We start from the raw sequence: 57148 nt of genomic DNA on the forward strand, positions 1-57148 counted from the left end.
CCTCTGCCAGATCGGATATGCACTGGTTTTTTTCTTCTTGGTGCCCCTGGGTGATCTACTTGAAAACCGCAAGCTGATGATTGCAACCGCGCTGGTTTCGGATGCTAGCCCGGCGGATGCAGGCATGACTGAAAGCCCAAGCGGCCTATTGATCACATCGTTGCTGATCGGCTTCAGTTCGGTGTCGGTACAGATCCTCATCCCTCTTGCTGCGCATTTGGCATCCGAAGAATCACGCGTTCGAGTGGTCGGCGGTATCATGGTCAGTTCGCTGTTGGGCGTTCTTTTAGCGCGCCCCGTATCAAGCCTCATTGCAGACCATTTCGGATGGCGGTCAGTGGGGTGCAATCGGGGCTATCGCTACGCCTGTCAGCGGCCGTTTCCGACGCTGGTCATACCAAACGCGCTTCGCTCAGACGTAGCTGGACTTCGCCAGGATGGCGGTCGAACTCTTCGATGAGCAGGCGACCGGTTTGGCCGGTGGCTCCTACGATGAAAACGATTGGAAGATCGGATTTAACAGCCATGGTCATTCTCCAAAGTGAAGTCGGAAACAGTTCGATTAGGCAGCCGGTGCCGTTACAGGACGCACCGATTGATGGCGTGGAACTCGAATGAAAGTGACGATCGCAGCCAGTACCTCAAGCGCTTCGGGAGCGAAGAGCGCGGTACGTAGGCCACTCATCATAGGGGCCAGCATTTCAACGCGGGAACTACTGACGTTGGCTGGCAAACCGGATGTAGCGATGCAAACCAACAAGGCCAATCCAAGTGCTGCACGTACTACACGTACTAGTTGTGCAGTACTGGCCATGCCCGAAGCGATACCGCGATCTTCGGCTGCGATGCCGGAAGTAGGGACGGCGGCCAACGTGGCAGATGTCACTCAGGTCGACAAACTGCTGCACGGTGCCGAAAGCTATGTCTCGGGAGATTCTGGATGCACCGGTGCGGCCAAGCGACCGGAGCATGCTGAACGAGACGTTATCTGGTCGATTGCAGCACGGCCAAGCAGCTACAAGCATCACGGCAAAGGCAGCGTGCTGTAACAGATCAAGCGCAAGATCGAACACGCCAAGGCGCAAATGCGTGCCAAGGTAGAGCATCCATTCAGGGGTCGAGAGTGCGCCGGCGCACTTGACTGTAGCGTATATGAAGAGAGGCAGATGTTTTATTTAAAATAAAAATAGTTTAGGTGGTGTTTATCAATAAATCCCAATCATTCAGTTAAATCCTATTTCTCCGTTTGCCGGGAGTATTTTTGATTTCGGTATAGTTATTTCCAATAGAAATTTTAAATAACATATAAGTTAATACGACAAAGTACAGGCGTCAATAAAAAATTTAGGAGATTTCTATCCCAGTAGTGGCAGATTGGTCATGGTCGGCTATACCAAGCTAACTCTTACTTTCATCGGTCTACATAAACATGCTTTTTTCTCACTTCATGAGCGTGGCGGCCCTGCAACTGTGCGTTGTATCTATGGTGGTTGCACAGGATGGCGTCGACAGTACTGCCACTCTCGACCAGAGCCGTACTCTCAATCGTGCTGAAGTCGGCGGTATTGTTACCGGGCAAACCATCACTCTCGCCGGGCGCGCGTTTTACGACAGCTTCGCCGCCGCGTGGAATGAAAAAGATGAGGTCGGCCACTTCACCGTTGCCATTTCCGAGCGGCCTAGCGCGCGCTGGGGCAGTCAGGTATTCGTCGACTACGGTAACCGCCGCCTGTTCCAGATGTTTCTTCCGCCCAACCGTAGCCTCATACCCCCCATTGGCACTGAAGCCGCCGCACAGGTTTACCAAGCCATTCTCGACTACCAACTCGCACAGTTTTTTGGCGACCCGGACATGGCCCGTGACGAACTATGAAGGAGACCTCCATGCACCGTTTATCCCTGGCTTTTATCAGCCTGGCGTTATCGTTCGGCCTGCCGGCTATCACGCTCAACGCGAGCGAGCTGGTCTACCAGCCGATCAATCCTTCGTTCGGCGGCAACCCGCTCAACGGACCGGTGCTACTAAACCAGGCGCAGGCGCAAAACCACTATCAGGCTTCGTCATCGTCATCAGCGACAACGGGGCAGAGCGCTCTCACTCAATTCAACGCCATGTTGCAGAGCGCCATCCTCAGTCGGGTGTCCTCCGCCGTCACCTCAAGCATCGTAGGCCCTAATGGTCAGCTCACCGCTGGCACGGTTGAGACCACCGACTTCCGTATTTCAATCACCAACCTGCAAGGAGGACTGCTGCAAATTGTGACTACCGACAAAACCACCGGCCAGTCCACGCAGTTTCAAGTGAACCAGCCGTAAATTTCGCACGCCATAAAACACAAAAGGAAAACATCATGCATGCACGTAAATCGCTCCTGTCTCTCGCAGTTCTGGTTGCACTGTCCGGCTCAGCCATGGCTGATTCCAGCAGCGTCACCACCTCGCAAAACGGTTCCCTTAACGTATTGAATGTTGACCAGGCCGGCGCGACCTACTCGGCGATTGGCATCAGCCAGACGGGCAACAATAATACTGCCGGCACCAGCGGCACGCCGATCAAGCAGACCGCCACCAACAGTGGTATCAGCATCACTCAGTTGCAAAGCGGCAACATCAGCGCCGCTGACCAGGCTGGCGACAGCAACAACGCCAACATTTACCAAAATGGCCTCAACCAGAGCGCCGAGACCCATCAGGCCGGCGACCACAACTCTGCCAGTATCAATCAAGATGGCAATCAGTACGGAGTGGCGAGTATTTCCCAAGGTCTTTACGGCGGCAGCTATAACACTGCGTCGATTTCTCAAGTGGGTAATGTTGGCGGCCCGTGGGGTGACATTGGTCAAACGGGTAATAACAACACGGCTTCGGTGACTCAGAACTACAACGCGGGCGGGGGCTATGCTGGGGTCTACCAGCATGGTAACTACAACAATGGCTCGATCTATCAGCAAAGCAACATCAACGGCGGGGCTAGCCTCAACCAAACTGGCAATAACAATACGGGTTATGTACAACAAGTTTCTGTCAATAACAGTACGGCCAGTGCCAATCAACAGGGCGACTGGAACAGCGCCAGTCTCTACCAGTCTGGCGTTGACTTACAGGCCACCGTTAACCAGACGGGCACTGGTAACTATGCCAATAGCAACCAGTCTGGCAGCTTCAACGAAGAAACTCTGCTGCAAACAGGCAACAGCAACTCCGCTGTCGTCAGCCAGACCGGTGCCGGTCTAGTCTTAGCGGCTAACACTGTGAACCTGACCCAAACCGGTAACAACCTGGCTGCCAACGTCAGCCAAAGCGGTGGTAGCGGTAACAGCGCCAATATCAACCAGCACTGATCCGTTTTTCCCCGCCGGTTTTCCCGGCGGGGCTTCATTGGAGGAAGAGAATGCGCGTCCGCTTGATACCACTGACTGTATTCGGCGTAATGCTTCTCGCCGGCTGTGCCAGTTCCCGTCCCGCGTCGACCTTTTCTCCGGCCACGCTGGCACCCCCTACACAGATTTCACGTGATTTGACGAACCTGCCAGCGCCAGTCGGGCCCATTACCGTAGCGGTATATGGCTTACGCGACCAAACCGGTCAATACAAACCGTCGCCAGACAGTTCGTTTTCCACATCAGTGACCCAGGGTGCTGCATCGCTCTTGATCACTGCGCTGCGCGACTCGCACTGGTTCAAGCCGGTCGAGCGCGAAAACCTGCAAGACCTGCTCACTGAACGCAAAATCATACGAGCCTTGGAACAGCCGCAAGACAAGGCGCAGGTCCAATTGCCGCCGTTGCGACCGGCCAACATGTTGATTGAAGGCGCCATCGTCGCCTATGAAAGCAACGTGAGGACCGGCGGTATTGGCGTCCGCTATCTCGGGGTAGGGCCATCCGAGCTGTACCGGCAAGACCAGGTGACGATCAACCTGCGCGCGGTCGACATCCGTAGCGGCGAGGTCATACAAAGTATCACCACCAGCAAGACCATATTTTCGGTCCAGGTCGATTTCGGTATTTTCCGCTTCGTCTCGTTTCAGCACCTGCTGGAAGTCGAGACAGGGTTCTCGCGCAATGAGCCCGTGCAGCAATGCGTGCGAGAGGCAATCGAAACCGCACTGATCCACTTGATCGCCCAAGGTGCACGCGACGGTAGCTGGCACCTGAAAAACCCGGACGATCTCAAAAAGCCGCTACTCCAAAGCTATCTGCAAAACTACGACGAACAGATGACGACATTGCCCATCACCGCTTCCACCGGCGATAACAAACTGCTTTCAGCAGGAGATAAAGATGGCACTCAAAACTAACCGACGTCGGCTCTTGGTAGCGGCGTTATTTGCCAGCAGCGCACTGTGTCAGGCTGGCGACCTTTTGCCCGAACCGCGCTATGCCGGTATCACGGCGGGCGGAAGCGCCGCCGCCATTACGCAAATCGGCTCTAACAACCAGACACAGGTGGATCAGGGCGGTTCCGATCAACGCCTAGCTCAGGTCCAAATCGGCAATCGCAACGAAGCGCTGATCACCCAAAGTGGTTTAAAAAACATGATCTCGGCACAGCAAGCGGGCTTGAGCAACGGGCTGGAGATTAACCAGTCAGGTAGCTATAACCAAGCCAGCACCACACAGCATGGTATTAATAATCTGGTCAACGTGGCCCAGAGCGGCTCGTATAACCAGGCCTTCGTCGGTCAATATGGGCAAGCAAACCAAGCGTCAGTCAATCAGGCCGGGATCAGCGGAACGGTGTCGGTCACCCAGTACGGCAATAACATGAGCGCTAATGTGACGCAGAGGTGAACTGGATGATGGATTTCTCCCAACTGGCCGTGTCGATCGACACCCAGCGCAACGACGGGATCGTGATGATTCGCCCCCATATCGACAACCCGACCCCGCTGACGTTGCAGTACCGCCTGACCGTGCGCCAACGTAGCGCGGGCGGGGACTCAAGCATTAACCAACAAGGTGATATTCAGACAGGCATCCCGTCAGCGAGCGTGAGGCTGAGCCTGCCCGCAGGTGCGACCTGCCACGTGCATCTGGAGGTATTTCAGCAAAATGCGCTGCTTAGAGAGATAGAGGGATCGTGCGAAGGAACATCTGCTGAGTGATCAAAAAAAGCCAAAAATCTATCTGTAAATGATGGCTAGTCGTCAGTCCAGCGTCTTTAGTCACAAGATCAGACGCCCCAACAGCATCACTATGAAAGAGCAGCACTCACCAGTGAGGGCTCAGCGGCGTTCCGGGCGGGCATTTTCTTAAAGTCAGCCGGACACGGGAAGGATAAAAACTATCGATGGATAGGAGCTTAGAGGGCCAAGCAAACCGACCCGGCGCTTCCTAACGATCAGGAATGCGAAATCAGATCGGATATCCATCAATCTCAACCTGCATACGGATCTGGCCCCTCAGCCCATCTTCAGTTTGAGCGATGATACGGGCATTTATTTTCAAAGCGACAAGAGCGGCACGCATGAGTTCAAGAGCATCCGAATATCCCTGCTCTTCTGCCGCCACCCTAAAAGCGCTCAACAGCAACGCTATCAATAATCGCAGAAACCCTGCTCACGAATGGGTTGGATAAGTAGAGCGCCTAGTTCTAATCGGAGGATGTTTGGCGACCCAACTGGTCGAGGAAGCGAATCTCTTCCGATGCCATCGGTGAAGAAAGCTCAACTCCTGGAACGTTGAAGCTAATCATCGTGCAACAGGCCCATGCGGCTTACCCAAGCCCTCGGAGCCCTTTTACGGGCTCTCCGAGGTCTTTTATCGGCGTCACTGCGTGACCATGGTACCTTGCTTCGTCGGCTACGTTTTTGGTTCGTCCATTTGAGCAGCCCGCTGCGGTTTTAACTGTGCCAGTGACCGGCGGATACGGCTTGCCAGTGAGCTACGACCATGCACGTTTTGGTAATGAAAAACGGCAGTTGCTCGTATGACATTGGGATCGGCGGGGAGATTAGTGTGCAGTGAACGATACCCCCAAAATAGATACATATCCCCCGGCCGCATTCGTATCTGCGTGAACTCCTCTGCGTGTTTGGCATGCCGCTTTGCCAGGCGGCGTTGAGACCATTGGTTATCTATCAGCAGTTTGTCCATCAGGTTCAGCGCATAATTTTGCCGAATAGGCCTGTGATTGGGGAGCATGAGCAGATCACCAGGGTCGCTATTATCTGGCATGCAGACAGGCATAATCGTCGTCAGAACAAATGAGTCATAATGAAATATTAACGACTCACGCTGACCTTGGTCTCCGATGAGACACCGCAACACTTGATGTAGACCTGGCTCGGTGGATAGCTGCCCCGTGCCCTTGGATACAACACGTTGGCATAAATCGATGAAGTCTGGCGATTGACCCCACTCGTGCAAAAGTGAACCGGCTACAGCCTGGTTGCCGGTTAAAGCAATGTATTGATTGCCCGCAGCACTGACGGCCTCGGTTACCATTGCTTGTAATTCAGACAGTTCAACATCGGACGCCCACCCCGGCAGAACGGCGAAGCCATTGGTATTGATTGCGTCGACCAGCGTCTCAATCTGATCATCAGAGAACGTTTTATATTGCATTGGGTGCGTACTCACGGCCGTGGAGTGAGCTTGTCCGCCCGTGCCAACCCTGACGCCGTGAAGGCGACCAGATAGGGTCGAGGCTGACTGAGACCGAAATCACACACCGACTCACTAACCGGATGTTGTCTGGCAATGGAGTATACGACGCTCGCTGCTGTTGATCACACCGCAACCGATCACGTCAGTTCAGTTCAGTAGACTAGCTCATTACAAAGCTTCTGGGTAAGCGAGCGGGCATTACAGGTTGCGTCACGGCATCTGGTTATGCGGAAAATTTCATTCGCCCGCTGCGTCGGTAGTCGCGTCAGTACGTCCTTCAAATACTCGTACGGATCATGCCCATTGAGCTTGGCCGACTGGATCAAACTCATCAGCGCAGCCGCACGCTTCCCGCTGCGCAACGACCCGGCGAGGCGAGTCAGCCGAAGGGAATTCCCCCTCGGCTGCTCTCAGCAGCCGTACGTGACAGTCTCCCGTCATACGACTCCTGACCACACATTCGATGCACGTAGTAAATACCAATGCTCGAACAAAACTCCGGGCTCCCTTTTCGAACAAGACGTAGCCTATGCCCCGTTTAACGAGTCGAGATCCGGTACTTGCTCTTCATCCACTTGGGCAGTCGCGAGCCCAACGCACTCTACAAGCGATAGCTGAAGTTTCTTAACCAAAATTTACCGTAGTATTCAATCCACCCTCGAATCACGCCGCTGTACCTGCGGGAAAAATCCCTCAGGACCCGGACGGTTACGAATCAACAGCTAAGCTCGCCTCGCATCGTCATTACTTACACCCATGCACAGCGTAGATTTTGTACCGATTTCTACACGTCTAAGGGTAGGCGTTGCGTAGAGCGGCCCATGCAAAAGTTGCGGAGCCAATCAACACCGCTCCACCAAATACAAATGGACTCCACCACCCCATAGCGTCGAACAGAGCACCACCGACGCCTGCCCCAACCGTAATGGCCAACTGAATAGCCGCTACCATGAGGCCGCCACCAGCCTCCGCGTCGTCAGGAAGCGTCCTACTAAGCCAAAGACCCCAAGCAACCGGCGCCGGAGTAGCAACCAGTCCCCAAGCTGCGAGCACAATTCCGACTGCCAGCGTCGAGCTACCCAGACCGATAAGAACAGCTGCAAGACCGGCCATCGAGAGAGGGATCGCGATCAGATAGGCGTATATACGTCTTTGGAGCAGAGTACCAATGAGGTAAGTACCTACAACGCCACTTACGCCAAGTAAAAACAGCATGAGTGACAACGTATTAACACTCACTCCCGTGATGCTCTCTAAAAAAGGACGTAGATAGGTAAATACAGAGAACTGGCCCATGAACAGCAACATAATCGCCACCATGCCGATGGCAACCTGAGGATTGCGAAGCAATTTGAATGGATTGCTAGCCTTGGTGCTCTGCTGACTGTGCATTGCCGGAATGCTCATCCATTGCCATACAAAAGCGAGGACAGCCAGTGGAATGACGAGGAAGAAAGCCCCCCTCCACCCTATGTATTGTCCGAGAAAGCTTCCCAAGGGTGCTGCGACGGTAGCTGCCAAAGCATTGCCACCATTGATAAGCGCCAATCCCTTCGCTACGGAGTCCTTTGGGACAAGCTTCATCACCGTTGCGGTCGACATCGACCAGAAGCCGCCAATGGCTACACCCAATAGAGCACGCCCAGCCATGAAAACAGTCCCGTTGGATGCCGAAGTCACTAACACTCCAGATACCACCAACAACAAACTGAAGCAGAGCAACACTTTTTTACGGTCGAACCGTCCAGTCAAAGGCGCGTTAAGCAGGCTGGCAAGCACCGCGAAAAAGCCTGAAATCGAGATAGCCTGGCCTGCTTGGCCTTGGCTAATTGCGAGATCTTGTGCGATTGGCGTGAGCAGGCTGACGGGCATGAATTCTGATGCAATCAGGACGACGACACAAAGCGCCATTGAGAAAACAGCGCCCCATGCTGGAGGATGTGCTGTGACCGCTTGCCGACCTAAAGTCGAATCAAATGTGCTCATACATCTCTTACCTGTTAAGCCAAAAGTCGCCACGAGGTTGCAGTGGTGTTTGCATCCCGCGCAGCAAGTCGGCGACTCGCAAAATGTAGAGCACAGGTTAGGGCCAAGAGATTAGGATGATTAGACGCCGCTATTTACATGCGTTTGTGAGAAAAATTCAGCAATGAGCCAGCCAAAATTAAACGACCTGCAATCCTTCCTTGCTGTAGCCAGAGATCAGAGCTTCACCAAGGCAGCTGCAAAGCTTGGCGTTACCCCTTCTGCCTTGAGTCATACCATCAGGGGACTTGAGGAGAGGATGGGGGTGCGCTTATTGGCCCGAACGACACGCAATGTGGCGCCTACTGAAGCTGGCGAAAAATTGATGCGCTCGATTGGGCCGCTTTTTGACCAAATTGCCGCAGAAATTGAAGTGCTAGGTGAGTTGCGGGACAAGCCCGCAGGAACGATCCGGGTTACGTGCTCTGATGACGCAGCAGAAAGTATCTTGAGGCCAATGCTTGCAGGCTTTTTGGCGGAATACCCTGATATCCAGGTAGAAATCAGTATTGACTATGGTTTCACAAACATCGTGAGTGAGCGCTTTGATGCTGGCATACGCCTTGGAGAGTCCATAAGCAAGGACATGATCGCGGTTCGCCTCGGCCCTGATTGGCGGCTTGCTGTGGTTGGATCGCCCGCATATTTCAAACAGCATTCACCTCCACTTCTGCCGCAGGATTTGACCAACCATACCTGCATAAACATCCGGCACTCGTTGAATGGGGGGTGTTACGCCTGGGAATTCGAGAAGGGTGATCGCAAGCTCAATATCAGGGTTAACGGGCAATTTACTTCAAACAGCATGATCCACGTCTTAAACGCTGCCTTGGATGGCATCGGATTAGCCTACGTGCCGGAATTTCTTGCCAAGCCTCACCATGCTAGCGGGCGACTAAAAGAAGTTCTGGCCGACTGGAGTCCTTATTTCGAAGGCTTTCACCTCTATTATCCCAACCGACGGCAAGCATCACCGGCCTTTACTGCATTCGTGAAGGCTGTAAGGTTCCGGGAATAGAATTTATGCAAGGTCATCCATCAACTCAGATGGTGTGCACCGTTTTGAAGATATTTGTACCTACCTACGAATGACCGAATGGGTCGATTCTGCTGAAAACAGTCGGCGTTAGTTTCCATGGCAAAAAAGTACGCGCCTGAGATTGAAATCTGTGTTTTGCGCAGAAGGTTCAGGGGGGCCCCACCCCTGCACGAAAACCCTTCAACAACCTCTACCAACCAATTGGCATTCTCCCGCTTCCATCTTGAATTAACCAGTGGCAACTCACCGCCATCAGACTAAATAAACTATTTGTGCCAAGGCGATTTGACATTCAGTTTTTTGATCTTAAATTAAAAGGGTGCTTTTTAATTTAGGACATTAAGATGACTATCAATATCAGTAATGAGCAAACCTTTGACGTATCAATTTTTGAAAGCTTCGTTGGCCCATTGCAATCTATTACGCATGAACTGACAGGACCTTTCCCACACGTTCGAAAAGGGAAACTTTACCTGGAGGTGGCCGTAGAAGCCACTATACTTGGCGCTCACTCTTGCCTTTTGATGAGATTTCATGTTTTGCAGCAAAAAACCCTTGGTACTCCATCAAACAGCCTAAAACTGCGCCCGGCAGATATCGAAGATGAGTATGAAAGTAGCCGTCATGGATCTATCAGCGAACTATTTCCAGACTACCACATGGCTTATAAATCTAGATTTTCGCTCAACAGCGTAATACTCGCGTGGCTTCTTCTAACCGACCCACAGCTACAAAATAGATTGATGAGCACTATCCATTAACGCCCCCCACTGCTTAATGTACTGTCTCGAAACCAAGGTCTCTTATGTCTGCGAGGCAATTGCCTCGCAGACTCACTGTATCTTGGGTTGCGGTAGGAATGGCAGCTACCCCCGCCTCCGCACAGATAGGCGCAAGCTGGAATTAGACCCCGCTCGGTAGGAGCTTTCGCAAGACAGCGATCCGAGACTGCAAGGGTGCTAAGCATCAAAAGTAAGGTTTCCCCACAGGTAGCGTCTTGTCGTTGTGCTGCGTCTACTATGCTTTCCTAAATGGGTTTGTTTATGGCTACGGGAACTGATAATGAAGATCAAAGAAAATAAAGAAGTTGAGACCGTCAGCGACATCCTGTGCGATGTCTGCCTCAATAGCACTCGTGTCGAGGGCGAAGGCTTCCAATATGCCATGTTGCAGGCCCACTGGGGATACGGCTCAGCCCACGATGGTGAGCGCTACGAAATACACCTGTGTGAACTCTGCTTTTTCCAGGCAGTTGCCAGTCTTAAGCAGGAAAGGCGTATCCAAACGATGTTTAGTGAAAACGACAAGGACAAACTCACCGAAAATTTTGGCATGGTTGCTACGGACGACTTCTTTAACGACGGCGGAAGCGTGACAGATACGCAGTGAACGTGACGACCAAGTTTTCTCACCCATTCTGACACTTGCGACTGACTCATTTCGGCCACTATTTACCGACTCTCACTAATGCGTGTGTCGGTCAGGTCCGATGCAATTACGCGTCAAGCAAAGGCATTTGGTTATTTAGGTACGGGGTGGCTGTTTTTTTCAACAGAGTCGGTCGATAGCTGTATGTCGTGATAGGCCGCAATCGAAAAAAGTTGATAGTCATGCAATCTCACCGATGCCCGTGAGTACTTATGCATGCTTAGATATAGGGGGATTAGCGAGTTTATGTTAAACGATAAATTAGCGGATTTTCCTAGGGATGAGTCGCTGAGCAAGACCCACGTCAGTCGAGACCGGACTTTCCCTAATCGCTTTCAGGCAAAGCCGGCCTTGCCGGAATCAGCCACTAGTAGAATGAGCGGTTAATTTATTTATCTACCAGTAACGATATATAGGGCAGTTGGAGGAGCTGTGTGCAACATGGTTATTGGATTGGTTTGCACATGACCCTATCACTTAGCTCCGTACACAAGACGAAGCTGAGCATGATAAAAAATAAATCAATGGATTAACCGCCTAGACCATTAGGAAATATTCTGGTGCAGCCTTCAGCCGCCTTAACTGATACTGATACTGCGGCTACCTGTGGAATGCAAGAACTTGCTGCAAGTCGAGGCTCAGCGCAACGTCGAATAGCTGCGCAGCTGGATCGACCGTGGCCTGCTCGCACCCGTTGATCCTGAACATTTGATGCTTTTCATCTGGTCAGCAACCCGGACCTATACCAATCTTGGCTGGCAGATGTCTCTCATTACAGGCACACAAAAACCGGACGACGCAGACTATGAGATCGTGGCAGCGACCAATACTCGAATGGTGCTTCGCGGTGTTGTGCCAAAAGCGGAGAAAGGAAAAAAGGTCTCGGCATTTATCACTTAAGCGACGCCACTAACCTGTTGTTTGTTGCAGAGGTGCCTGCTTCAGGCCAACGTCCATCGGTAACGACTGGCCGCCTGGGTCGACAGCGGCCTGTCCTTGGAAACTCCTGTCGAGATCACAGTCCCTAAGCCAGCTTTGGCGTAGTTATGCAATGCCAAGGCGGTTCAATATCATGGCGCAGGCTTAGTGAGATCGCTATTACATCGATTTGATCGATATCACTTCCACATATCTGAATTTTTTCTTCGCCACCCTTGTGGCTTCTTGCTCTGCCAATAGGGTGCTCAGCGTATCGGCCTCATGGATTATCTCCTGCGTTTCGCCTTCAAACTCATTTCCTACCCGGAGAGTGACACTCAGCCTCGGCGTGAAGGCTTTCGCAACTTTCTTTTTCGTCACCGCCTTTATTGGCGGCACGATCACGACATCCGAGAGCACTTCTTCCACGCCAGAGGTTACCGGCGTAGAAAACTCGGCATTACCGAATAACGCTCGACGCATCTCTTCTTCCGTCAATTCTGTATTCATGCCATGTCTCATAGGGATGTTTTGGGAAACTTGCCCGATTCTATCAGCGTGGCCGATGGTTGTAGTATCCCGTCGCAGAATTGACTCGAAGCAACCTTGGCTCCGTGAAACGCAGGACTTACCGCTTGTCGTCGAACACAGCTATTTCCAATAGGCAGAGACCGGTACAGAGTGTGTAATAACGCCGAATTGGGTTTTCTCTGTCGGCGCTAACCCTCTGCGTATAAAGCAGGGATTTCAATCTCAGGTGCATACTTTTCTGACGTGGAAACCGAAGCCGACTTTTTCAACAGAAGCAGCCAGAGGTCAACTGACGTCACGACGCTTCGGGTAATTTGCTCAGCGGGGAATGGATTGATAGGAGCGGTAAGCCTCATTAAATGAGAATCCATTTTCTCGACCAGCTTAGCAACTCGATTAGCAGGGGAATCTGTCGAATGCAAGCGGGTGGTCAAGTTGAGCGCAATTTCGCGCTCAACACAGAGAGCTCTATGGGCGATCACATAACTGGGAGCAAAACTCGAAGTGAGATGCTAGTGTGCTATCTCGAAATAAACGTTCCCGCTAGGCGGTCATATCCATCTGATTTTTATGAAGAAAAGCCAAGATGAAAAATGACTTTATTCTGACACTGCACACTAGCGCAAAACTACCACAGTGGTGGCGAATCAATCCAAGGGTGCTTCGCCTAATCCTATCTGGAATGCCAAGACCGATCACACCGGAAACAGGCTTTCCTATTGCTCCGGCCCCGAAAACGATTCAAAACGTATGAAATCGACGATATGAGAATCAATCTTGATTACTGATTTCTATAACATAAATTAAGAATTATGCAAATTTATCTTGACAAGCATTTTTTATGCCAATAAAATGAATTTGTTGTTCTCAAATATTCCCCAAATCCAGCAGCCGACTACCCGCCTCGAAGAAGCATATAAAGATATGCCCACTGGCTAAATTCTCTTACGAACGAAGTGAGTAAGAGCTTATGTTAGATATTTTATATATATAATACGTGCGCGCGCGTTCAAATGAAGCAAGTTTAGGAATGAGTTCTATAACTCTAATTACTGGTAATTACTGGATCACATCGTCCGCCCAAGCCCTCCAAAACATCGCGCCCGAACACCCCACCCAAACCCACTACCCGCGCCCGAAAGTCGCTTAGATTGCGTTATAGAGCCTCACGGAGGCTCCTTTCACCGCACCTTGCGGACAGACATAGCGTTTGCACAGACCTGTGGTAAGCGTTCGCCGAACACACCTTACAGCAAGAGCCGGTCTCGGTACCGAGTCAGTATAGGAGCACAGGTTCGCGTACTTTGAACCAGCTGGGGTGTAGCACAGGAAAATACTCCTTCAGCCAATCCACAAATGCGTCGACCTGAGGCGCAAGATGCGCTCTGCTTGGATAAAGCACGGAAACCAAGCGTGGCCTTGGACGATAGGCCGTAACCGGCCGGTGAAGTCACCTACCTGATCCCAGCCATAAGGGCGATGTTCTCCACTTAAAAATACGTGGACACCATCGCCCTTATCGTCAGGATTGCCATGCGCCTACGAAGCTCTTATTCCAAATCTTTTAAAACCCAGGTCGTTCAGGAATGCCTGCAACCTGGCGTCTCGATCGCCAGCGTAGCCTTGCGGCACGGCATCAACGCCAATCTGGTTCGCAAATGGATACCTGTTTATCGGGATCATCAGGTACCGGCTTTAGCTCAGGAGACTTGCTCGTTGAGATCCCGTCAGAAGTGCTTCTGGAGCAAGGCTGGGAAGTTGGGCAGGAGTTTGATTTGCAACTGATTGATGGTGCGGTCATTTTAACTCCCAAAGCACCTGGAGCGGCCTAAAAGCCGTAGCACGGGTCGCTCCAGTCGGCCAAGCTCAATGAGCATGATCCGTACGAGTATTCGAAGGATGTGCTCGAGCGGCTTCTGATGTAGACGGTTAGATAGGTCACGAAGCTGTTGCCGCATAACTGGGGAGCGTCACGCAAGGCGTGATCCCCAGTCGCTTACGCTTGAACAATGCCGAAGCCTGCAACACCGCTTTGAACGTAGGCATTTGACTCATCCACAGTGATACCACCATTAGACGCATGAGGACGACCCTCGCCGTCCACCGAAAAGTGCCAAGGCAGCGGCCTGTTGCAGGACCGGAAAGGAAGCTGACACATCGGTGGCATACTAGATCTTGCAGGGTTATGGGTGCCCCGCAGGCTTGGAGATAATCTGAGGACGCACAGGTCACCATGATGACGACGCCAATTTCTCTGGCCACCATACTTGAGTCCGGAAGATCACCAACTCTCAGTACACAGTCGATGCCCTCGGCTAACTGGATGCCGTTGCGCAACCTGTAATGCCCATTAGCTTACGCAGCTCTTCCAGCGTTTGCTTATAAAGCGCGTCGATGTGTTGTGAAAACTCATCTGGGGCCATGCGCGCAAGGTCAGAGAGATAGTCTTTCCCCTCGGGAATAACGTTCTCGGAGGTCCATGCGGTATTCGTATGAGTGGCCATGTGGCGAAGCTCGGCAATGTTGCTTTGCTCAGCGGCAGCACAGGGAAGTGACTCCAAGGCGACAGCGATGGCCAGCAGCTTGACCTTGTAGCGCCAATCGCCGAGCCAACCAGATGAAAGTTCTGGTGCCTGACACGCGTGTAATGCTGGGCCAAGTACCACGATTGCGATTTTGATACCTAGAACTGAATGCCATATTGCCTAAAATGGCGGCACATTCATCAGAAGGACGGAACCGTGGCACTGACCGACCATAAAATGCCGACACTGGGCTACTTCAACAAGGTGGTGTGTGATTGTTTGGGGCTATGGGCCAGCGATAATAACGACATTACCTTCACGGTTCCCGCAACCGAAAAGAGCCGGCGCGCGGCGCTGCACGAAGCGTTCGAGGCTATAAAAAAAGCAGATGGTATATATGGCTCGCTGAATGACTTGGTGGCGGTCACTACGCAAATCGCCCCCCAAGAGGCCACGCTTACCAAAAAAGACAGAACTGTTCAGGCCTGGGTCCAGGAGTTGGCCCGTTCAGACTTTGGCTCGTATGATGAATTTGTCGAGCTAGGGCAGTTTATCGAAGCGTTGATCGAGGAACGGTATGCCCGCTATGGCGTCTCGCAACTGGCGGTCTGCTTTTACCGCTCAGCGACGATGTACTATCGCGAATTCTTAAGAGAGTGCCCTGCCACCCAGTCGAATCCTTATCATCATTTTCTTGGCCAAACACTCACGCGTTTGGTCAGAACTCTGGTTGCCGAGTCTCCCGCAGGCACGATTTGGCCCTGCGCGATTCCGGCAGAGAGCCAGTGGCCACTCGTCGACTTCCTTGACTCTGCCTTGAGCGAATGCGGAGTCTCCCGGCATAAGCTGAACCAGTTTCATGAAAGTGCTAAAAACCACGATGTAACCGACGCCGAGGTGTGGGCGCGCGACCTTAAATCAACGCTCACTGACACAAAGTCAAAACAGACAGTGGGGCGCTTCGCCAAACACAACAAGATCAAGTTCACCCGCGTATTCGACACCGTGCGGCCCCTGGCGTATCTGCTGCGAGACAAGGTCGATGAAAGAACGTTTTCGACCCAGGCCTTTTCGGCGTTCATATGCCACAACCTCACCCTTCAGGTTCTCGAATACGGAGGCACTGAACAGCCCGTGCAAGGCGCGCCTTATCCGCAGCCAGGCACTGTGAGCTGCCTTCTGCCAGTGACCGATACCCTGGACCTGTTGTTTGAAAACGCTGACCCTGCGGATGGAGCCGTCATTGAAGCTTCGCTGGAAGCTTATCGGCAATATGCAAAAACGCTCAGGCTGTGGAGCGGCCTGGCAGAGATCGATACCCGCCTCCCCACCGCCCTGGACTACTGGTACGGCCCGGCCTTCGACTCGCTGAGCGTCGACCGCTGGTATAACTGCACCCAAGCCTCGCCAGTGTGGATGAATGAATGGCGGGCAGCGGTGGAGGCCATGTCGTCAGGGAGCGATGACCTGGCACTCGAACATTTTCAGAATGCCTTGGCGGGCGCCAAATACACAGCTGGTCCGCTGTTCATTCCGCTTTACCTTGAGATATGCGCATTCTGCAAACGCCAGTACCAACGGCTGCGCACGAGCGGCGAAGAGGCAGAGTTCGATAGCCGATATGAGCCACTGGGTGGGCAAGCCTCCAAGTACTCAGGCTTGATGGGATACACACCTGCACACTACCGAGACGCAGATACATTAATGCCGAGGACGTTGTTGCGCCTTAAAAATACTCGCATTATCAGCAAGATAGATTCGCTGATCTGACGTATAGGTAAACGCTTCGAAGGTGGCCATTACCGACAAGGTATGTGGCCGCTACTTAGGAATAGGCCATGGCACTTGACCTCTCTGCGCAACGTCAAGCCTTCATCGATGACGTCACCCATTATCGTTATATTCGCGAAGATGGGCGGCTTATCCTGGAGCAGTTCTGCGTATATTTATCTCACTGTTTCGGGTTCGATGAAAAAATGCATTTGTCGCCACAACCGGTGCAGATTTACAGACTTCTGACCGATCTGATTCACGAACGTATGGGGAGCGAGGAAGCTACCCGAAAAATCCAGTACCAGAAGATTGCAGATTGGCAGCCGGAGATGTCCTACGTTTTTCCCGAGCAACGGATGACCTGCATTCACATTGGCGCCCTGATACTGGTCTCCCATGACTGGATTTATGAGATAGGGCATTCACTGGCGGGCCTCCCTAGGCCGGAAGTGCCCGGCAAGTATTTTGCTTGGGCTGATAGTGTCGGGTACGCCGTGCATGCATTCATTGACGGCTATCACAACGCGCTCTATGCGTTCCAAAAGAACCTCGACAGGGAACACATCGCCACCCGCGGGTATTCGTTGTTCGAAGCATTGCAATTAAGCCGAGACCGTGACATCGACTATGACGCAGCGGTAGCTCAGTTGAAGACACGCCACCAGGCTTATCAGGCTGCCCTAAGCCAGATAACCGGCGCCTTGGAAAATGGCTACTACCTGGAAGCTATTGCGTTGGAGGAGTGCCTGATCAGCAGTTGCCTGTTCAACTTTCTCAAAGCAACCGATGCCAAGCTCTCCAATCCATCGCTTCACAGGTTGCTGAGAGAGGTTTCAGGTAGGCGAGGTGCCGCTCACGATTACCCGGAGCAACTGCTAGCTGAGCTAAACACATGGCGCAAGGCACGCAATGCAGCCATCCACGGTTTCATCACCTGCGCGAGCCAGGCGCTGGAGCAGTCTCGTGGAGCTTTTCAGGCATCCGCCCGGGCCACTGCAAGCACAGGCGCAGAACATTGCAAGGCGTTAGTGGCGTGGTACGGAATAGAAAGCGTGAATTTCGTTCGCCATGAATTTCCCCGCGCAGTGTCCCGAAGTATTCACTGATCTAATTCTCTGCCGCGAAGTCAGTGAAGCACCTTTGCAGCGTCACGCAAAGGTGAGTTCAGCCCTGAGTCAGCTGCCGGTAAGGCGTAGTCATCTGCGTTTGAATCCTTTGGCGTGAGAGCCTGGATTCTAACGGTGACAGGCTCTCTGTCTATCGTTCCAAGCGTTGCAGTTATTCTATGAATTCCGGCTCGGCACATAAGGCGAAGCTGAGCGTGATACAAAATAAACTAATCGATTTACCGCTCAGACAACTAGTGTGCAGTGTCAGAATAAAGTCATTTTTCATCTTGGCTTTTCTTCATAAAAATCAGATGGATATGACCGCCTCACGGGAACGTTTATTTCGAGATAGCACACTAGCTACACAAGCTGATCATTTCTGTGATGGTAAAAGTGTCAATACAACAGTTTACCACTCAAGAAAACCACATATTTATTCAATACCTCTGTATTCAAAACCCAGTTTGCATTCCACTCGTCAACACGAGCAGGTTTAGTTATCCCGCAAAAATACAAATGACAATCATCCTTATTTTTAAATTATAAATTTATTTTTAATAAATATGCTTGACTTACTTGACAAGTTTTTTTAAAATATTTAAAGCTACTTTGTTTCCAATAGATAGATTCTGACAGGAAACTGATTATTACCTGCAAATACAATACTAATAGCTTTTACTGGTAATTTCCCTAGCGAGCGCAGCGAGCTAGGGGTTTATACATGTTGTATGTATATATTATACGCGCGCGCGAAATAATGAAAACCTGCTTATACTTTCAAAAACCTGAATTGATTTGAGCACTATCCGATCACCATTACGATCTCGTCTGCGGCTTTCACGCCAAAGACTTCGGAAGCTGCCGTATAGCCCGCAATAGCATCTAGCCCACCTCATTACGAGGGCGTCGGCTAAAGGCCACTTAAAACTCATCCGAGAGCCTCACAGAGCCACCCTAGGCATTAAGGTGAGACCGAATGGCACCGACGCACTTCAACTTGAATCACCAACCTTCCGGAAGATCGCACAGCTTTTGAACCGAAGGCATCGAAAATCGCCGCACACCCTAGCCTCCCCCAAGCCCGCAAAACGCCACCAAGATGCCGACCAACGGCCACTACAGCTTATCCCAAAGCATTACAGGGCATCCGCAGGATTGGGCCGCAAGCGGAGCCCCTGCGGGCTTCGACCAACTCTCGTTTACTAATGAGCCTGGAAAGGCATTACCTGGAGCAGTGCGCACATTCAGCAGCCATCTACCCGCCTGAGGAGGCTAGCGCAATCTGCCAAAACCAAACAAGGAGGAACCGATACTAACGCGCCAAACATGGGCAGGTAGCTGGCAACACGCCTTTGCGCTGAGACTACATACCTGGCGAACCCAGCAGAGGCGCGAAAGCGTTCACTCCTACGCATCAAGAAGACCTGCCACACGTCGGTAGCCCCAGCTTCACTTTCTAGCGATCATCGAAGGGGGGGGGAGCGAACCAAACAGGACATCGACCAGCCCAAAGCAATACATAAAAGCCCGTCATAGCCCCTCCTCGTAATTTGGCGCACTCAACGGGAAAGATCCTCTAATTACTATTGACTTTTACCAAAGCCACGAAATCAAAGGCTAATATCTGTCAATACCACAGATGAGATTTATAGTCAACAAAAAATGTTGACAACTTCTATTTCGCTTTCTAACATGGGAAACCTCAAAAATGAACTGAGGTAACCACATGAACAACAATCACTATATTCGGTCTGAGTCCGCGATACTTCCCCCTCACCACACCCTTTTGTGGCCACACACCCAACAATCAGTTATCTCTTTCACGGATTGGTTCACGACACCGCATGGTGAAGGTGTAACCGACGGATCAATCATTGCCGCTCAAATATATGTTCCGGCTGGTATATTCCGCTCAACATTTCTTGTACTAACCGTGCATAGTCAAACAGACGATCCTTTCGCATTCGTCAGTATCGACGAAAATGACCACTTTCATCCCTATAATGGGGAAGCCATTTGCGCCAGCCAAATATTTCCTTCGTACTTCATCGACACAGAAAGCGATAGCATCCGGCACAGAATTTATACCAGCATTCTAAGAGCCGTCACAGATCACATTTAGACACTCCAGACCACTCACAAAGCAATTACAAAGAATCTGTTACGGCCAAACAATTATAATAATGCCCGCGCTTTGGCGACCGATGCGCATTTCATACGCAGTAGTGCTTACCCAAACTAGATCAGCTTGGTGCACAATAACAATGCCTTCATAAACACAACTCTACCTAATGCGTGCTTAAAAATTATTAGAAAACCCAATAGCTTTATTCGTAACTATCAACTCCAGCCACCAACAATAGCACAACGAAAAAACAGGAAACTTTAAAATGCGCACTTTCAAAACACCCATCCAAAGAACAATTTCGAATCTATCCGCACTGCGTGCCCTAGCTACAGAAATAATTGGGACACCTACAAGAATAAATTACATCGTATTTGAAATGGACGAAGACAGTCCAGCAAAGAACACTTGCGAACACACTAGTGTTAGGTCCCTCTGGCTAAAGATCGAAGTAGAAACCCTAACAGGGAAGATACATCAACTCATTGAAGTAAACTCTCTACGCGAACCCAACGGCGGATACCGTATGTACTACAAACGCAAAGGACCCATTCTGCTTGAAATTGAGTCGGGAGAGAAAATACGAATTCAAGAAGCGCTGCCCCGTTTTTTCATAAGTCGACCTCATACAACTCCGTCTCAGCAGCTGAACAGATGGATAATGACTAACGTTTCTGAATATATGATCTCAGACAATAGCCTACTTCAGCTTCATAAAATAAAGCACACGCCGCAGCTGTTTATTGCAGATTCTTAATACACTCGCCGGCTTGCTTGGCCTGTCAGCAACTTCACTACTAAAAGAACCGCATGCTCCACCATTCAGGGATTTCTTTGCCCAATGGAAAGTTTCTAGACCATCAGGTCAATTGGACACAATTACCACTGCCGCCTTAGGCAATAGCTTTCCGCATTAAAAAACAGGACAGGTGAAGACAGGTAGCAGGCAAACACAAGCTAGTCATAATGGACAGCCATGCAAAATCCCCATCAATTAAAATAGATGGGACGACTCTAAAACAAAATATGTATTGCCAGATACACAAAATTAAATATACAAAAATAACTTGACTATACCCGTTTTAAAAATCAAACTAACCAAACTTAAACAAAGAGCGAAAACAAAATGAAAGAAGCAATAATTATTGATATTAACCCTACCGCGCTGCCCGATAGCCCCTTCATCAAAATACTCGGAGAGCCTCAGAGAATCAGCATTGATCTCTCTTCGGTAGATCATCACGGACCAAACATCGCAGAAAACTTTGACATTGAGCATTCGACGATGGCCAGATATAAAGCCGCAGATGTAATGATCTCCACATCGAAGGGACATGTGCTTAGCAAATTTATACTTTACTCAATGATAATAGGAAAAACGTGCAATGTACTATATCGATTTCAAGATAACGACCCAGTAACACTCAACGAGCATAATCATGGCATCGAGGATCTTTTCTCACAGCACATGGATAACTTCGAGAGCCAAGAGGAAATTCACTCATTTCACGACTGGATTATATTTTGCATCATTGCCAAGTTTAGAGAGACCGGGTACTTCTCAGCACTGCACGGAATTGAAGAAATCCCGATGATTGCAGCGTACGCAGCCTAAGCTAGACCACTTCAGGAGAGAAAATTGAACTCTCTTTCAGCAGCTGTCAAAATTTTTGGCAGCTGACTTATGTAAGGAGTCAGTTACGCACTTATTTTACAGGGTTTAGGCTGGAGTTTTTTGATGTTAAGCCCAGCGCAGCCTTCGCCTCATCCTCCTTTACTCCCCAGTATGTAGTTGAACTTATTATTGGACGAATATCCTGCCACGCCTGCCAGATACCGATAGCAACCTCTCGACCGCCTTGACGGCCAGTACGGTCCTGTTCACGGTGTTTTTTAAGGGACCATACAATATCAATCAAAGCTTTAGATATTTCCTCGTAGCTCATTTTTCTTGCCGACTCTTCTCGCTTACGGCGTATTCCAGGCAGCTTTGACGCAACGAACTCATGCCATTTCTCCTGGCCACGACGATATGAACTTAGCATATCTAGAACTACGGCTGACTCTTCATCAATCTGATCGAGCAAGACGGACTTAATTACTTTATTCGGCTTGCAATACCTGACCAGTATTATCGCCACCACAGTTTTACGAACACGAAAAGAAATAGAACCTTTTTCTAACACGATACAATCCAACATAAAACCACCTTTTCTTATTATTGTAAATTTATTATACACGACTTCTAAGAGGCAGGGCACCACCCTGTGGTAATATGTACCAATAAAAAATACAGTAGAGCCCACATATAAAATACGTACCTATCCATCGCAGTTACACATACCAAGGAAAACTCCGGCACTATCTATACAGTAGGTAGAACCTAGTACGCAAAGAACAGGAACACTATCCGAAGCACTGCAAAAAAAACCGTGCAGTTTCTTGACGCAACCAAAACCACAGACAAATCAATCTGATATAATATTGATATCCCCACATCTAAACCATCACCACATCTAACAAAATAAGAATAAAATCCGGGGAGCCAGCAATGTATTTCCTTATTAATAACTAGGCTACTCGTTCCTCATTGACCTAGTCATTAAACGAAAATACGCTGGCTGCTCACAACCCGTTCCGGGTGTTGCGCGAAGATCAAATACAAATGCATCACCAGCACTTAAAATAATAATTTACAATAATGCTAGACCTATAATAAAAATAAAAACAGGAAGAATAGAAATGAAAAATAAAGGCGGAAGACCTAAAAAAGAAGTAGCAGACCTTCGAATCAAAAACGTCATGGTTAGCTTCTCTGTAAACGAGTGGGAGACCTTACAGGGCTTAATGGAAAAGACAGGCCACGATACACCTGCGGTGTTTCTAAGGGCATCTGGATTGCGCTCTATTCTGCCAGCAAAGGTATTTGTTCCTGAGATTCACAAACGGCTGCATGATCGAATTATAGACGGCGTCAATGCAATCAAGGACATGAGAAAAGCTGGAAGCATGGACGAATATAGCGCAGGTGAATTCTTGGTAAATCTCCGCTCAATAGCTGATGATTTAATGAACTCAGCAGCATATAAAAAGATTGAATTCATGCAAATGGAGATAGATAGGCTGAATAGAATCGTAGCCGCCAAGGAAGGTGCACAATGATAACTAGGAAATTCAAAAACGACTCGACATGTAGTAACCGTGTAAAATATGTTTTCGGCAAGAATCATGAGCACAAATGTGATGCTGTGGCATTTGTAGGCGGTAATGTCTACTCTGATAATGTAGAAGGGCTTGAGAGGGAAATAGAAATTCCCACTTTCATGAGGAGATCAGCTTTAGACAAAAGTCCAGGCCGATGCGGAGCGCACTATATGATATCTCTCCAGACAGGAGAGAAGCTCACAGTAGAAGAGTGGCGCGACGTACTTGATACCACCATGGCGGCTCTTGGTTACACTAAAGACCACAAATATTTCGGCGTACTTCACGAAGACACCGATAAGCAACACATGCATATAGTAGCCAACAGAACCTCAATGGATGATCACCTTCTTATAAGTGAAAGCAAAGACTACGAAACGCTGATGGACACAGCAAGGGCGCTCGAAGTTAAATATAAGAAGAAAATCGGGGCAACACCGAATCCAGAAGAGACTTGGGGCGTCAACCAGCTCGAACGTGATATCAAGAAGTATGGTCGTGAATTGAAGGCAGGAAAGAACCCAGACCTTAAATTCCGTGATATTTTGCTGGCTCGCGTAGCAACTGCAATAGAAGAAATTCACAAAACTGCAAAGCAAAAAGGCACTAAAGAAAGTCCCACGAAGCCAACAATGATCCAACTCGTTCTAGCACTGAAGAAAAAAGGTGTTGATGTCGAATTCACAATGAAGAAAGACACAGACGAAATTGTTGGAATAAGCTACATACTCGACGGTAAAAAAATATCTGGAAGAGACCTTAAAAGATCAAGATTAACATTTCAGAAATTGACAGAACAAGAAGGGATATCTTATGAGCCAGAAATCCATTTACGAGCTTTACAGAGAGCAGTTCAAACAAGAGCTGTTGAATCAAAAGAACAGCAGCACGAGAAGAGGCTCGAAAAAAGGAGAAGCGGAGGCAACCTCCCAGCCGGAGTCGCTTACTACAAACAAATCAACTCAGTCGATTACAAAGGCACGATTAACGGCTCGCCAGGTCCTGGTCCTGGGAGCAGACAAACCCTGAAAAAAAAGGAGCCTGCGCAAAAGGACGAATACTTCGCAATCCGTGTACAAATGCAGCGCTATCACTATGCAATCGCACGACGCACAATGCCTCCCACCCGCGTCAACGGACAGTACATGTTATTTGCGTTCAAAAAACCTTACGATGAAGTTAAGCGCGAGATTGAATCGAATCATATTATTCGGCTTATGCAATCGATGATGACACTATTGCAAACAGTCTTCGCAATTTTCAGCGCCAAGTGCGAATGCATCGAGGATTTCAAAATGGACTCTTTTGAGGACGGCCCGGTGTACGAATGCAATATGAAGGATACCGAATCCAAAAATTTCTCAATCACTAACTCTCTCGGCATAAGTAAATTGGACCATCTGGCCCCTTCCGCGTAGCGGGTCCTTACCCCCCTTTCGTATCGCGGTAACTCATTCCCAATGATCATGACTGGTGAATTTCGAGGGCAGGAAAGCGGGACGGATCGCTCGGCGCAATGTAAGGGCAATACCAAGAACGCAGGATTCGGTGACAACGTATAATAACTAGATGGAAGGTGAAATAGGACTGAGTTACACAGCTGTGTAACTCAGTCCTATTTTTTTTCACGTTGCTACGCCACGTAAATTCTGAGCCGCAAGTCAATAAATTACCCAAGAGGTCGTAGGATGCAAGTCACGACCTGCATAGATAAGCCCTTTTTAAACAATGACTTGGGACCGATTAACTCGGACGGATGGAGGTGGATCTGGTGTCGAAGGGTTTACGCATATGGCGCACGATCAGTCTTACGTACCGCCAAATCCAAAGATGATCAACTGAGCCAGTGGGTCGTCCGCTTGGCCGAGCGATCACATGGGCTGACCATACATCTTTGTCTGGTGCATTTCGGGGTCGCGTTTACCATCCTTGTTCTTGGTCGAACTGGGCGCATGAATGATCGTCGCATCGACCACAGTACCTTGGCGTAGCAGCAAATCTCGGTCGCCCAAATAGCCGTTGATAACCTGCAAAATCCCACCGACCAGCTCATGTTTTTCCAACAGCCGACGGAAGTTGAGGATCGTGGTTTCATCCGGAATCCGATCCAAATGCAGCACGGCAAACTGGCGCAGAATTGTGGTTTCGTAGAGGGATTCTTCCATCGCCGGATCGCTGTAGCCAAACCAGTTTTGCATCAGATGAACCCGCAACATGGCCATCAACGGATACGCAGGACGACCGCATTCGTCCTTCGGATAATGCGGCTCGATCAACGCAATCAGGCCTCTCCAGGGCACGACCTGATCCATCTCAATTAGGAAACGCTCGCGGCGGGTTTGCTTACGTTTGCCAGCGTATTCGGCATCAGCGAAGGACATTTGCTTCATCGGGGCTCAACCGTTCAGTTCGTGGGGCAGGCGTATTTCACCAGATTTGGAAGTCTTTTTCAGAGTTCCCCTAGGAGCTATCTTTGACTTTCCTAAATATAATGAACTTTTAGGAGCGGAAATTTTCTAAGCAAACTTGACTAGGCTATGCACTAAGCATATCTAAGTAGAGGAATCAGAAAGTATGAATTACGGCTTAATGAAGGCTGTCGTCACAGCCGGCAATGGCGGATACGAAAAACTAGAGTACACAGATGTCGCCATCCCTGAAATCATGCGGGACGAAGTATTGATTAAAGTGTTAGCTGCTGGCGTGAATAACACAGAAATCAATACAAGGCTTGGGTGGTACTCCTCATCCATTACAGATTCCACAAACGCGACTTCTGACGACAAGCCCAGCCTTCGGAGTATCAATGGTGGCTGGAGTAAACAGACGCCCTTCCCCTTAATTCAGGGTACCGACTGTTGCGGGCAGGTTGTCAGTATCGCCCAAGATGGCGATAGCAATCTCCTCGGCAAGCGGGTATTGATCCGTCCCTGTGTCCGTGAGCACGGATTTAACTCGCTGGATAGTGTCTGGATGGGATCTGATTTTGATGGGGCTTTCGCTCAATATGTAAAAGTCCGGGCAAGTGAAGTATTCCCAATTACTTGTGACTGGACTGATGCTGAACTGGGCACGATTCCTTGTGCGTACGGAACGTCTGAGAACATGCTGCACCGAGTAAAATTGCAAGCTGGTGAAACCGTTTTGATAACAGGCGCTTCCGGTGGTGTAGGGTCGGCCACGGTGCAGCTAGCAAAACGTAGAGGAGCTAGGGTTGTCGCGATTGCTGGCAAAGAAAAGCATGAGTCAGTAGCAGATATTGGTGCTGACAAACTGATTGACCGCTCCGAAAATTTGTTAGAAGTATTGGGTGAGTGCTCCGTGGATGTTGTGGTCGACAACGTAGCTGGAAGTGATTTTCCTTCGATGCTCAAAGTATTAAAACGCGGAGGAAGGCTTGTTTCTTCAGGCGCTATAGCAGGCCCTATTGTTGAGCTTGATATGCGTGATATGTACTTGAAGGATATAATGCTGATCGGAACGACCGCATGGGATGAGCCTGTATTCTCAAATATTGTGAGATACATCGAGCGGGGGGAAATCCAACCAGTGCTGGCCAAGACCTTTCCGCTATCTTTAATTATAGAAGCACAAAAAGAGTTTCTTACGAAAAAACACGTTGGCAAGTTTGTGCTCATTCCTCCTCCTTGCTGATTTTAATTAATCTAGGCGCTAATGGCTCGAGCGGTTAATCCATTAATTTGTTTTTTATCACGCTCAGTTTGCCTTGCGTACCGAGCTGATGATGGCCTCAGCCGTTTTATTCCACTTTAACGGTTTGGCTGAGTGCTCATAGTGAGCCTCGATAAATTGGCAGATAGCCGCCTTTAGGGAAGGTCTGAAATAAGCAGCAGTTTTTAACGGCTTGGCTGTTTGAGGTTCAAAAAGCACCGACTTAATCGAAAGTCAGACCTTTCTTAGGGGCGCGCCCCCCTTCAATTCAAAGCCCAATAAGGCAATACCCTCTCTTGTCGATTTTCGGCGGAGCCGGGTGGTCAAACGTACCTGTAAAGTTTGGTTACGTTCTTATAAGTCGCCCGTTCCGCTAGTAGCAGGTCAATGAGGGCAAACAGTTCAGCCTAACTCACCTCCCTTCGCAGCCTGTCGAAAGGATACAGAAATGATCAGTTGCGGCAGCCGCGCCCTGATTAAGTTTCGCTATTCTTAAAATATGGGCTACCGATGAGTTCAGGCAGGCATCGGCGGCACAAAACCGACGAATTGGCCAAACTTACACCTCAAAGGCCGCCAGTTATGGGATAGTTGAGCCTGCACTAGGCTGCTAAGACTGCATGAAGGAGGTATCAGTATCAAAGCAGTATCAAAGCGAGCGTATAAGGGAGATCGCGAGATTATAAAAACTCGCAATCAGGCGAAAGAGAGAGAGAGAGAGAGACCCAATGAACGGTAGCTTTGGGTCAAAACCGTGTGAAAATATTTTAGAGTAGGTTTAACAACCAGATCAGGAACGAAAATTGCGCCTTCATCGACTATTCTCTTTGAGTCAATGAATGGCTCAATAACTGCTCATTAATTGCCATTTGGTCCCGCCCACGAGCCACCAGCCACCGATGGAAGTCACGACAGTGAGCCTTGTCGAATGCATCTTTTGCACCCACCAAAAAATACGACGAGGGTAATGGTAATCCCCACGCAAACGGCATAATCAAACGCCCGTCCGCCAATGCATCGGCAATCATAGAGCACTGCGCTAACACCACGCCCTGCCCCGATACCGCAGCCTGGATTGCCATCGATGATAGTGAGTAGACGCGATAACCATCGCGTATTTGCGAATAGTCTACTTGTTGTGCACTGAACCAGTCGCGCCACGAAGGCGGGGAAGCAAATTTCGGTAACCAGTCAATGGACAGTAATGGATAAGCTAACAAGTCCGCCGGGGTCCGCAGCGGTGCATCGGCACGCAACATCTGTGGACTACAGACCGGAACTATGAAGTCACGGAACAGCTCAATGGCGTGTTCAGTAGACTCATAGTCTCCATAGGTCACCCGGAAATCGATTTCGTAGCCATCTGGTGTGGGTTCTGCATGACTACCGTCAAGAAACAGATTGAGTTCCGGGTGATCGCTCTGCCAAGTGTAAATGAGCGGGGCCAACCAATCTGAAAACAACGATGGCAACGCACTGATGCGCAAGTTGCTAACACTCTTCGCGCGTTCGATTTCTACCTGAGCAATGCGCAGACATTCGAACGCTGCAACGCAGCTATCGTGGTAGCGCTGCCCCGCAGCGGTCAAGCGGATGCGTTTGCCAACCTTGAAGGTCAAGCTCAAGCCCAGGCTATCTTCTAGCAACCTCATTTGCTGGCTGACAGCACCCGCCGAAATACCTAAGCGCCTAGCGGCTTCAACAATCCCACCGAAGCGCCCAACGGCTTCGAAAACCTGTAAGGCACGCAAAGAAGGCAAGCTATTCATCAGCATCTCCGGAAAGGAACTGACTGCTTGATACTTTAGCTCAGCTACACAAAGCAACAGCTTTCAACATCTTTTCGAATATTCAGACTCTCGTATTCTGGTCCTCGCACTGCTCGCCCCTTGGATGCAGTGAACACAACAAGAACCAGACATGCCCTATGACGCTGCATTCAGCAATGCGTAATGCGCAAATTCTATGACAGACAAAGGAAAACAAAAATGAAAAAATTTGTCCTCGCCACGCTACTTGTACTCGCTTCAACCAGTGTTCTGGCCAAGGACCTGAGCGTCATTCGATTCGGTGTAGATCCAACATTCGCGCCTTTCGAATCAAAAGAACCAGATGGTCAACTGATCGGTTTCGACATCGATCTGGGTAACGCTATTTGCGCCCAGCTCAAGGCCAAGTGCGTTTGGGTCGAAATCGCTTTCGACAGCATCATCCCGGCGCTAAAGGCGAAGAAGTTCGATGGTGTCCTTTCGGCGATGACCGTCAACGAAAAACGCAAAGAAAATATCGCGTTCTCTGACCGACTCTACAACTCGCCCAATCGTCTGATTGCCAAAGCCGACAGCGGTCTACTGCCCACCGTTGAGTCGCTCAAGGGCAAGCGTGTCGGCGTAGCCCAAGGCAGCACCCAGGAAGCTTACGTCAGGGCTGCCTGGGCGCCGCATGGAGTCACCATGGTGTCTTACACAAATCAGGATCTGCTGTACCCAGATCTTGTCAGCGGCCGTATCGATGCCAGTCTGACGGATGCTGTAGTCGCGGATATCGGCTTTTTGCAGACGCCCAGAAACACAGGGTTCGCCTTCGCTGGCGATACTATCCAGGACGAAAAGCTGCTGGGTGAAGGTATCGCTATCGGCCTGCGCAAGGACGACGCGGAACTGATCCAGGCGATCAACGGTGCGCTGGCAGAAATGCACAAGAACGGGACCTACGACGCGATTCAGAAGAAGTACTTCACCTTCGATATCTATAACTGAAACCCACTTGCCTGACCGGCTCTTGGTCACCTGTGTATCGGTGATCAAGAGCCCTGGCCATGGACCTACGGTTACTCCTCGAATACTCAAGCCCCTGAATGGATGGTCCGCGGACCGCCATTATCAAAGGAGAGACAGAGCATGTTTTTACAGGGCTATGGAGCACTCATTCTCGAAGGTACGTTTGCGACTATCAAGCTGGCGTTACTCTCGATGTTGCTAGCCGTATCGCTCGGCCTAATCGGTGCGTCGGCTAAGCTTTCAAGGCAGCGACTGCTGCGAAATCTGGCAACCGGCTATACCACGCTGATCCGCAGCGTCCCTGATCTGGTGATCATGTTGCTGTTGTTCTACAGCCTGCAAATTTTGCTGAATGTTTTTACCGAGTGGCTTCACGTCGAGCAGATTGATCTCAACCCGTTTGTTGCCGGGGTTTTCACCCTTGGCTTCATCTACGGCGCCTATTTCACCGAGACGTTCCGCGGCGCATTTCAGTCTGTGCCTGCCGGGCAGATCGAAGCGGCCATCGCCTATGGCTTGAATCGCCCACAAGTGTTTGTGCGGGTGCTGTTCCCACAAATGATGCGCTTTGCACTTCCGGGTATCGGCAACAACTGGCAGGTGTTGATCAAGGCCACCGCGCTGGTCTCGATCATCGGTCTTATCGATATCGTCAAGGTGACTCAGGATGCGGGCAAGCACTCGATGCAATTGTTCTTCTTCAGCCTGGTCGGCGCGCTGATTTATCTGGCAATTACCACCCTGTCCAATGGCGTCCTGATATGGCTGGAGTGCCGCTACTCCAACGGCGTCAGAGGAGCGCAGCTATGACCGGAATCTTGCAGGAGTATTGGCAGTCCTACCTCTGGTTCGATGGTTACCAGCTGTCTGGCGTGGCCATGACTTTGTGGCTGCTGGTCGTTTCCATCGCCGTCGGCGGCGTCCTGTCGGTGCCATTGGCAGTGGCGCGAGTATCAAGAAACCCCTTCATCCGTGGGCCTGTCTGGTTCTACACCTATGTGTTCCGGGGTACACCGCTGTATATCCAGTTGCTGCTTCTCTATACCGGGGTCTACAGCCTAGAAATGGTCCGTAGCCAGCCGGAGCTGAATGCCTTCTTCCGCGAGGGGATCAACTGCACGCTGTTGGCCTTTGCGCTCAACACGTGCGCCTACACAACAGAGGTCGTTGCCGGAGCGATTCGTACGACGCCTTACGGCGAAATCGAAGCTGGACGCGCCTACGGTATGTCCAGATTCACCTTGTACCGGCGCATCATTCTGCCCTCGGCACTGCGTCGCGCACTGCCGTACTACAGCAATGAGGTGATCCTGATGCTGCATTCCACAACCCTCGCATTCACCGCCACGGTGCCTGATCTGCTCAAGGTCGCCCGCGATGTGAACTCGGCGACTTACTCCTCATTCGAGGCATTCGGTATAGCGGCGGTGCTGTATGCCCTGATGGTATTTACTCTGGTCTGGCTGTTTCGTCGCTGCGAAATGCGTTGGTTAGCCTTCTTGAAGCCGCAGGCTCATTGACTCACCGTATTTAGAGAGCATTGATCATGTACAAACTATGCGTAGATGAGCTGCACAAGAAGTACGGCTCCCATGAAGTTCTCAAAGGTGTGTCACTCAAAGCCAAGGCCGGTGATGTCATCAGCATCATCGGTTCGAGTGGGTCAGGTAAAAGTACCTTTCTGCGCTGCATCAACTTCCTCGAGCAACCCTGTGCCGGGCGCATTATGGTGAACGGCGAGGAGATCCGCACAAAACAAGATTTCAACGGTGCCTTGCGTGTGGCCAATCTGCACCAACTGCAAAAAATACGTACCAAACTGTCGATGGTGTTCCAACACTTCAACCTGTGGCAGCACATGACCGTACTGGAAAACATCATCGAAGCGCCTGTCCATGTCCTTGGCATCAAGCGCAAAACAGCCGAGCAGAGAGCGCGCAAGTACCTGAGCAAGGTTGGCCTGGATCCGAGCGTCGAAAGCAAATACCCATCGCACCTCTCCGGTGGCCAGCAGCAGCGTGTGGCGATTGCACGCGCATTGGCGATGGAGCCGGAGGTAATGCTGTTCGACGAGCCGACATCAGCGCTCGACCCGGAGTTGGTCGGCGAAGTGTTAAAGGTGATGCAGGCTCTGGCCGAGGAAGGTCGAACCATGGTCGTGGTCACCCATGAGATGGGCTTTGCACGCAACGTTTCCAACCACGTCATGTTCCTGCATCAAGGCCGCGTGGAAGAACAAGGACACCCCAGCGAAGTGCTAGTCAATCCGCAAAGCGAACGCTTGACGCAGTTCCTATCCGGCCGTTTGAAGTAATTCAGCGTACTCCCCTGCCTTGGCACCGGGCGATTCCTGAAAGTCGGGTGCTGGTTGATCAACATGAGGTAACCATGAACACAGGTTTTCCAGCGCACCCCAGTTATACCAGTCAACGTGAACAGTTTCTGGCCTCTGCAAAGGCGGCAGGTGCCAGCCTGACCGAATACCCTCATCCATTGACTGGGCCCTTTGGCGAGCCACTGAGTACCGATGTTGCCTGGCTCGGCGATCCACATGCCAAGCGAGTGCTGGTTGCCCTCTGCGGCACCCACGGCGTTGAAGGTTTCTATGGCTCGAACTGCCAGAGCAAATGGCTGCAAGCGCTTAGCGACAGAAGCCTGCCGGACGATGTCGCTGTGCTAATGATCCACCTGATCAATCCCTGGGGCACGGCCTGGATGCGCCGCGTCAACGAGGACAATATCGACCTCAACCGCAACTATCTGGACTTTACTCAAGCGTTGCCGGACAACCAACAGTACGAGGCGCTGCACAAGATCTATACCTGCACACAGCTGCTAGGGCCAAAACGGGAGCAGGCCGATGCTCTGCTCAACGACCGAATTCGCACAGAGGGCTGGTCCGCAGTGATGTCGATTGTGGAGGCCGGTCAGTACACTCATCCCGACGGTCTTTTCTACGGAGGGCAAGCACCCAGTTGGTCGAACAAATCCCTGCGCACAATCCTGAAATCGCACTTGGCTCACACCGAGATTGCAATGTGCTTTGACCTGCACACCGGCGCTGGAGACTACGGTCACCCGATGCTGATGACGATTGCCCAGCGCGCCTACCCGGCGCTGTCCAACGCCCAGGTAGTCTATGGGCCGTGGTTGTACACCTTGCTCACCGGAGCTGGCAGCCAAAGTGATACAGGGGTGGCCGCGACAGCCACTGGTTACACCTCACAGGCCCTGATCGATGCCTTGCCGCACGTGCACTTGATGCCGTTCGTTATTGAATGCGGCACGTACCCGGGAGAACAAATTCACACTGTTTTGCGCAACGATCAGTGGCTGCACCTGCACGGCAATCTCACCGATCAGGTTGCAGCGAAAATCAAGCGGGAGTTGCTCGAACAGTTCTACCCCGCTGACAGTGACTGGCGAAACACTGTCTGGCAGCGCACCCGACAAATTTGGGAGCGGGCCTTGATCGCATTACCTCAGGTTCAACCTCCAGCCCCTCGGTAAACACTCAGCCCAGCGTGGCCGCTGATTACTGTCAAACAGTCCCCACATTCAAGGCTGCCCTGTGCAGCCTTGAATGCATTCCCGGTGCGCACGAAGCATGCAGCAGCTCATGTCAACCTGAGGAAAACACTTTAGTAAAACTAAACAAACCAATAGGTTCAGGCATCTGTTCTCACCTAATCAGATCCTCGTATTCTGGCCTCGTCGTTAGCCATCGCTCTTGCGTAAAGGGCGAACAACAAAATAATAAGGAGAGACCCCATGTTTTTGCGAAACGCGTGGTATGTCGCCACCAGCGAAGCCGAGCTGGGTGAAGATCTGTATCCCGTCACCCTACTGAGTGAGCCCGTGGTGCTGTACCGCAAAAGCGACGGCACACCGGTAGCGCTCGAAGATGCCTGCCCGCACCGCAAGCTGCCTTTATCGCTAGGTCGACGCCAGGGCGATGACATTGAGTGTGGTTACCATGGCCTGACCTTCGACTGCTCCGGCAGCTGTATCCGCGCTCCCGGTAGCCAACGAATTCCGCAGGGCGCCAAGGTTCGCAGCTATCCCCTTGCAGTACGCTACGGTTTGATCTGGATCTGGATGGGTGATGTTGAGCTGGCCGACGAAGCAAAAATCTGCCATGTGCCAGAATGGGGCGATTCGGCGTGGGGGCTCAACCGTGGCAATAGCATGGTCATACCCTGCAACTATCTGTACATGACAGATAACCTGCTCGATCCCTCTCATGTGGCGTGGGTGCATCAATCGTCCTTTGGTAACGCAGCGTGCGCGCTAGAACCATTGCAAACCACGGTCATCGATGCAGGTGTGATTGTTTCTCGCTGGATGCGCGATGTTGAGGTGGCGCCCTTCTATGCCAAATTCGTCAAGTTTAGCGGTAACTGCGACCGTAAACAGCACTACGAAGTGCACTATCCCTCGCAGGCCATTATCAAGGCATTGTTCACCCCGGCTGGGACCGGCTCCGACGAGGGAGAGCTGCATGAGCAGGTGTTCCTGATGAACTCCTACAACTTTATGACCCCCATTGACGAAGCAAACACTCGCTACTACTGGTTCCAGGTACGTAATTTCGACCCCGACAATCAAGAGGTTTCTCGCCAGTTCGACGAAGACGTACGTCACGCCTTCGCCGAGGACCGGGTAGTCCTCAGCGCCGTACACCTAGGCATGGCAAACAAGCGCACTGCCAACATCGATCTAGCGTCCGACTCAGGACCACTACGTTTTCGCCGCAACCTAGAAAAATTAATTGCTCAAGAACAGTCTGGCAGCTTGATCCCACTGGCCCAGCAACACGCAGCGGCACAAAAAACGGAGGCATGAGATGGGTACGCAACCGCAAACACAGCTCCCTACTCCAGGTTTCAATACCTTTCTGGTGATCGAAAAAAAGCAGGAAAGCACTGTCATCACCTCTTTCATCCTGACGGCGGCTGATGGCAGCTCAAGCCTGTCCTTTCGCCCTGGGCAATTCCTCATTGTTCGCTTGTCGCTGGACGGTGGCGTGGCGGTGTTGCGCAACTACAGCCTGTCTGGAGACGTAAACGACCCCTCGCGAGTACGCATTTCGGTCAAGCGCGAGTCTGCACCTTTCGATGGACCCGAACTGCCGCCTGGGCAAGGGTCCAATTATCTGCACGACCGCGTGCGGGTCGGCGACCTGCTGGAGATCGCCGGACCGGCCGGCACCTTCACCCTGGACGAAGACAGCTCAAGACCTGTGGTGCTGTTTAGCGGTGGCGTGGGCCTGACTCCGATGCTGAGCATGCTGCATCAGCTGAGCCGCAACTCGACGCGGCCAGTGTATTTCATACATGCCTGCGAAAACGGCGCCGTGCATGCTTTCCGTGATGAGGTGCTGACACTGGCCAGCCATCGTCCGGGGATCAGCGCGCACTTCTGCTACCGCAACCCGGACGCCGAGGATCAGGCCAGCCAGGCTTTTCACAGCCAGGGGCTGGTCAGTAGAGAAACCCTGCAAAACCTGCTGCCGCTGGACGACTATGATGTTTACCTGTGCGGCCCGCGGCCCTTTATGCAGGCGAACTGGCGCCTGCTGCGCAACCTCGGGGTCGCCAGCGAGCGCATTAATTACGAGTTCTTCGGCCCGGCGACCATCCTCGAAGAGGACGAAGTCATGCCAGCAGCAACGCCCCCCACGCCCGCGTCGCCTGCACCCACAGCGGCGGCGGGGACTGCTGAAGGCGCACTGACCGTACATTTTCTGCCGTCCGGAACCCGTGTGGCGTGGGATCAGAACTGCCACTCACTGCTCGAACTCGCCGAGCAGGCCGGGCTGACGCCGGCTTTCAATTGCCGAGCCGGTCTGTGCAACAGCTGTCAGGTCAGCTTGCGTGAAGGGGCTGTCGAGTATTTCGAAGAGCCGCTGGATGCCCCCACAAACGGCAACATCCTGCTCTGCTGTACGCGCCCAACCAGCGCCGTGACAGTGGACTTGCGTCAGTGACAAGCCCTACTACGATTAACACCGCCCACCGTCTTCGTTGCGTTCAGGAATAACAATAATGATCAAATCGCGAGCTGCCGTAGCCTTCGCCGCCAACCAGCCCCTGCAAATCGTCGAAGTCGATGTGGCGCCGCCACAGACCGGTGAGGTGCTGGTGCGCATCATCGCAACCGGCGTCTGCCATACCGATGCCTTTACCCTGTCCGGCGCCGATCCGGAAGGCATCTTCCCGGTCATCCTCGGGCATGAAGGCGGCGGCATCGTCGAAGCAGTTGGCACGGGCGTGACCTCAGTGTCGGTGGGTGATCACGTGATCCCGCTCTACACCCCGGAATGCGGCGAGTGCAAATTCTGTAGGTCCGGCAAGACAAACCTCTGCCAGAAAATACGCGCCACTCAGGGCAAAGGCCTGATGCCCGACGGCACCAGCCGTTTCTCCTACCAGGGGCAGCCGATCTTCCACTACATGGGCACGTCGACCTTCTCCGAATACACCGTGCTGCCGGAAATCTCTCTGGCCAAGATTCCCAAAGAGGCGCCATTGGAAAAAGTCTGCCTGCTCGGTTGCGGCGTCACCACAGGCATCGGTGCTGTACTGAATACCGCCAAAATCGAGGAAGGCGCTACGGTGGCGATCTTTGGCCTGGGCGGCATAGGCCTGGCTGCCATTATCGGCGCCACCATGGCCAAGGCAGGCCGAATCATCGCGATTGATATCAACCCGGCCAAGTTCGAGATCGCTAGACAGCTAGGGGCCACCGACTTCATCAACCCCAAGGATTCCGACAAGCCAATTCAGGACGTAATAGTAGAGCTAACAGAGGGTGGCGTGGACTACTCCTTTGAGTGCATTGGCAACGTCAATCTGATGCGCGCAGCCTTGGAGTGCTGTCATAAGGGCTGGGGAGAATCAGTGATTATCGGTGTCGCCGGTGCCGGTCAGGAAATCAGCACCCGCCCCTTTCAACTTGTGACCGGCCGCGTTTGGCGAGGCTCAGCCTTTGGAGGCGTGAAAGGTCGTAGTGAATTGCCCAGCTATGTCGAAAAGGCGCAGCAGGGTCAAATCCCGCTGGACACCTTCATTACCCACACCATGGGGCTGGAGGACATCAACAAGGCCTTCGACCTGATGCATGAAGGCGGAAGCATCCGCACCGTCATCCATTTCGATCGCTGAGTTAGCAGACTTGGCGATGGCTGCCGGCCATAACACCACTCAACCTCCTTCCCACTAAAAGAGAATAAAAAGATGGCTATCTTCACGCACGTCACTGTTGGCACCAACAATATCGACAACGCCCGCAGATTCTACGACAACGTACTAGGGAAACTGGGCCACAAGCGCATCGCTGATCTGGGCGAAAATGGTTCCATTTGGGGAGAGAACGCACCCTCCTTCTTTGTCCTGAAACCCGCCAACGGCGCCCCTGCAAGCGTGGGTAATGGCGTTACCGTCAGCTTCGATGCACCGGACCGTGCAGCAATCGACGCCTTCCATGCCGCAGCCCTAGCCAGCGGTGGCTCCGACGAAGGCGCGCCAGGCCCGAGAGATTGGGCACCCAATGCCTATGCCGCCTATGCCAGGGATCTGGACGGTAACAAGCTGGCCGCCTACTGCTTCAAACCCGCCTAAACACTGCCATGAGGCCAGTAAAGTATGACTGGCCTCATGGCACGAGAAGTCCCCAGATTGAATCGCCCTTTGGTTGTTTAGGTACATATGGGGGCTTCTTTTGGCTGATTTTAGCAATCGTCAATGTCAGCCATAAGTCGATTCTGTTGACAAAATACAAACAGCCAAGCTCAGCATGCATTGATATGCGCAGTCACGTTCGCTTACTACCTTGACTCGGCTGCGGAATCGAATCAATGGGACATAGATCCCTAACTGTTCACTGAATAAATGTCTGCCGGCTAAGACCGGCCGGTATGGGTCTAGGCTGTGTGAAAACGTTTTAGGCCAAGTTTCGGAGTCAGAACCGTAACGAGAATTGCGTTCCTAAGCAAATATGAGGTCTGCTCAGCGACCAACGCTGGCAGATTTTGCATAGCAACGCAGACGTTAAAGCAGGTGTATTCGTTTTCACACAGCCTGGGTCGTTCACGGCCAGTCCTGACAGACAGCCAATACCAGTCAGACTTGAGTTGGGCTTTCTCCGGATTGAATCGCCCCAGTGGCTCCAGCGTCACGACTCAGCACTTCACGTAATGAGGAAGCTCCTGCCCCTTCACACATCCCAGCGATAGTGACCTAAGTGCGAAATTGCATGGAATTGACCACCCATTTGCATTGCCACTGACCAGTCAATTGCATTCGTGCTGACCAACCGTTTGCATTCGACTTGACCAGTAAGCGAACGGGCATTACAGGTTGCGTAACGGCATCCAGTTATGCGGCAACAACTCGGCGATCTCACTCGCTCGCTGCGTCGGTAGCCGCGCCAGAACGTCCTTCAGATAAGCATATGGGTCATGCCCATTGAGCTTGGCCGACTGGATCAGGCTCATCAGCGCCGCCGCACGTTTGCCGCTGCGCAACGATCCTGCAAAGAGCCAATTCTTGCGTCCAAGAGCCCATGGCCGGATCTGCTGCTCGATGTGGTTGTTATCGATAGGCACGACGCCGTCATCCAGATAACGTGACAACGCCGTCCAGCGCTTGAGGCTGTAATCCAGGGCCCTGGCGATGGCCACGCCATCGTGCACAAACTCGCGCTGGGCGATCATCCAGGCATGCAAGGCGTCCATTGCCGGTGCGGCTTTTTCCTGGCGTATTCGTCGTCGAGCGTCAGGCTCAAGGTCGCGGATTTGCTGTTCTATTTCGTACAGCACCTGGATATAGCGCAAGGCCTGTTCGGCCAGTTGGCTTTTGTTCGTGGCGTGCAGGTCAAAGAACTTGCGCCGAGCATGAGCCATGCAGCCGATCTCGGTCACACCCAGTGCAAAACTGGCCTTGTAGCCACCAAAATCGTCGCACACCAGTTTGCCTTTCCAGTTTTGCAGGAAGGCGCGGGCGTGTTCGCCCGAGCGGCTTGGGCTGAAGTCGTACACCACCGCGCGGATATCGGCAGACGCGGTGGTCGCATAGGCCCAGACGTAGGCCCGATGGGTTTTCTTCACGCCGGGCATGAGCACCTGTACCGGCGTTTCATCGGCGTGCACCACGCTGTGTCCAAGCACCACTTCGCGCAGTGCATCGACTAGCGGTTGCAGTTGCACACCGCAGGTGCCGACCCACTGCGCCAAGGTCGAGCGCGGGATGGCGAGGCCGGCCCGGCCAAAGATCTTTTCCTGACGGTACAGCGGCAAATGATCACCGTATTTGGCGATCATCACTTGGGCCAGCAGACCTGCTGTGGGGATGCCCTTGTCGATGATCTGCGCGGGAACCGGTGCCTGGATCAGTGTCTCGCATTGATCGCACACCCACTTGCCACGGATGTGTTGTTCGACGGTGAACACGCCGGGCGTGTAGTCGAGTTTCTCGCTGACATCCTCGCCGATACGCTTGAGGGCGCAGCCGCAGGTGCACTGCGTGTTGTCCGGTTCGTGATGGATCTGCGTGCGTGGAAACTCGGGCGGCAAGGCTGTGCGTTTAGGTTTTTGCCGAACCACGGTCGGGGCCAGAGCGGGTTGCAACGCCTCAAGCTCGGCTTCGATGGCCGCGATGTCGGCGTCGATCAGGTCATCGAGCAGGCTGGCTTGATCCGGGTTTAGTTGCTCGCTGCGCTTGGCAAACTTGAAACGCTTGAGCTGTGCGATCTCATGGGTCAGCTTGTCGTTGACCGTTTTGTAGTGGTGGATCTGCTTGTCCATGGACTCGACGCGCTGCATCAACTGCGCCGCGATAGTGCGCAGTTGTTCAGGGTTTAGTTGGTCGAGATTAGGAAGCGAAGTCATGCCGTTGATTTTGCCAGAGCAGGTCAACACCGACGATAGGCTCATCGGACAATTGCTCGGAGACGCTGGCCATGGCAGACGTTACATGATGGAAATCGCGTTGCCTGGCCCAACTCTTTGCCAAGGCAAACCCAGCACCAGAGCGCGTAACTGTTCGTCACTCAGCTCCACCTGAAGACCATGACGAGAACCTGGCCAGATGAATTTTCCTTGATGCAGTCGGCGAGCCGCCAGCCAGATACCCAATCCGTCATGCACCAGCACTTTCATGCGATTGGCGCGGCGGTTGGCAAACAGATAAGCACAGTGCGGCTGCGCCGCACCGAACACGGCCACCACCCGCGCCAGCGCGGTGTCAGTGCCGGCGCGCATGTCCATGGGCTCGGTGGCGACCCAAATGGCATCGATACGGATCATCGCAATATATCTCGGAGGAAGGTCGCACAGGCAGCCGCGCTGTCGGTTGGCCAACTCACTTTGACGGTGCCGCGCGGGTGCTGGATTTCAACGCAGATGTTCGATGATGCAGCTTGCGACTCTGCTCCGGCGAGTTGCATGGGCAGTGGAACAAAAGCGGGTTGCAGCCCCATGCTTTGCTGCGTTTGCACCCGAATCCACTTGTGGACGAGGTTCGCGTTAAGGCTGTGGCTCAGCGCGACGTTGGCAATCGAGGCGCCGAGCTGAGAGCACTCTTGAATGACCTGCGTCTTGAAGGATTTGGAATAGGAACGGCGTTGTGGCTGCATGAAATACCCGCTTAAAAGGCTAGAAATGGTGTCCACTTAAATTAGGTGGGCACCATCGCCTTTGGCGTCGGGGTCAGGAAGGCGTGTTGGCCGGACGGTTACCTTGACCAGCACACTCGGTAGTGACGACCGGCAGAGAACGGCCGATTCTGTTGAAAAAGTCGGCCTTAGTTTCCTTGGCAAAAAAGTAAGCGTCTGAGATTGAAATCCAGAATTCTCGCAGAGGCATTCGGACTGAGATTTCACGTAGCGGCGTGCTAAAAGGCGCTTTCACCGATCAATTTTTCGGCCGTTTGAGAAAACCGACTTTTTCAACACAATCGGCCAAAAGCGGACATCCTAGATGGGCTTGTTTCGTTCATTTACAGGCTACTTTTCGAATTCCCTGCCTGTCAGCATCGACACCATGTCTCGTGCCGAATCAAGGACCTCTTCCGAGGGGCCATTAACCTGGCACGTAACGATCAACCCCTCGCCGATCAAGAACAACTGCCTCGCGGCTAAGAATGGCTGCTTAAGCTTTGCATCGGTACAGATATCTTCCAGATAAGCGAGAACCTGTTGCTTATGCCGCTTCGCCAAAATGTGCGGCTGATCGGTCTTTCCGCTGTACTCGGCTGAAGCATTGATAAAGGCACAACCATGAAAGTCTGGTTCTTGGACCCATGCACCAATGAATTCGATGTATGCCAGTGGCCGTAGCGGATCGGAAACCGTTTCCACCACCTCTCTTATTTTCCTCATGAACTCGGTATCTCGAAGCTGTAAGGCTGCCTCGACAAGATGTTCTTTGCTGGAGAAATGGCGATACAGCGTCTTTTTGGTTACCCCAGCTTCTTGGCTTAGCTGTTCCACCCCGGAGGCGTGATAACCCTGGCGGTAAAATAATCGTAGAGCGGACTCAGTGATGGTGTCGGATGTGCTCATTTCCTTGGGCCTCATGCAGATATGCAAGGAGTGTATACCGATCGGTTGACATGAAGGTATACCGATCGGTATCTTCTGATGTACGACCCCACTCTCCCGGAGTTACTACTGTGCCAATCGCTCCCCTGCTCAGATCCAATGCACCACCAGCACCTTCTCTGCGTTTCACGTTGATGTCATTCATCGGAGCAGTCATCACAATCGGGGTAACCGGTTGGCTCAGTTATATTTCTGGAGTGCCTTGGCTAATGGCCTCCTTTGGTGCTAGTTGCGTACTTGCTTTCGGGGTGCCTGAGTCGCCGCTGGCCCAGCCGCGCAGCATTATCGGCGGACACGTGGTGTCAACCCTGGTCGGGCTTCTGGTTCTGGGTACCCTTGGGAACTCATGGTGGGCAGGTGCATTGGCCGTGGGACTGGCATTGGCAGCTATGCAACAAACACGCACTTTACATGCCCCAGCAGGGGCTAATCCGTTGGTTGTGCTAGCCGCAAGTGCCCCTGTTAGCTTTCTGGTCACACCGGTTTTGACGGGTTCAATTGTGATCGTCGCGGTAGCCTGGTGTCTGAACAACATACGTAGTCGGGGTAGCTATCCCAAGTATTGGGTATAAACAAGCCCAGCCCGTTAGGACTTTGACTCCGGGTTCCGTAAGGAATCTCAATGTAAAACGTCTGCTTTGGGTCGAGGCTGTGTAAAACGTTTTTGAGCGAGTTTGACAGTCAGGATCGCAACGAGAAACGCGATCCTATGCAAATTTTAGAGCTGCTGACCAACCAAACGCTGGCAGATTTTACGTAGCAACGCAGACTTCAAAGCGGTGTTTGCATTTTTACACAGCCTCGGTCGCTTTCTGCCGGTGGCGACAGGTAGAAATCGGCCGATTCTGTTGAAAAAGTCGGCCTCGGTTTTTACGGAAGAAAAGTACGCGTCGTAGATTGAAATCCTTAATATTGGCAGAGGTTTTCAGGCTGAGATTTCACGTAGAAGCGTGCTAAAAGGCGGCTTTTCCGGCCAATCTTTCGGCAGTTCTAAAAAATCGACTTTTTCAACAGAATCGGCCATTAGCGGACGTTACGAGCTGAGTTTGTAGGTAGATCCATGGTGGCCCTCGCAGACCTACGCTATGAGTAAGCACCAACAACCCGCTTCACTTTCACGAGCGCTTCTCGAAGCGAGTCCATATCCGCAGACCCCAGCGCTAATCGGATCGCATGCGGTACATGGGCAGAGGTAGCAAAAGGCTCGGCGGTTGAAACTGAAACTTTTTCACGCATCAACGCCATGGCGATCTGGTCAGCTCTTGCATCTTCCGACAAGGGCAGCCAAAGAAAGTAGGAAGAAGGATGGCGAACGTATTGGAGCCCCGCCAGCACTTCACCGGCCATGGCTTGCCTGGCCTGCGCATCCCGGCGCTTTTCAGCTTCCAACTGCATAACAGTACCATCGTCGAGCCACGCGCTCGCGATCGCAGTCAACACTCCCGGGGTATTCCATGTGGTCGCCCTGATCGTTCGCTCCAACGCGGGCACTTTTTGGGCGGGAGCTGCGACGAAGCCTACGCGCAATCCGGTGGCCACACTCTTGGATAGCCCTGAGACGTAAACAGTCCTCTCTGGTGCGAGTTCCGCTAACGGTGCAGGTGGTTCCTCAGCGAGGAAGGCGTAAGCTGCGTCCTCAATGATGAGCAGCCCATGCCTGCGCGCAATCGTCACGAAGTACTCGCGTTGATCGGCACTCATCACCCATCCCAGCGGATTGTGCAGCGTCGGCATCGTATACACAGCCCGGACGCGTCTACTCCGGCACAGGTTGTCCAGCGCATTCAGATCAGGTCCATGATCGGCCGCGGGAATTGGCACGACTTCAAGGTGCAGTGCTTTGGCCAGCACCTTGAATCCTGAATAGGTCAACGCATCAGCTGCAACTACATCACCGGGTTGCAGCAGCGCCATCATCGTCACGGCCAACCCATGCTGAGCACCACTGACCATTAACACTTGCTGAGCATCAACCGTCAGCCCTCGGGCGCGCAAATGGCGCGCCACAGAGGCGCGCTCATGCAGACGCCCTGCGTGTGGCTGGTAGCGTAATAGGGACTCCAGGTCACCGGCCAACGCGAGCTGGCGCAAGGCACTTCGCAACAGTTCTGCCTGTCCTGGAAGCGATGGATAGTTGAAGTTGAGATCCGTCATTCCAGTTGCAACGTCTTTCTGGTCGATACCCAGGCCAGGAGGTAACGAAGTCTCCCTCACAAAAGTGCCTCGACCAGTCTCCCCACTGACCAGGCCCATGGCTTCGAGCTCTGCATAAACCCGAGTTGCAGTCACCAGGGCCAGCCCTTCTGTAGCCGCCAGCTGGCGATGCGTCGGCAAGCGCGTGCCCGGCAACAATCGTCCTGACCTGATATCAGCCGCAAAAGCATCCACTAATGACTTGTATCGTGAGCGAGGCATGCCGAGATGTATCCATGACAATATTTTGATTGTATTGATCTTCGATCATACGATGCATCTCGTGCAACCTGAGAGCGATGGCGCTCTGAACCATATGAGCTCAGCGGTCGACATGCTGAGAGGATTAGCGACGTTCTAAGGACTAGGTTTCAGGATGCACTTGCATTGACGATTACCTTGTCGACCGCTACACGAATAGTGCGGTCAACCATAAGCAAACAGTATTGAGTGTGACCCTAAATGGAACGTACATCGAACCTGCAAAACCAAACGACGGAAAAGACAGCGAGCGGATGGCTCAATGGGTTCATCGGCGTACTCATATTCAGCGGCTCGCTGCCAGCAACACGGGTGGCCGTTCTAGAATTTGACCCGGTCTTCCTGACGGTTGCCCGAGCAACCATTGCGGGAGTCCTGGCACTTTGCATTCTTGTGCTCTTTAAAGAAAAGCGTCCTGCCAAGAGTCAGCTTCTACCCTTGGCTATAGTGGCAATGGGCGTTGTATTAGGGTTTCCTCTGCTGACTGCGCTGGCTCTACAGTATGTGACGTCTGCGCATTCCATCGTCTTCGTTGGCATGTTGCCACTCGCCACAGCTGCGTTCGGTGTTTTGCGCGGTGGCGAGCGTCCCCGGCCGGTTTTCTGGTTCTTCTCAGTCTTGGGAAGCGCGCTGGTTGTGGGGTTTGCTGTCTCCCAAGGCCTGACGGCTTCTCCAGTGGGGGACATTCTAATGTTGCTGGCAATCCTCGCCTGCGGACTTGGCTATGCAGAAGGTGCGAAGCTTTCAAGGACACTTGGAGGCTGGCAGGTGATCTCTTGGGCATTAGTTCTGTCGCTGCCCGTTATGGCCCCGCTGACTTGGTTCTTGGCACCGCCTTCGTTCTCAGCAATTACTGCATCCGCGTGGGTCAGCCTGGCTTACGTATCGATCTTCAGCATGCTTATCGGTTTTGTATTCTGGTATCGCGGGCTTGCCCAAGGGGGTATTGCCGCCGTCGGTCAGCTTCAGCTACTACAGCCTTTCTTTGGATTGGCGCTGGCGGCCACATTGCTTCACGAGCAGGTCAGCATTGGCATGCTTGGGGTAACCGTTGCCGTTATCCTTTGCGTTGCTGGAGCGAGAAAATTTGCGAAGTAGTCACTCATGGTCATACCACACTGATGTAGCACTGATCCAGTAGTCCTGAAAACAGGCTCACTTAGCGCAAGCGCCATCGTGATCCCTAATTTCATTCCCGGCTTGCCCAAGTGGCGCTAGCCGCTTCGCTTTAGCTGATACACCGTAAGCATCTGCCAAAGTCACCTTGCATAGGCGACCACCATTTCAAGTATCTGGTGCCTCACCTGATCGGAAGGAGGCGTTTCGTGATAGAGGACTGTTGACATTGGCATACCTGGAAAGGGATTGAATGAAGTGGGTGCCCTAGTGCTTCCAAAACCCGCTCAATGGCGATCTGGTATTGGTTGCGTCCATTATGCAAGGCACTGGAAGTGCCAGAAGCCAGTCGTAGTTTGGAAGGTTCGGCACGGAGCGAGTGACACCGCCAGCAGGTGCTGCCGCTTTCTAACAGGCAAAAAAAAACTGCCTCAAAGGCAGCTTTCTTGGGTGTTCGGCTGCATCAGCCTGCCAGGCGACCAACTGGCTCAAAGTCGCGGCCTTTTGACAGCGCAACGTCCAGAAACCGGCTCTGCGTGTTAGACCGTTTGGCCATCAACTGACGGGCTTCAGCTTGGAAGCGAGCGGTCATCAATGGCTTTGGTTCGTGCTTAGGCTTGTGCATAGACACCTCTCGGGTCTTTAAAGTTGGATAGATAGTATTACTGCTCAACGGCGGTGACAAGTCGGCCGGACGAATCGAAGGCGAATCCGAGGCTCTCATACACCGGTATGGCGCCTATAGCCGGCTCCTGAACCTCGATTTCAGTGCATCCGATGAGTACAGCGTAGTTTTCAATCGCTGTTAACGCCAAGGCCGCAACGGCGCCGCGAAGCGGATGTGATGAGTCGGGCTTGCCCTCAAGAATCACAATTTTGATGCAAAGTTTGCTCTTACGCGGGGATGCGTAGCACAGGCCACACAGTTCCTGGTCGAACCAAAGGGATATGTCGAATCCGCGAGTGTCTTCCTGCTTCCACTCATGAACAACACTATCCCAAGGATACAGGGTTTCATTCTCACCCCACATATCAGACGCCTCAATGGCCGCCTGAGTGATTGGCTCATAACGGATTTTTGCCGTGTCGATACCTCTGGCAATGAAATTCTGGTTTCCCTGCGCAAGCTCTTGAGCATGCTTGCGGGCTTCAGACCTGTATATCTGGTAGCGATACTGATTTCCGCGATACTTGGACATGTCCAACCAATGGGTGAATCCCGAAGGCCAGGAGGATAACGGCATCCAACCAAATTGCTAGGTTCGAGCATGGATTTCGTCCATTCCCGAAGCGGGTAGCCGCGATGGCTTGGGGGCAGCTTGATTCACCAGATTCAGATTTATCCGGTCACCGATGCAACAACACATTCATCTACACGTCCGAGATCTGCCACGACAGGTAACCGTGCTCGAGTTTGCCGCTTCCACTGGCGCCGCGCATCGGCTAACTAGGCCATGCCCTAGAGCGAAACGCGAGGACTTGGAGTTGTGCAGCGGCTTTCCACACTCTGTCGCCGGGGGGATATGGTGAGTGGAACCATCCCATATGGAAGTTGGTGAAGCTGATCTCCCAGCAACAGAAGATCAGCTTCGACAGTTACTTCCGAACGCTAAACACCGAAGTCCAACTGGTGCTTTACCGCAACACCAGCGACATGATTTGGGGCAGTGCTCAGCGCGAACCAACTACTCAAGTTCTACTCGAAAAACTCGAACGTAGGGCAAGCCTGGATGCCCTCGCAGCGCTGATCGCGATAGTGGTCGAAGCGAATCATATGGGTCGAAAATCTGTTGCTATCAAGGCAGCAGACTCCTTACACAAAGTGCTTCTGATGCTGGCGATGGAGCTTCAGGCGCACGGTGTTGCCGTTGGCCTAATCGATTGGCTGGCGTTCAACGTCTTACCCCTTGGCGTGCCTGCCCACTTGCAGATCTGGATGAGCAGCGCTGACTACATCCACGCGTCAGCCCATCTGAACACCATGGTTTACCAGCACCCGGAAAGGCGCGGAAAAGCTCTGCCTTGGAAGCTTCGTACCAGATTGATGTGCAAGCTGCTTGCCGGGGATATGGGAATTGACGTTTTGCACGCAATGCGCCCGCAGTTCGAGTTGCGGACGGACATAGGGGAAATCGCGGCCGAGCTGGTCGAGGAGTTTAAGAAGACGTCGGCACTCAGAACTTGGGGGTGGATGTGCATCGCTGATGGCACACCCCAGGTAGTGCCCCCCATAGCGCTACTGTAGCCTTCCCATCATTCGCTAGGCGAGTGGTCAAGTCCAATGCAAATGCCTGGTCACGTCCGATGCAAACGACTGGTCAAATGGGGTGCAATTCCCCACTAAGATTGTCAAAGCACCCCGCCGCGCGGGAAATAATCCATTGGCAGCAGCTAAAGAACACCCTCCCCCCTTGCCCACGCTGAGGCCAAAACATGCGGATAACTGTCAGCATTGATGACGTCATCTATAAAGCCGCAATGGAGCTGGCAGACCTAGGAATGCAGGAAGCAGAAATTTTCCACGAAGCCCTGAAAGTTTTCACCAGGATTCAAGCTGGTAAACAGCTGGCCGACCTTGGTGACAAGATGCCGTTACGCGAAGACGTATCACGCAGGCGCAGTGAATCGGATTCGTAATACGCGTCTTCTCGCTTATGCAATCGCGCTCACTGGGCAATCACTGAACCGCATCGATTGAAACCAACTCGAAAAATCTATATTTCTCCTTTGCCGCAGCTTTTTTGGCCATTTGCTCGGCATCAAAGCGACTGAGGGTGTTCGCACCGTAGACGAAGAGAGTTTCTTCACCTTCGAACTCACGCGTCACACGGAGCGTAACGCGAAGCCCGGAGGATGCTCGTTTTTTGGGCTTTGCTGTAGCTACCGGCGAAGGGACCAGTATTGGTATCGACTCCTCTGGTGCAGCCTGGACTTTGACATCAAGCCCAAGTGCGTCTCGCATTTCTTGCTCGGTCAATCCTGAATTCATTACGGCGTCTTTATCAGAGAGTTAATTCAAGCTTTATAAAGGCGAGAGATGATTGGCGCAATCCCCAGTAGCAACAACCTCAGATGTTTTTGCAATGTACAAACCGGTAGACAATACCCCCCTCTGGTCAACTTTCGGCGGAGCCGGGTAATTAACCTCCCCATAAAGTTTAGTAGCGTTCTTATGAGTCGCCCATTCCGCCAGCAGATCAACATGGGCAGACAATCAGCCTAGACTGACCACCGTTGCGCCCAGAGACGGTATGACCATCGACGGTGCTTACGTTGCTATCATGAATGATAGGCGACTTCTGCTCACGAGGACTGTCATGAGGCATATCGACATTGCGCAAGCACGGGCGAAACTGGAAGAACTGGTCGACCAAGCCGCGGCCGGGGAATCTACGGTTATCACCAAGGACGGCGTAGACATCGCGCGGTTGGTCGGATTCAAATCCCGGCGTATCGGTATGCTGAAAGGTCAATTCGAGTTCGATGAAAAGGCTTCTGCGGAAATGGACAAAAAAATTGAGGCTCTATTCACCGAGAGCGAAAGACTTCCAAAACAATAACTACAAGCTACCTGTAATTGATTAGCTGTAGGTTGAGCAAATCGCTGAGGCAACCTATTCACCCCACGCGCGAGCACTCTCAAAAAACGCCTGAGCATTGCTGTCCAGCGTTTCTAAGTGATAACCACCCTCTTGCACGATCACACAGGGTAGCCCCAAGCCACGAATGCGCGCGCCCAACTGCGCAAAACCTTCCCGCGTCACCGCCACCTTGCTCTGCGGATCCAACTCGTAGATATCAAAACCTAGCGACAACACCATCACATCAGCCGAAAAGTCCTTCACCGCCGCAAGCGCCAGTTCGAGCTTTTCAAAAAACACCGCTTCACTGGCGCCGTGAGCCATCGGAAGATTGAGGTTAAAGCCCTCACCCGCGGTACTCCCCCGTTCCTCGGAAAAACCAGCAACCCCTGGATAGAAGTTGGTCGGATCGCCATGAATCGACACATACAGCACGTCATCCCGATCGTAGAAAATCTCCTGAATTCCCTGACCGTGATGCATATCGGTGTCCAGCACCGCCACTCGCTGAAACCCTTCACGCAACGCCTGCGCGGCAACTGACGCATTGTTGATGTAGCAAAACCCACCCGCTGCATCAAAGCGGGCGTGATGCCCCGGTGGGCGGCACAGTGCATAGGCGGCGGGCGCGCCTTTGAGGATGTCTTTGGCAGCAGCTACAGCGCTTTGTGCCGACCAATAGGCCGAGCGCCAGGTCAGCTCGCCAATCGGGCAACTACCATCAGCCAGGTAGCGCGCTGCTTGGGCAAGGATGCCGCGCAGGGCGTTGGGCTCGCGGACGAAGATGTTGGACATGACTTCGTCGCCCCAGTCTTCGGGGATCTCTTTCCAACATTGGTGGGCTTCCTGGAGAAAGGTCAGGTAGGGAGCGCCGTGGACTGCCAGCAGCGGATCAAGGCCGTAGTCTTGTGGTCGTTGGATATCGAAGCCCAGGGTTTGCGCGGCTAACAGGAGGTTGCGGGCGCGCTCGGGAACTTCCTGCGGCGTGCGCATTTGGCCGCGGGAGTAGTAGCTACGTGGATGGTGTAGGAGCTGTTCGGGGTGGAAAAAGGTACGCATGGGGTTTCTCCTTACTGAACCTGGCCGGCACGTTTCAACACAGCATTGAGCAATACATCCGTGCCCAGGCGAACATCTTCAGGTAGCACATCTTCCGCTTCGTTATGGCTAAGCCCGCCCACGCACGGAATGAAAACCATTGCCGTAGGGCAAAACCGCGCCAGGTGGATGGCGTCATGGCCGGCACCGCTAACGATGCTCTGCTGGGCGTAGCCCAACGTGTCCACCGCTGACTGCACGCAGGCGACACACTCCGCATCGAACGGCATAGCCGGACTAATCCAATGTGGGCTAACGATGACAGTCAGCCCGCGTTGGGCGGCGATGTCCTGTAGACGTGCACGCACTTGCTGCTCCATGGCTTCAATGTCAGAGTCGCGATGATGACGCAGGTCTACGGTGAAATTCAGTAGCCCGGGAATGGTGTTGCGCGAAGACTTGGCGATGCTCAATTCACCCACTGTCGTCAGTCCCTCGGGAGCAAAATCAGCCGCAAGGTTTTCCAACGACTGAATCATCTGCGCCGCACCGTACAAGGCGTCTTTGCGCAGTGGCATTGGCGTGGTGCCAGCGTGGGCAGCCATGCCTTCGACGCGCACATCCAACCAGCGAATCGCCTGGCCACCGGTGACCACGCCGATGCTCTTGGCGTTGTCTTCCAGGATCGGGCCTTGCTCGATGTGCGCTTCAAAATATGCATCTACCGCACCACCCAATGGGCGCTCGCCATTGTAGCCAGTACTGCGTAACGCTTGAGCCACGCTGATGCGATCGGCATCTTCAGTGGCCAAAGCTTTGTCCAGTGCCAAGGTGCCGGTGAACACCGCCGAACCGAGCATGGCCGGCGTGAAACGGGCGCCCTCCTCGTTGGTCCACACCGCAATTTCCAGCGGCTTTCGAGTCTGTATGCCTTGATCATCGAGACTGCGTATCACCTCCAATCCAGCCAGTACACCGTAGACACCATCGAAACGTCCACCTTCCGGCTGGGTGTCGAGGTGGCTGCCCATCATCACCGGTGCGGCATCATTGTCGGTACCGGCGCGGCGGGCGAACAGGTTGCCGATGGCATCGACGCTCAAGGTCAGGCCGGCGTCTTCACACCAGCGGCTAAACAGCGCACGGCCGGCCTGGTCTTCGGCGCTCAGGGCGAGGCGGCAACTGCCGCCGCGCGCTGTAGCACCGATCTCGGCCATGGCCATCAGACTGGCCCACAGGCGCTCTCCATTAATCTTCAACATAGGCTTCTCCAATCAGACGCTTTGCGCCATCTCAAGACGGTAGGCGCTGGCGTGACGGCGTGATAACGCCATTACACACACCAGAGAAACCGCCGCGATCAGGCTGTAGAACACTGCCATAGGCCACCATTGGCCTTGGTATTCATGGGCCAGCCAGGTACCGATCAACGGGGTCAAGCCACCGGCTAGCGCGCCGCACACCTGATAGGCCAAAGAGATGGCGGTGTAGCGCACACGGGTTTCAAACAAACCGCTGACAAAGCCGGCGATCACGGCATAAAACGAGGCCATGCAAATCACCGCCAAGGTGATACCGAGGATGATCAAAGGTGCTTGGCCGCTGCTGACCAACACAAACATCGGATACGGCGAGGCCATTGCCAGCACGGACATGGCACACAGAAAGCGGGTCGCGCCGACCTTCTCGGCCACCCAGGCGGCCAGAGGCTGGACGCAGAGCTGGATGATGGCGACGACAAACAGGCATTCCAGAATCAACGAACGCGGGAGGTTAAGTTGTTGGGTGCTATAGGCAATCATGAAGGTGTTGGTGAAATATACGCCTGCAATACCCAAGGTGTTGGCACCAATGCACAGCAACAATGGACGCCAAGAGGTTTTCAGTACTTCGATGACCGGCGCCTGGTCTTTGGAGGTTGCCCGGGCTTTTTCAGCCTTGGCCTTGTCCTCCAGAAATTCAGGCGACTCGTTGACGCCCAGACGAATCATAAGGCCGATGATCAACAGCAACGCGCTGGCCAGGAACGGCAGACGCCAGCCCCAATTCATCAGGTCTTCCTCCGGCAAACGGGTGACCGCGCTGAAGGCCAGCAGCGAGAGAATCAGACCCGCGGGGCTACCCAACTGAGCGAAGGAAGCAAAGAAGTTGCGACGGCCTTTCGGAGCATGTTCGCCGGCCATCAGTACCGCCCCGCCCCACTCGCCGCCAACGGCAATGCCCTGCACTACCCGCAGCAGCACCAGCAATACCGGTGCCGCGACACCGATCTGCGCATGGGTTGGCAACAGGCCTATGCACACGGTGACGACGCCCATCATCACCAAGGTGATGACCAAAGATTTCTTGCGGCCGATACGGTCACCGATATGCCCAAAAACAATGCCGCCCAACGGCCGGGCGAAGAAACCCACGGCGAAGGTGCCGAACGCGGCCATGGTGCTGAACAGCTTGTCGTCCGAAGGGAAGAACAGTTGACCGAACACCAACGCAGCGGCAGTGGCGTAGATATAAAAGTCGTACCACTCGATCATGGTGCCGATGAAGGCGGCGGCCGCAGCACGGCGAGGCTGCGGCGAAGCGGAAGGCTTCATGGGTCTGGCTCCTTTGGTTATTTTTTTGGCAGGAGAAGGGTCTGGTGCATGCGCTCTGGTGGCGCTTGTTGAGGTGATTTTTCGTCTCAGCGCTATGATTAGTCAATTTTCTATTTATTATTCCGATTATAAATTCTGCTTATTATCGAGCTTTGCCATGTCTGAAAACCGCCGCAATTTTCACCCGCTGCTGAACGATCGCCTGGACTGGAACCTGCTGCGCACCTTCCGGGTCATCGGCCAGGAACTGAGCATCAGCCGCGCTGCCGCACGCCTGCACCTGACACAACCGGCTATCAGCCAGGCACTCAAGCGCCTGGAAGAACAGCTCGACTGCCAGCTAATTGCCCGGCGCGGCCCACGCTTCGTCCTGACCGAAGCCGGCGAGCAGATCTTTGCGATTGCCGGCGAGATGTACGGCCAGGTGTCGCAGATGAGCAACGCGCTACAAAAACCAGGCGATGAGGTGATCGGCAAGGTACGGTTTCTGATGATCAGCCGAATCGTTTCGGATTCTTTCGACGCTTTCCTCGCCAACTTCCATCGTCAGCACCCCAGGGTGGACCTAGAGGTGGAAGTGATGCGCAGCTCCGATATTATTGCCGCCCTGCTGGAAAAAACCGCAACCCTGGGCCTGAGCCTCAATCGCAGACCGCAACCGCGCTTGGAACAGCACCTATTCCTGCGTCAACGCTACGCGTTTTTTTGTGGCCGGCACCACCCGCTGTTTGGCCGCACTGGGTTGGCGGAGGGGAATTTGCAGTCAGAGAACTTCGTCAGTTTTACCAGTGACCAGATTGGCGGCATGCTTTCACCATTGACCATTTTTCGGGATCAGCAGGGTTTCACCGGACGCATTGTGGCCTCGTCTTCCAGCCTGGAGGAGGTACGGCGACTAGTGATTGCCGGTTTTGGATTAGGCTGCCTTCCGATTCATGTGGTGGCTGAGGATGTTAAGAAGGGACTGCTGTGGCGCCTGCCGCCGGACGAGGGGGTTACCGACGTGGATATCCATGTATTGTGGAATCGGGACCAGAAGATGAGTCGTGCGGAGACGGTATTTATCGAAAGTCTCTCGGCGTGCCTAACGGCCTCTTGCTAGGAAAGAGCAAGGCCAGTCGATCACTATTCGTTTACAGGTTGCTCCCGCTGTCTCAAACGAATAGATGTTCGAACTTCCAAGATCTGGTTTATCACCGGCAGTTCCCGCGGCCTCGGCCTTGGCTACTCCGTCACCGTGGCCGCCCTGCGCGCCAGCAATCGTGTAGACGCCACCGCCCGCAATCCTCAGCAATTGGATGACTTGTTAGCTGAGTACGGTGCTGCGGTGTATCCACTGGCGCTGGGTGAGACGACAACGGGCAGGTAGTACACGTCCGGCAAGAAAAAGCTGCGCCAGTGATAGATGCCCTGCATGCCTAGATGAGCGCCCCGCGCCAGATCACACACGACGGCTCGGCTGTCGCTAAAACTCTGGATAACAGCCTCAAACACAAAGGACTCGGATAGAGGCTGAGGGTTGCGACTCTCTGGCATTTCCGACCTCCATTTATGCCTCAAACGGCTAGGTAAGCTATAGTCCTAACTAACCGGAAACGCAGACAATGAGGGTTACATGTTTCCACATAGGTGGCCAAAGTCCGCATTCGTAGCTGGAGACGCTGTGCTCGACTTTCTCAATACCGTGGACGCCCACGGACGGTCAGCTGACCAAAATCGTCTGACCAGTTACGCCTCAGTCCTGGCCTGGAGCTTGGCAGCAGGATTGACCGATGCTGCGGAATTCCAAAGCCTGGCCGCCGCTGCGTCAAATTCGCCGGAGGGTTCAGAGCAAGCACTGACCGAGTTGGTGGAATGGCGTGAAACTGTATATCGAGTTTTTGAGGCTACTGCCAGCAATGAAGAGCCTCCGGCAAGGGACTGGAAAGCCGTCGAGACCTCAATAAAGAAAGCTGTTTCTAGCGCCCGCCTATCCCGCGATGCAACCGGTTCGACTATCTGGATAACGCCTCCTGGCACCGACTTGACGACCCTCCCCCAGAGGCTGGCTCTTAGTTTATATCAACTGCTGCGCAGTGATTTGGTCGCAAACATCAAGCAATGTGGTGGGTGTACCTGGCTGTTTATCGACACGTCGAAAAACCATCGTAGAACATGGTGCTCAATGGCTACGTGTGGCAATCGAGCCAAGGCGCAGCGGCATTACCAGTCTAAGGCAACACCAGACTCTTCTTCTGCCTAGAAGCCCTAATCAGTTCACTTGCTGGGTTATCCGAAAACGCAGCGTATATTTATTTCCAATCAGAGTCATGTATCAGGTTGTCAGCAAGCGTCCTTAAAAATGATCCAGAGCCCGAACAGCGTGCGCGTGCCGTGGCGAGTGTAATCATGAGTTTTTGTTTGGATATGACCGATCCCCAAAGGCAGTTCAATCGGGGTGCGCTCCAAGGCTCGAACCTAACTTTTTTCGTCGCAGCGGAGCACCAACGCTTTGTCTTCCGGGGCCAGATACAGCCTGATGATATCCCAAAATTTTTCCTCGAACTGCGGTTCATTCAACGCCTTGGAGGTACATGTCAGATGAGGCTTCAAGTCGTTGGCAGCCCTTAGTTTGTGAACAGCGGGAACCCAGATGCCAGCGACACGAGACATGTTTTAAACTCCAGCGGGGCTCGCCAATACGGGACTTGGTTACCTGCTCTAGTACGCGACGGACCGTGTCGGCAGGAAGGGAGGGTCTGCGTCCACGGCCGGCCTTGTCGAGCAGGCCTTCTGAATACGCTTGCCCCCGACTTCAGTGCGGCCTGAGCCAGAGTGCGAAAGTGAATCATCAGCGCTGCTAACTTTTTGAGGGATGCCTCTTAAGCGTTGCATGGTCAAAGTCACAGCGGCCGACGGGGAACTTCCCGAAGGCCACCGTGACGAAAACGAACAAATCCTATGCCCCTAAAATCCGCTCTATGCGCTCACGTGCAGATCCAGTAAGACGTTTGACGCCCAGCAACCGCGCCACCTCCAGTGCTGGGTCTGCGGTATCGATGATTGCTGCGGCAATGCGTAATTCTTCTGCGGCAATCTCTTCTATAGAGCGTGCATCATTGGCTGAAACCGGGATACGGTAAGTCGACCATCCAAGCACGTCGTCCTCCGCATGCCAGACAAAAACCTCCCCAAAGCCTGCCTGCTGCACGTGATGATGTTGTTCAGCAAGTTCTAGCACTCGGTCCCGAATAAGGCGACCAGATCGCTGGAATCCGTGTGCTCGAGCGATACGTTGGACGAGGAGCGCGTCAAGCATTGGTGCTTCCTGACGCAGTACTTCCTCGATAATCTGACGCAACACAGGTGTGTAAGCGGGTAAATGAAACTGCTCAGCTTCGATCATCGTTGCGAAGGAAGACAGGTTGGCGACACGGTATTCACCCCGTTGTGCGGCAGGCGTGGGTCGTTCGTTATCTGAACGTGAGATACGAATCTCAGGCGCTTCTGGCACTATGTCAGCAATCAACGGGAGCTGCGCTTCAGGCAACGTATCACCCACCTCTATGCCGCGTGAAAAATCGATCACCGGCGGCGCTGCTTCTAATTGTTCGGAAATCGGACCAGGCTCCGGCGCGATTCTGGAATGAGCCAAAAGATTGTTTAACGCTGCGTGCAGCCGCTGCAACGCACCCTCTCTATCGACCCACCATTCGGTAGACCATAACCGTACCAAGTCCCAACCGAGGCCACGGAGTATCGCCCCGCGTACCTTGTCGCGATCACGGGCTGTAGCGGCGCTGTGATAGGTTGCTCCGTCGCATTCGACACCAGCCAGATAGTCGCCCGGACGGTCAGGATGAACAATGCCTAAATCTATGCGAAAACGCGACACGCCGATTTGCGGTACCACCTGCCAACCGAGGCGCCGCAAACCTTGAGCGACAGCCTCTTCGAATGGTGAATCATAACCACCTACAGAGCCCTGTACCGCCTCGGCCAACGCCCTCGGACCGCGCTGAGCGAATTCGATGAAGTGTTTTAGATCACGTACAGCTCGAGCATTGGTCCGGTTGAGATCGATCATCGACGGATCGAAGGACGAGAACACCAACATCTCACGTCGCGACCGGGTGATGGCGACGTTCAGCCGACGCCAACCACCGTCCTTGTTGAGTGGTCCGAAGTTCATCGACATGACCGGCGAACCTGCCTCGGTAGGCCCGTAACCGATTCCAAGCATGATCAGATCGCGCTCATCGCCCTGTACGGTTTCCAGGTTTTTGACGACAACAGGTTCGGTCTGGCCGTCCTCGAAGAATGGTTCAATTTGTGGGTACTGCTTACGGGCCGCGTCCAATAGATCGTTGATGAGCTTCTGCTGGTCGGAGTTGAGGGTGATGATACCAATGGAAAGGCCAGCAGCTATGAACGCGGGATCGGTAAGACGCTTGACCGTCTCATTGACGATGGCTTCAGCTTCCGCCTGGTTGTAGCGCCCTTTGCCCTTCGCATAGATGCCCTCAACTCGTCGCCACTCAACGGCACTTGCGCGCGTTTCTGCCGCAGGGAAGGTGATCAGGTTACTGTCGTAGTAACGGTGATTAGAGAACGCAATCAGGCTTTCATGACGACTGCGATAGTGCCAGCTAAGACTATGGCTTGGCACCCCAGCACCAAGGCATTCGTCCAGGATGCTTTCCATGTCTTCAGCAGTGTCATCATCTCCAGCATTCGCACCACGATTGAAAAAGTTTGTCGGTGGCATCTGCCGTGGGTCACCCGCGATAACGACCTGTCTGCCCCGCGCTATCGAACCGATGGCATCCCAAGGGGCAATCTGCGAAGCCTCGTCAAAGATTACTAGATCGAATGGAGGCTGATCGGCTGGCAAAAACTGCGCGATCGAAAGCGGACTCATAAGCATGCACGGTGCTAGGCGATTCAGCGCGTCGCCCATCTCAATTGCCAACTGGCGGACTCGTTTGTGCCGACGAGATTTCTGTAACTCATGCTTGAGGATGGCGAAGCCACTGCTCTTAGGG

General features: G+C 52.8%; 52 protein-coding genes and 9 pseudogenes (1 of these 61 cut by a window edge). 37 read left to right on the forward strand and 24 right to left on the reverse strand.

The features are described from left to right. Position 1 precedes the first annotated feature (1 nt). Positions 2 to 340 (forward strand): annotated as a pseudogene (locus ACVBEG_RS13630) (MFS transporter); the annotation flags it as partial. 52 nt (positions 341 to 392) lie between these two features. Here ACVBEG_RS13630 and ACVBEG_RS13635 read toward each other — a convergent pair. Continuing rightward, the gene (locus tag ACVBEG_RS13635) at positions 393 to 527 is read right to left on the reverse strand and encodes a hypothetical protein (RefSeq protein ID WP_447108489.1); all 135 of its coding nucleotides are present in this window, start codon (positions 525 to 527) and stop codon (positions 393 to 395) included. A 327-nt stretch (positions 528 to 854) separates the two neighbouring features. On the opposite strand from ACVBEG_RS13635, the pseudogene ACVBEG_RS13640 reads away from it, so the two are divergent. From ACVBEG_RS13640 to csgH, 7 genes and pseudogenes are all read left to right on the forward strand, one after another. Next, positions 855 to 1115 (forward strand): annotated as a pseudogene (locus ACVBEG_RS13640) (transposase); the annotation flags it as partial. A gap of 314 nt (positions 1116 to 1429) precedes the next feature. Beyond that, positions 1430 to 1873, forward strand: a complete 444-nt coding sequence (locus tag ACVBEG_RS13645) for a CsgE family curli-type amyloid fiber assembly protein (protein WP_447107860.1) — start codon at positions 1430 to 1432, stop codon at positions 1871 to 1873. 11 nt (positions 1874 to 1884) lie between these two features. Beyond that, positions 1885 to 2316 carry a curli assembly protein CsgF gene (locus ACVBEG_RS13650; RefSeq protein ID WP_447107861.1) on the forward strand — a complete coding sequence of 144 codons (432 nt, stop codon included), beginning with the start codon at positions 1885 to 1887 and terminating at the stop codon, positions 2314 to 2316. A gap of 35 nt (positions 2317 to 2351) precedes the next feature. Beyond that, positions 2352 to 3341: a hypothetical protein gene (locus tag ACVBEG_RS13655; RefSeq protein ID WP_447107862.1), complete on the forward strand. Its 990-nt coding sequence runs from the start codon at positions 2352 to 2354 to the stop codon at positions 3339 to 3341. Positions 3342 to 3391: 50 nt separating this feature from the next. Continuing rightward, entirely contained in the window at positions 3392 to 4300 is a 909-nt protein-coding gene (locus tag ACVBEG_RS13660; protein ID WP_447107863.1) for a CsgG/HfaB family protein, read from the forward strand. After that, entirely contained in the window at positions 4284 to 4793 is a 510-nt protein-coding gene (locus ACVBEG_RS13665) for a curlin-associated protein (RefSeq protein ID WP_447107864.1), read from the forward strand. The genes ACVBEG_RS13660 and ACVBEG_RS13665 overlap by 17 nt, the downstream gene beginning before the upstream one ends. A gap of 5 nt (positions 4794 to 4798) precedes the next feature. Next, the gene (gene csgH, locus ACVBEG_RS13670; protein WP_447107865.1) at positions 4799 to 5107 is read left to right on the forward strand and encodes a curli-like amyloid fiber formation chaperone CsgH; all 309 of its coding nucleotides are present in this window, start codon (positions 4799 to 4801) and stop codon (positions 5105 to 5107) included. Positions 5108 to 5804: 697 nt separating this feature from the next. Here csgH and ACVBEG_RS13675 read toward each other — a convergent pair. From ACVBEG_RS13675 to ACVBEG_RS13685, 3 genes and pseudogenes are all read right to left on the reverse strand, one after another. Continuing rightward, complete coding sequence (locus tag ACVBEG_RS13675) at positions 5805 to 6569, reverse strand: hypothetical protein (protein ID WP_447107866.1); 765 nt, start codon at positions 6567 to 6569, stop codon at positions 5805 to 5807. Between the two features lie 194 nt (positions 6570 to 6763). Continuing rightward, a pseudogene (locus ACVBEG_RS13680) lies at positions 6764 to 6982 on the reverse strand (transposase domain-containing protein); the annotation flags it as partial. A gap of 421 nt (positions 6983 to 7403) precedes the next feature. Beyond that, positions 7404 to 8597, reverse strand: a complete 1194-nt coding sequence (locus ACVBEG_RS13685; RefSeq protein ID WP_447107867.1) for an MFS transporter — start codon at positions 8595 to 8597, stop codon at positions 7404 to 7406. A 163-nt stretch (positions 8598 to 8760) separates the two neighbouring features. On the opposite strand from ACVBEG_RS13685, the gene ACVBEG_RS13690 reads away from it, so the two are divergent. From ACVBEG_RS13690 to ACVBEG_RS13705, 4 genes and pseudogenes are all read left to right on the forward strand, one after another. Next, on the forward strand, positions 8761 to 9654 hold the full coding sequence (locus ACVBEG_RS13690; protein ID WP_447107868.1) for a LysR family transcriptional regulator: 894 nt from the start codon (positions 8761 to 8763) through the stop codon (positions 9652 to 9654). Between the two features lie 365 nt (positions 9655 to 10019). Next, complete coding sequence (locus tag ACVBEG_RS13695; RefSeq protein WP_447107869.1) at positions 10020 to 10436, forward strand: hypothetical protein; 417 nt, start codon at positions 10020 to 10022, stop codon at positions 10434 to 10436. Positions 10437 to 10737: 301 nt separating this feature from the next. Then, on the forward strand, positions 10738 to 11064 hold the full coding sequence (locus ACVBEG_RS13700; protein WP_447107870.1) for a hypothetical protein: 327 nt from the start codon (positions 10738 to 10740) through the stop codon (positions 11062 to 11064). Positions 11065 to 11700: 636 nt separating this feature from the next. Then, positions 11701 to 12003, forward strand: a pseudogene (locus ACVBEG_RS13705) (TetR family transcriptional regulator C-terminal domain-containing protein); the annotation flags it as partial. A gap of 198 nt (positions 12004 to 12201) precedes the next feature. Here the strand turns inward: ACVBEG_RS13705 and ACVBEG_RS13710 are convergent. Beyond that, positions 12202 to 12531 (reverse strand): hypothetical protein, encoded by a 330-nt coding sequence (locus ACVBEG_RS13710; protein WP_447107871.1) that lies wholly within the window; start codon positions 12529 to 12531, stop codon positions 12202 to 12204. A 1554-nt stretch (positions 12532 to 14085) separates the two neighbouring features. Between ACVBEG_RS13710 and ACVBEG_RS13715 the strand changes: the two genes are divergently transcribed. Both ACVBEG_RS13715 and ACVBEG_RS13720 read left to right on the forward strand, forming a co-directional pair. Then, a complete protein-coding gene (locus ACVBEG_RS13715; protein ID WP_447107872.1) occupies positions 14086 to 14337 on the forward strand; it encodes a transposase in 252 nt (83 codons plus the stop codon). Positions 14338 to 14408: 71 nt separating this feature from the next. Further along, positions 14409 to 14477, forward strand: a pseudogene (locus tag ACVBEG_RS13720) (transposase domain-containing protein); the annotation flags it as partial. Positions 14478 to 14551: 74 nt separating this feature from the next. Here the strand turns inward: ACVBEG_RS13720 and ACVBEG_RS13725 are convergent. Further along, positions 14552 to 14871: pseudogene (locus tag ACVBEG_RS13725) on the reverse strand (LysR substrate-binding domain-containing protein); the annotation flags it as partial. Beyond that, complete coding sequence (locus ACVBEG_RS13730) at positions 14868 to 15218, reverse strand: hypothetical protein (RefSeq protein WP_447107873.1); 351 nt, start codon at positions 15216 to 15218, stop codon at positions 14868 to 14870. The pseudogene ACVBEG_RS13725 and the gene ACVBEG_RS13730, both read right to left, overlap by 4 nt. Before the next feature lie 75 nt (positions 15219 to 15293). Between ACVBEG_RS13730 and ACVBEG_RS13735 the strand changes: the two genes are divergently transcribed. The 4 genes from ACVBEG_RS13735 to ACVBEG_RS13750 all read left to right on the forward strand — a co-directional run bounded on the left by ACVBEG_RS13735 (position 15294) and on the right by ACVBEG_RS13750 (position 21699). Then, a complete protein-coding gene (locus ACVBEG_RS13735; RefSeq protein ID WP_447107874.1) occupies positions 15294 to 16847 on the forward strand; it encodes a hypothetical protein in 1554 nt (517 codons plus the stop codon). A gap of 68 nt (positions 16848 to 16915) precedes the next feature. Continuing rightward, positions 16916 to 17956 (forward strand): hypothetical protein, encoded by a 1041-nt coding sequence (locus ACVBEG_RS13740; RefSeq protein WP_447107875.1) that lies wholly within the window; start codon positions 16916 to 16918, stop codon positions 17954 to 17956. Positions 17957 to 20349: 2393 nt separating this feature from the next. Further along, a complete protein-coding gene (locus ACVBEG_RS13745; protein WP_447107876.1) occupies positions 20350 to 20841 on the forward strand; it encodes a hypothetical protein in 492 nt (163 codons plus the stop codon). Between the two features lie 369 nt (positions 20842 to 21210). Next, positions 21211 to 21699, forward strand: a complete 489-nt coding sequence (locus ACVBEG_RS13750) for a hypothetical protein (protein ID WP_447107877.1) — start codon at positions 21211 to 21213, stop codon at positions 21697 to 21699. Between the two features lie 91 nt (positions 21700 to 21790). On the opposite strand, the gene ACVBEG_RS13755 is transcribed toward ACVBEG_RS13750, so the two are convergent. After that, positions 21791 to 22285, reverse strand: coding sequence for a hypothetical protein (locus tag ACVBEG_RS13755; protein ID WP_447107878.1), 495 nt, complete (start codon positions 22283 to 22285; stop codon positions 21791 to 21793). Positions 22286 to 22826: 541 nt separating this feature from the next. On the opposite strand from ACVBEG_RS13755, the gene ACVBEG_RS13760 reads away from it, so the two are divergent. Continuing rightward, the gene (locus ACVBEG_RS13760) at positions 22827 to 23246 is read left to right on the forward strand and encodes a hypothetical protein (protein WP_447107879.1); all 420 of its coding nucleotides are present in this window, start codon (positions 22827 to 22829) and stop codon (positions 23244 to 23246) included. After that, positions 23243 to 24706, forward strand: coding sequence for a relaxase/mobilization nuclease domain-containing protein (locus ACVBEG_RS13765; RefSeq protein WP_447107880.1), 1464 nt, complete (start codon positions 23243 to 23245; stop codon positions 24704 to 24706). The genes ACVBEG_RS13760 and ACVBEG_RS13765 overlap by 4 nt, the downstream gene beginning before the upstream one ends. A gap of 462 nt (positions 24707 to 25168) precedes the next feature. Here the strand turns inward: ACVBEG_RS13765 and ACVBEG_RS13770 are convergent. Beyond that, a pseudogene (locus ACVBEG_RS13770) lies at positions 25169 to 25678 on the reverse strand (IS5 family transposase); the annotation flags it as partial. Positions 25679 to 25862: 184 nt separating this feature from the next. On the opposite strand from ACVBEG_RS13770, the gene ACVBEG_RS13775 reads away from it, so the two are divergent. Next, positions 25863 to 26942, forward strand: a complete 1080-nt coding sequence (locus ACVBEG_RS13775) for an alcohol dehydrogenase family protein (protein ID WP_447107881.1) — start codon at positions 25863 to 25865, stop codon at positions 26940 to 26942. Positions 26943 to 26976: 34 nt separating this feature from the next. Here the strand turns inward: ACVBEG_RS13775 and ACVBEG_RS13780 are convergent. Together ACVBEG_RS13780 and ACVBEG_RS13785 are read right to left on the reverse strand one after the other, a co-directional pair. Continuing rightward, positions 26977 to 27119 (reverse strand): annotated as a pseudogene (locus ACVBEG_RS13780) (IS630 family transposase); the annotation flags it as partial. 659 nt (positions 27120 to 27778) lie between these two features. Beyond that, the gene (locus tag ACVBEG_RS13785) at positions 27779 to 28729 is read right to left on the reverse strand and encodes a LysR substrate-binding domain-containing protein (protein ID WP_447107882.1); all 951 of its coding nucleotides are present in this window, start codon (positions 28727 to 28729) and stop codon (positions 27779 to 27781) included. A gap of 219 nt (positions 28730 to 28948) precedes the next feature. Here ACVBEG_RS13785 and ACVBEG_RS13790 point away from each other — a divergent pair, with 219 nt between their 5' ends. The 9 genes from ACVBEG_RS13790 (at position 28949) to ACVBEG_RS13830 (ending at position 37362) form a co-directional block, all read left to right on the forward strand. After that, the gene (locus ACVBEG_RS13790; RefSeq protein WP_447107883.1) at positions 28949 to 29719 is read left to right on the forward strand and encodes an ABC transporter substrate-binding protein; all 771 of its coding nucleotides are present in this window, start codon (positions 28949 to 28951) and stop codon (positions 29717 to 29719) included. 141 nt (positions 29720 to 29860) lie between these two features. Further along, positions 29861 to 30550 carry an ABC transporter permease gene (locus tag ACVBEG_RS13795; RefSeq protein ID WP_447107884.1) on the forward strand — a complete coding sequence of 230 codons (690 nt, stop codon included), beginning with the start codon at positions 29861 to 29863 and terminating at the stop codon, positions 30548 to 30550. Beyond that, positions 30547 to 31260 (forward strand): ABC transporter permease, encoded by a 714-nt coding sequence (locus ACVBEG_RS13800; protein ID WP_447107885.1) that lies wholly within the window; start codon positions 30547 to 30549, stop codon positions 31258 to 31260. Before ACVBEG_RS13795 ends, ACVBEG_RS13800 begins: the two co-directional genes overlap by 4 nt. Positions 31261 to 31286: 26 nt before the next feature. After that, a complete protein-coding gene (locus ACVBEG_RS13805) occupies positions 31287 to 32054 on the forward strand; it encodes an ABC transporter ATP-binding protein (protein WP_447107886.1) in 768 nt (255 codons plus the stop codon). 74 nt (positions 32055 to 32128) lie between these two features. Continuing rightward, positions 32129 to 33250, forward strand: a complete 1122-nt coding sequence (locus ACVBEG_RS13810; RefSeq protein ID WP_447107887.1) for a DUF2817 domain-containing protein — start codon at positions 32129 to 32131, stop codon at positions 33248 to 33250. Between the two features lie 261 nt (positions 33251 to 33511). Next, positions 33512 to 34585, forward strand: coding sequence for an aromatic ring-hydroxylating dioxygenase subunit alpha (locus ACVBEG_RS13815; RefSeq protein ID WP_447107888.1), 1074 nt, complete (start codon positions 33512 to 33514; stop codon positions 34583 to 34585). 1 nt (position 34586) lies between these two features. Then, positions 34587 to 35729, forward strand: coding sequence for an FAD-binding oxidoreductase (locus ACVBEG_RS13820; protein ID WP_447107889.1), 1143 nt, complete (start codon positions 34587 to 34589; stop codon positions 35727 to 35729). 58 nt (positions 35730 to 35787) lie between these two features. Next, the gene (locus ACVBEG_RS13825; RefSeq protein WP_447107890.1) at positions 35788 to 36906 is read left to right on the forward strand and encodes an S-(hydroxymethyl)glutathione dehydrogenase/class III alcohol dehydrogenase; all 1119 of its coding nucleotides are present in this window, start codon (positions 35788 to 35790) and stop codon (positions 36904 to 36906) included. A 72-nt stretch (positions 36907 to 36978) separates the two neighbouring features. Continuing rightward, positions 36979 to 37362 carry a VOC family protein gene (locus tag ACVBEG_RS13830; protein WP_447107891.1) on the forward strand — a complete coding sequence of 128 codons (384 nt, stop codon included), beginning with the start codon at positions 36979 to 36981 and terminating at the stop codon, positions 37360 to 37362. Between the two features lie 731 nt (positions 37363 to 38093). Here ACVBEG_RS13830 and tnpC read toward each other — a convergent pair. The 4 genes from tnpC to ACVBEG_RS13850 form a co-directional block, all read right to left on the reverse strand. Next, positions 38094 to 39629 (reverse strand): IS66 family transposase, encoded by a 1536-nt coding sequence (gene tnpC, locus ACVBEG_RS13835; protein WP_447108462.1) that lies wholly within the window; start codon positions 39627 to 39629, stop codon positions 38094 to 38096. An 81-nt stretch (positions 39630 to 39710) separates the two neighbouring features. Then, the gene (tnpB, locus tag ACVBEG_RS13840) at positions 39711 to 40046 is read right to left on the reverse strand and encodes an IS66 family insertion sequence element accessory protein TnpB (protein WP_447107892.1); all 336 of its coding nucleotides are present in this window, start codon (positions 40044 to 40046) and stop codon (positions 39711 to 39713) included. Next, entirely contained in the window at positions 40043 to 40411 is a 369-nt protein-coding gene (gene tnpA / locus ACVBEG_RS13845; protein ID WP_447107893.1) for an IS66-like element accessory protein TnpA, read from the reverse strand. The genes tnpB and tnpA overlap by 4 nt, the downstream gene beginning before the upstream one ends. 333 nt (positions 40412 to 40744) lie before the next feature. Next, complete coding sequence (locus ACVBEG_RS13850; RefSeq protein ID WP_447107894.1) at positions 40745 to 41302, reverse strand: TetR/AcrR family transcriptional regulator; 558 nt, start codon at positions 41300 to 41302, stop codon at positions 40745 to 40747. 50 nt (positions 41303 to 41352) lie between these two features. Here ACVBEG_RS13850 and ACVBEG_RS13855 point away from each other — a divergent pair, with 50 nt between their 5' ends. After that, positions 41353 to 41913: an HPP family protein gene (locus ACVBEG_RS13855; RefSeq protein ID WP_447107895.1), complete on the forward strand. Its 561-nt coding sequence runs from the start codon at positions 41353 to 41355 to the stop codon at positions 41911 to 41913. 511 nt (positions 41914 to 42424) lie between these two features. Here ACVBEG_RS13855 and ACVBEG_RS13860 read toward each other — a convergent pair. Continuing rightward, positions 42425 to 43756 carry an aminotransferase-like domain-containing protein gene (locus ACVBEG_RS13860; RefSeq protein WP_447107896.1) on the reverse strand — a complete coding sequence of 444 codons (1332 nt, stop codon included), beginning with the start codon at positions 43754 to 43756 and terminating at the stop codon, positions 42425 to 42427. A 240-nt stretch (positions 43757 to 43996) separates the two neighbouring features. Here ACVBEG_RS13860 and ACVBEG_RS13865 point away from each other — a divergent pair, with 240 nt between their 5' ends. After that, positions 43997 to 44893 (forward strand): DMT family transporter, encoded by an 897-nt coding sequence (locus ACVBEG_RS13865; RefSeq protein WP_447107897.1) that lies wholly within the window; start codon positions 43997 to 43999, stop codon positions 44891 to 44893. A gap of 680 nt (positions 44894 to 45573) precedes the next feature. Here the strand turns inward: ACVBEG_RS13865 and ACVBEG_RS13870 are convergent. After that, positions 45574 to 46110, reverse strand: a complete 537-nt coding sequence (locus tag ACVBEG_RS13870; RefSeq protein WP_330201137.1) for an N-acetyltransferase — start codon at positions 46108 to 46110, stop codon at positions 45574 to 45576. A gap of 356 nt (positions 46111 to 46466) precedes the next feature. Between ACVBEG_RS13870 and ACVBEG_RS13875 the strand changes: the two genes are divergently transcribed. Both ACVBEG_RS13875 and ACVBEG_RS13880 read left to right on the forward strand, forming a co-directional pair. Further along, positions 46467 to 47156, forward strand: a complete 690-nt coding sequence (locus ACVBEG_RS13875; protein WP_447107898.1) for a hypothetical protein — start codon at positions 46467 to 46469, stop codon at positions 47154 to 47156. A 188-nt stretch (positions 47157 to 47344) separates the two neighbouring features. Next, complete coding sequence (locus ACVBEG_RS13880; RefSeq protein WP_447107899.1) at positions 47345 to 47548, forward strand: type II toxin-antitoxin system VapB family antitoxin; 204 nt, start codon at positions 47345 to 47347, stop codon at positions 47546 to 47548. Between the two features lie 40 nt (positions 47549 to 47588). Here ACVBEG_RS13880 and ACVBEG_RS13885 read toward each other — a convergent pair whose 3' ends face one another. Beyond that, positions 47589 to 47900, reverse strand: a complete 312-nt coding sequence (locus ACVBEG_RS13885) for a hypothetical protein (RefSeq protein ID WP_447107900.1) — start codon at positions 47898 to 47900, stop codon at positions 47589 to 47591. A 262-nt stretch (positions 47901 to 48162) separates the two neighbouring features. Here ACVBEG_RS13885 and ACVBEG_RS13890 point away from each other — a divergent pair, with 262 nt between their 5' ends. Further along, positions 48163 to 48471 carry a type II toxin-antitoxin system Phd/YefM family antitoxin gene (locus tag ACVBEG_RS13890; RefSeq protein WP_447107901.1) on the forward strand — a complete coding sequence of 103 codons (309 nt, stop codon included), beginning with the start codon at positions 48163 to 48165 and terminating at the stop codon, positions 48469 to 48471. 54 nt (positions 48472 to 48525) lie between these two features. Here the strand turns inward: ACVBEG_RS13890 and ACVBEG_RS13895 are convergent, their stop codons facing one another. The 3 genes from ACVBEG_RS13895 to ACVBEG_RS13905 are packed head-to-tail and all read right to left on the reverse strand — an operon-like array spanning position 48526 to position 52124. Next, a complete protein-coding gene (locus ACVBEG_RS13895) occupies positions 48526 to 49551 on the reverse strand; it encodes a histone deacetylase family protein (protein ID WP_447107902.1) in 1026 nt (341 codons plus the stop codon). An 11-nt stretch (positions 49552 to 49562) separates the two neighbouring features. Continuing rightward, complete coding sequence (locus tag ACVBEG_RS13900; RefSeq protein WP_447107903.1) at positions 49563 to 50792, reverse strand: Zn-dependent hydrolase; 1230 nt, start codon at positions 50790 to 50792, stop codon at positions 49563 to 49565. A gap of 12 nt (positions 50793 to 50804) precedes the next feature. Beyond that, positions 50805 to 52124, reverse strand: a complete 1320-nt coding sequence (locus ACVBEG_RS13905) for an MFS transporter (RefSeq protein ID WP_447107904.1) — start codon at positions 52122 to 52124, stop codon at positions 50805 to 50807. Between the two features lie 157 nt (positions 52125 to 52281). On the opposite strand from ACVBEG_RS13905, the gene ACVBEG_RS13910 reads away from it, so the two are divergent. Then, a complete protein-coding gene (locus tag ACVBEG_RS13910) occupies positions 52282 to 53226 on the forward strand; it encodes a LysR family transcriptional regulator (RefSeq protein WP_447108463.1) in 945 nt (314 codons plus the stop codon). Between the two features lie 185 nt (positions 53227 to 53411). Here the strand turns inward: ACVBEG_RS13910 and ACVBEG_RS13915 are convergent, their stop codons facing one another. Next, complete coding sequence (locus ACVBEG_RS13915) at positions 53412 to 53660, reverse strand: hypothetical protein (protein WP_447107905.1); 249 nt, start codon at positions 53658 to 53660, stop codon at positions 53412 to 53414. A gap of 127 nt (positions 53661 to 53787) precedes the next feature. On the opposite strand from ACVBEG_RS13915, the gene ACVBEG_RS13920 reads away from it, so the two are divergent. After that, on the forward strand, positions 53788 to 54366 hold the full coding sequence (locus ACVBEG_RS13920) for a CGNR zinc finger domain-containing protein (protein WP_447107906.1): 579 nt from the start codon (positions 53788 to 53790) through the stop codon (positions 54364 to 54366). A 113-nt stretch (positions 54367 to 54479) separates the two neighbouring features. On the opposite strand, the pseudogene ACVBEG_RS13925 reads toward ACVBEG_RS13920, so the two are convergent. After that, positions 54480 to 54897: pseudogene (locus tag ACVBEG_RS13925) on the reverse strand (IS630 family transposase); the annotation flags it as partial. A 165-nt stretch (positions 54898 to 55062) separates the two neighbouring features. Then, positions 55063 to 57148: the end of a DUF3320 domain-containing protein gene (locus ACVBEG_RS13930; protein WP_447107907.1), read on the reverse strand. It continues 3752 nt past the right edge of the window; the window shows 2086 of its 5838 coding nt (coding positions 3753-5838); its start codon lies beyond the right edge, outside the window; the stop codon is at positions 55063 to 55065.

The sequence above is a fragment of the Pseudomonas sp. GG8 genome (assembly GCF_052976945.1).

Bases quoted from the DNA above. Each gene is read 5' to 3' on its own strand.
- ACVBEG_RS13635 (WP_447108489.1), bottom strand. From the start codon at position 527: ATGGCTGTTAAATCCGATCTTCCAATCGTTTTCATCGTAGGAGCCACC.
- ACVBEG_RS13645 (WP_447107860.1), top strand. From the start codon at position 1,430: ATGCTTTTTTCTCACTTCATGAGCGTGGCGGCCCTGCAACTGTGCGTT.
- ACVBEG_RS13650 (WP_447107861.1), top strand. From the start codon at position 1,885: ATGCACCGTTTATCCCTGGCTTTTATCAGCCTGGCGTTATCGTTCGGC.
- ACVBEG_RS13655 (WP_447107862.1), top strand. From the start codon at position 2,352: ATGCATGCACGTAAATCGCTCCTGTCTCTCGCAGTTCTGGTTGCACTG.
- ACVBEG_RS13660 (WP_447107863.1), top strand. From the start codon at position 3,392: ATGCGCGTCCGCTTGATACCACTGACTGTATTCGGCGTAATGCTTCTC.
- ACVBEG_RS13665 (WP_447107864.1), top strand. From the start codon at position 4,284: ATGGCACTCAAAACTAACCGACGTCGGCTCTTGGTAGCGGCGTTATTT.
- csgH (WP_447107865.1), top strand. From the start codon at position 4,799: ATGATGGATTTCTCCCAACTGGCCGTGTCGATCGACACCCAGCGCAAC.
- ACVBEG_RS13675 (WP_447107866.1), bottom strand. From the start codon at position 6,569: ATGCAATATAAAACGTTCTCTGATGATCAGATTGAGACGCTGGTCGAC.
- ACVBEG_RS13685 (WP_447107867.1), bottom strand. From the start codon at position 8,597: ATGAGCACATTTGATTCGACTTTAGGTCGGCAAGCGGTCACAGCACAT.
- ACVBEG_RS13690 (WP_447107868.1), top strand. From the start codon at position 8,761: ATGAGCCAGCCAAAATTAAACGACCTGCAATCCTTCCTTGCTGTAGCC.
- ACVBEG_RS13695 (WP_447107869.1), top strand. From the start codon at position 10,020: ATGACTATCAATATCAGTAATGAGCAAACCTTTGACGTATCAATTTTT.
- ACVBEG_RS13700 (WP_447107870.1), top strand. From the start codon at position 10,738: ATGAAGATCAAAGAAAATAAAGAAGTTGAGACCGTCAGCGACATCCTG.
- ACVBEG_RS13710 (WP_447107871.1), bottom strand. From the start codon at position 12,531: ATGAATACAGAATTGACGGAAGAAGAGATGCGTCGAGCGTTATTCGGT.
- ACVBEG_RS13715 (WP_447107872.1), top strand. From the start codon at position 14,086: ATGCGCCTACGAAGCTCTTATTCCAAATCTTTTAAAACCCAGGTCGTT.
- ACVBEG_RS13740 (WP_447107875.1), top strand. From the start codon at position 16,916: ATGGCACTTGACCTCTCTGCGCAACGTCAAGCCTTCATCGATGACGTC.
- ACVBEG_RS13745 (WP_447107876.1), top strand. From the start codon at position 20,350: ATGCGCACTTTCAAAACACCCATCCAAAGAACAATTTCGAATCTATCC.
- ACVBEG_RS13750 (WP_447107877.1), top strand. From the start codon at position 21,211: ATGAAAGAAGCAATAATTATTGATATTAACCCTACCGCGCTGCCCGAT.
- ACVBEG_RS13755 (WP_447107878.1), bottom strand. From the start codon at position 22,285: ATGTTGGATTGTATCGTGTTAGAAAAAGGTTCTATTTCTTTTCGTGTT.
- ACVBEG_RS13760 (WP_447107879.1), top strand. From the start codon at position 22,827: ATGAAAAATAAAGGCGGAAGACCTAAAAAAGAAGTAGCAGACCTTCGA.
- ACVBEG_RS13765 (WP_447107880.1), top strand. From the start codon at position 23,243: ATGATAACTAGGAAATTCAAAAACGACTCGACATGTAGTAACCGTGTA.
- ACVBEG_RS13775 (WP_447107881.1), top strand. From the start codon at position 25,863: ATGAATTACGGCTTAATGAAGGCTGTCGTCACAGCCGGCAATGGCGGA.
- ACVBEG_RS13785 (WP_447107882.1), bottom strand. From the start codon at position 28,729: ATGAATAGCTTGCCTTCTTTGCGTGCCTTACAGGTTTTCGAAGCCGTT.
- ACVBEG_RS13790 (WP_447107883.1), top strand. From the start codon at position 28,949: ATGAAAAAATTTGTCCTCGCCACGCTACTTGTACTCGCTTCAACCAGT.
- ACVBEG_RS13795 (WP_447107884.1), top strand. From the start codon at position 29,861: ATGTTTTTACAGGGCTATGGAGCACTCATTCTCGAAGGTACGTTTGCG.
- ACVBEG_RS13800 (WP_447107885.1), top strand. From the start codon at position 30,547: ATGACCGGAATCTTGCAGGAGTATTGGCAGTCCTACCTCTGGTTCGAT.
- ACVBEG_RS13805 (WP_447107886.1), top strand. From the start codon at position 31,287: ATGTACAAACTATGCGTAGATGAGCTGCACAAGAAGTACGGCTCCCAT.
- ACVBEG_RS13810 (WP_447107887.1), top strand. From the start codon at position 32,129: ATGAACACAGGTTTTCCAGCGCACCCCAGTTATACCAGTCAACGTGAA.
- ACVBEG_RS13815 (WP_447107888.1), top strand. From the start codon at position 33,512: ATGTTTTTGCGAAACGCGTGGTATGTCGCCACCAGCGAAGCCGAGCTG.
- ACVBEG_RS13820 (WP_447107889.1), top strand. From the start codon at position 34,587: ATGGGTACGCAACCGCAAACACAGCTCCCTACTCCAGGTTTCAATACC.
- ACVBEG_RS13825 (WP_447107890.1), top strand. From the start codon at position 35,788: ATGATCAAATCGCGAGCTGCCGTAGCCTTCGCCGCCAACCAGCCCCTG.
- ACVBEG_RS13830 (WP_447107891.1), top strand. From the start codon at position 36,979: ATGGCTATCTTCACGCACGTCACTGTTGGCACCAACAATATCGACAAC.
- tnpC (WP_447108462.1), bottom strand. From the start codon at position 39,629: ATGACTTCGCTTCCTAATCTCGACCAACTAAACCCTGAACAACTGCGC.
- tnpB (WP_447107892.1), bottom strand. From the start codon at position 40,046: ATGATCCGTATCGATGCCATTTGGGTCGCCACCGAGCCCATGGACATG.
- ACVBEG_RS13850 (WP_447107894.1), bottom strand. From the start codon at position 41,302: ATGAGCACATCCGACACCATCACTGAGTCCGCTCTACGATTATTTTAC.
- ACVBEG_RS13855 (WP_447107895.1), top strand. From the start codon at position 41,353: ATGAAGGTATACCGATCGGTATCTTCTGATGTACGACCCCACTCTCCC.
- ACVBEG_RS13860 (WP_447107896.1), bottom strand. From the start codon at position 43,756: ATGCCTCGCTCACGATACAAGTCATTAGTGGATGCTTTTGCGGCTGAT.
- ACVBEG_RS13865 (WP_447107897.1), top strand. From the start codon at position 43,997: ATGGAACGTACATCGAACCTGCAAAACCAAACGACGGAAAAGACAGCG.
- ACVBEG_RS13870 (WP_330201137.1), bottom strand. From the start codon at position 46,110: ATGTCCAAGTATCGCGGAAATCAGTATCGCTACCAGATATACAGGTCT.
- ACVBEG_RS13880 (WP_447107899.1), top strand. From the start codon at position 47,345: ATGCGGATAACTGTCAGCATTGATGACGTCATCTATAAAGCCGCAATG.
- ACVBEG_RS13885 (WP_447107900.1), bottom strand. From the start codon at position 47,900: ATGAATTCAGGATTGACCGAGCAAGAAATGCGAGACGCACTTGGGCTT.
- ACVBEG_RS13890 (WP_447107901.1), top strand. From the start codon at position 48,163: ATGACCATCGACGGTGCTTACGTTGCTATCATGAATGATAGGCGACTT.
- ACVBEG_RS13895 (WP_447107902.1), bottom strand. From the start codon at position 49,551: ATGCGTACCTTTTTCCACCCCGAACAGCTCCTACACCATCCACGTAGC.
- ACVBEG_RS13900 (WP_447107903.1), bottom strand. From the start codon at position 50,792: ATGTTGAAGATTAATGGAGAGCGCCTGTGGGCCAGTCTGATGGCCATG.
- ACVBEG_RS13905 (WP_447107904.1), bottom strand. From the start codon at position 52,124: ATGAAGCCTTCCGCTTCGCCGCAGCCTCGCCGTGCTGCGGCCGCCGCC.
- ACVBEG_RS13910 (WP_447108463.1), top strand. From the start codon at position 52,282: ATGTCTGAAAACCGCCGCAATTTTCACCCGCTGCTGAACGATCGCCTG.
- ACVBEG_RS13915 (WP_447107905.1), bottom strand. From the start codon at position 53,660: ATGCCAGAGAGTCGCAACCCTCAGCCTCTATCCGAGTCCTTTGTGTTT.